This is a genomic window from Candidatus Limnocylindrales bacterium (assembly GCA_035559535.1).
In the GTDB taxonomy this organism is placed as follows: Bacteria; Moduliflexota; Moduliflexia; order Moduliflexales; family JAUQPW01; genus JAUQPW01.
In genome coordinates this window covers 173,015-230,685 of record DATMBG010000012.1, presented here as the reverse complement: position 1 = coordinate 230,685, position 57,671 = coordinate 173,015, and the positions used below count along the sequence as shown (strand labels likewise).

The 57,671-nt window shown below is 43.9% G+C and carries 46 protein-coding genes (2 of these 46 running past the window's edge); 26 read left to right on the top strand and 20 right to left on the bottom strand.

From position 1 onward, the window contains the following. The 6 genes from VNM22_03930 to VNM22_03905 form a co-directional block, all read right to left on the bottom strand. Positions 1-689 carry the 5' portion of an SDR family oxidoreductase gene (locus VNM22_03930; GenBank protein HWP46291.1) on the bottom strand. Its footprint begins 115 nt before the window's first position, so the window shows 689 of its 804 coding nt (coding positions 1-689); its start codon is at positions 687-689; its stop codon lies off the left edge, out of view. A gap of 72 nt (positions 690-761) precedes the next feature. Continuing rightward, positions 762-1,322 carry a Fe-S-containing hydro-lyase gene (locus VNM22_03925; protein HWP46290.1) on the bottom strand — a complete coding sequence of 187 codons (561 nt, stop codon included), beginning with the start codon at positions 1,320-1,322 and terminating at the stop codon, positions 762-764. A 2-nt stretch (positions 1,323-1,324) separates the two neighbouring features. Beyond that, entirely contained in the window at positions 1,325-2,113 is a 789-nt protein-coding gene (locus tag VNM22_03920; GenBank protein HWP46289.1) for a uroporphyrinogen-III synthase, read from the bottom strand. Continuing rightward, a complete protein-coding gene (locus VNM22_03915; GenBank protein ID HWP46288.1) occupies positions 2,103-2,750 on the bottom strand; it encodes a bifunctional precorrin-2 dehydrogenase/sirohydrochlorin ferrochelatase in 648 nt (215 codons plus the stop codon). Before VNM22_03915 ends, VNM22_03920 begins: the two co-directional genes overlap by 11 nt. A gap of 233 nt (positions 2,751-2,983) precedes the next feature. Further along, positions 2,984-4,129: a trypsin-like peptidase domain-containing protein gene (locus VNM22_03910; GenBank protein HWP46287.1), complete on the bottom strand. Its 1,146-nt coding sequence runs from the start codon at positions 4,127-4,129 to the stop codon at positions 2,984-2,986. A 103-nt stretch (positions 4,130-4,232) separates the two neighbouring features. Further along, positions 4,233-5,441 carry a bifunctional 3,4-dihydroxy-2-butanone-4-phosphate synthase/GTP cyclohydrolase II gene (locus tag VNM22_03905; protein ID HWP46286.1) on the bottom strand — a complete coding sequence of 403 codons (1,209 nt, stop codon included), beginning with the start codon at positions 5,439-5,441 and terminating at the stop codon, positions 4,233-4,235. Positions 5,442-5,666: 225 nt separating this feature from the next. On the opposite strand from VNM22_03905, the gene VNM22_03900 reads away from it, so the two are divergent. Beyond that, positions 5,667-6,941, top strand: coding sequence for a response regulator (locus VNM22_03900; protein ID HWP46285.1), 1,275 nt, complete (start codon positions 5,667-5,669; stop codon positions 6,939-6,941). Here VNM22_03900 and hisH read toward each other — a convergent pair. Then, a complete protein-coding gene (gene hisH, locus VNM22_03895; GenBank protein HWP46284.1) occupies positions 6,900-7,523 on the bottom strand; it encodes an imidazole glycerol phosphate synthase subunit HisH in 624 nt (207 codons plus the stop codon). The genes VNM22_03900 and hisH overlap by 42 nt on opposite strands. A gap of 31 nt (positions 7,524-7,554) precedes the next feature. Continuing rightward, positions 7,555-8,649, bottom strand: a complete 1,095-nt coding sequence (gene hisC, locus VNM22_03890) for a histidinol-phosphate transaminase (GenBank protein ID HWP46283.1) — start codon at positions 8,647-8,649, stop codon at positions 7,555-7,557. Between the two features lie 218 nt (positions 8,650-8,867). Between hisC and VNM22_03885 the strand changes: the two genes are divergently transcribed. After that, positions 8,868-10,058, top strand: a complete 1,191-nt coding sequence (locus VNM22_03885) for an ArsA family ATPase (protein ID HWP46282.1) — start codon at positions 8,868-8,870, stop codon at positions 10,056-10,058. 533 nt (positions 10,059-10,591) lie between these two features. Here VNM22_03885 and VNM22_03880 read toward each other — a convergent pair. Further along, positions 10,592-11,332 carry an ADP-ribosylation factor-like protein gene (locus tag VNM22_03880; protein ID HWP46281.1) on the bottom strand — a complete coding sequence of 247 codons (741 nt, stop codon included), beginning with the start codon at positions 11,330-11,332 and terminating at the stop codon, positions 10,592-10,594. A 571-nt stretch (positions 11,333-11,903) separates the two neighbouring features. Here VNM22_03880 and lnt point away from each other — a divergent pair. From lnt to lpxA, 12 genes are all read left to right on the top strand, one after another. Further along, positions 11,904-13,523, top strand: coding sequence for an apolipoprotein N-acyltransferase (gene lnt, locus VNM22_03875; GenBank protein ID HWP46280.1), 1,620 nt, complete (start codon positions 11,904-11,906; stop codon positions 13,521-13,523). A 174-nt stretch (positions 13,524-13,697) separates the two neighbouring features. Then, the gene (gene prfB / locus VNM22_03870; GenBank protein ID HWP46279.1) at positions 13,698-14,711 is read left to right on the top strand and encodes a peptide chain release factor 2; all 1,014 of its coding nucleotides are present in this window, start codon (positions 13,698-13,700) and stop codon (positions 14,709-14,711) included. Positions 14,712-14,777: 66 nt separating this feature from the next. After that, positions 14,778-16,256 (top strand): lysine--tRNA ligase, encoded by a 1,479-nt coding sequence (lysS, locus tag VNM22_03865; GenBank protein HWP46278.1) that lies wholly within the window; start codon positions 14,778-14,780, stop codon positions 16,254-16,256. A 57-nt stretch (positions 16,257-16,313) separates the two neighbouring features. Further along, on the top strand, positions 16,314-17,654 hold the full coding sequence (locus VNM22_03860; protein ID HWP46277.1) for a lipoprotein-releasing ABC transporter permease subunit: 1,341 nt from the start codon (positions 16,314-16,316) through the stop codon (positions 17,652-17,654). A 103-nt stretch (positions 17,655-17,757) separates the two neighbouring features. After that, positions 17,758-18,435: an ABC transporter ATP-binding protein gene (locus VNM22_03855; protein HWP46276.1), complete on the top strand. Its 678-nt coding sequence runs from the start codon at positions 17,758-17,760 to the stop codon at positions 18,433-18,435. Positions 18,436-18,501: 66 nt separating this feature from the next. Next, positions 18,502-19,005, top strand: a complete 504-nt coding sequence (locus VNM22_03850) for a UvrB/UvrC motif-containing protein (protein HWP46275.1) — start codon at positions 18,502-18,504, stop codon at positions 19,003-19,005. 57 nt (positions 19,006-19,062) lie between these two features. Next, the gene (locus VNM22_03845) at positions 19,063-20,127 is read left to right on the top strand and encodes a hypothetical protein (protein ID HWP46274.1); all 1,065 of its coding nucleotides are present in this window, start codon (positions 19,063-19,065) and stop codon (positions 20,125-20,127) included. A 95-nt stretch (positions 20,128-20,222) separates the two neighbouring features. Beyond that, complete coding sequence (gene bamA, locus VNM22_03840) at positions 20,223-22,529, top strand: outer membrane protein assembly factor BamA (protein HWP46273.1); 2,307 nt, start codon at positions 20,223-20,225, stop codon at positions 22,527-22,529. 105 nt (positions 22,530-22,634) lie between these two features. Beyond that, a complete protein-coding gene (locus VNM22_03835; protein HWP46272.1) occupies positions 22,635-23,168 on the top strand; it encodes an OmpH family outer membrane protein in 534 nt (177 codons plus the stop codon). Positions 23,169-23,260: 92 nt separating this feature from the next. Further along, positions 23,261-24,283 (top strand): UDP-3-O-(3-hydroxymyristoyl)glucosamine N-acyltransferase, encoded by a 1,023-nt coding sequence (gene lpxD, locus VNM22_03830; GenBank protein HWP46271.1) that lies wholly within the window; start codon positions 23,261-23,263, stop codon positions 24,281-24,283. Positions 24,284-24,419: 136 nt separating this feature from the next. After that, on the top strand, positions 24,420-24,848 hold the full coding sequence (fabZ, locus tag VNM22_03825; GenBank protein ID HWP46270.1) for a 3-hydroxyacyl-ACP dehydratase FabZ: 429 nt from the start codon (positions 24,420-24,422) through the stop codon (positions 24,846-24,848). Positions 24,849-24,946: 98 nt separating this feature from the next. Next, a complete protein-coding gene (gene lpxA / locus VNM22_03820) occupies positions 24,947-25,753 on the top strand; it encodes an acyl-ACP--UDP-N-acetylglucosamine O-acyltransferase (protein HWP46269.1) in 807 nt (268 codons plus the stop codon). Between the two features lie 174 nt (positions 25,754-25,927). Here lpxA and thrB read toward each other — a convergent pair whose 3' ends face one another. Next, entirely contained in the window at positions 25,928-26,845 is a 918-nt protein-coding gene (thrB, locus tag VNM22_03815) for a homoserine kinase (protein HWP46268.1), read from the bottom strand. A 615-nt stretch (positions 26,846-27,460) separates the two neighbouring features. On the opposite strand from thrB, the gene VNM22_03810 reads away from it, so the two are divergent. The 4 genes from VNM22_03810 (at position 27,461) to VNM22_03795 (ending at position 31,498) form a co-directional block, all read left to right on the top strand. Beyond that, positions 27,461-28,480: a rod shape-determining protein gene (locus VNM22_03810; GenBank protein HWP46267.1), complete on the top strand. Its 1,020-nt coding sequence runs from the start codon at positions 27,461-27,463 to the stop codon at positions 28,478-28,480. Between the two features lie 124 nt (positions 28,481-28,604). After that, positions 28,605-29,420, top strand: a complete 816-nt coding sequence (gene mreC / locus VNM22_03805; protein ID HWP46266.1) for a rod shape-determining protein MreC — start codon at positions 28,605-28,607, stop codon at positions 29,418-29,420. Continuing rightward, on the top strand, positions 29,421-29,921 hold the full coding sequence (mreD, locus tag VNM22_03800) for a rod shape-determining protein MreD (GenBank protein HWP46265.1): 501 nt from the start codon (positions 29,421-29,423) through the stop codon (positions 29,919-29,921). A gap of 323 nt (positions 29,922-30,244) precedes the next feature. Continuing rightward, positions 30,245-31,498: an ABC transporter ATP-binding protein gene (locus VNM22_03795; GenBank protein HWP46264.1), complete on the top strand. Its 1,254-nt coding sequence runs from the start codon at positions 30,245-30,247 to the stop codon at positions 31,496-31,498. A 13-nt stretch (positions 31,499-31,511) separates the two neighbouring features. On the opposite strand, the gene VNM22_03790 is transcribed toward VNM22_03795, so the two are convergent. The 9 genes from VNM22_03790 to VNM22_03750 all read right to left on the bottom strand — a co-directional run bounded on the left by VNM22_03790 (position 31,512) and on the right by VNM22_03750 (position 44,473). Next, positions 31,512-32,372 (bottom strand): RNA polymerase sigma factor RpoD/SigA, encoded by an 861-nt coding sequence (locus VNM22_03790; GenBank protein ID HWP46263.1) that lies wholly within the window; start codon positions 32,370-32,372, stop codon positions 31,512-31,514. 105 nt (positions 32,373-32,477) lie between these two features. Continuing rightward, on the bottom strand, positions 32,478-32,861 hold the full coding sequence (locus tag VNM22_03785) for a MerR family transcriptional regulator (GenBank protein ID HWP46262.1): 384 nt from the start codon (positions 32,859-32,861) through the stop codon (positions 32,478-32,480). 149 nt (positions 32,862-33,010) lie between these two features. Beyond that, complete coding sequence (gene dnaJ / locus VNM22_03780; GenBank protein HWP46261.1) at positions 33,011-34,153, bottom strand: molecular chaperone DnaJ; 1,143 nt, start codon at positions 34,151-34,153, stop codon at positions 33,011-33,013. Positions 34,154-34,339: 186 nt separating this feature from the next. Beyond that, a complete protein-coding gene (locus VNM22_03775; protein ID HWP46260.1) occupies positions 34,340-36,358 on the bottom strand; it encodes an ADP-ribosylation factor-like protein in 2,019 nt (672 codons plus the stop codon). 103 nt (positions 36,359-36,461) lie between these two features. Then, complete coding sequence (locus VNM22_03770) at positions 36,462-38,402, bottom strand: hypothetical protein (protein ID HWP46259.1); 1,941 nt, start codon at positions 38,400-38,402, stop codon at positions 36,462-36,464. Between the two features lie 205 nt (positions 38,403-38,607). Next, complete coding sequence (locus VNM22_03765) at positions 38,608-41,328, bottom strand: protein kinase (GenBank protein ID HWP46258.1); 2,721 nt, start codon at positions 41,326-41,328, stop codon at positions 38,608-38,610. A gap of 210 nt (positions 41,329-41,538) precedes the next feature. Continuing rightward, entirely contained in the window at positions 41,539-42,222 is a 684-nt protein-coding gene (locus VNM22_03760) for a TIGR04283 family arsenosugar biosynthesis glycosyltransferase (GenBank protein HWP46257.1), read from the bottom strand. Between the two features lie 5 nt (positions 42,223-42,227). Continuing rightward, entirely contained in the window at positions 42,228-43,355 is a 1,128-nt protein-coding gene (queG, locus tag VNM22_03755; protein HWP46256.1) for a tRNA epoxyqueuosine(34) reductase QueG, read from the bottom strand. A 299-nt stretch (positions 43,356-43,654) separates the two neighbouring features. Continuing rightward, a complete protein-coding gene (locus VNM22_03750; GenBank protein ID HWP46255.1) occupies positions 43,655-44,473 on the bottom strand; it encodes an RNA polymerase sigma factor RpoD/SigA in 819 nt (272 codons plus the stop codon). Between the two features lie 226 nt (positions 44,474-44,699). On the opposite strand from VNM22_03750, the gene VNM22_03745 reads away from it, so the two are divergent. Together VNM22_03745 and VNM22_03740 are read left to right on the top strand one after the other, a co-directional pair. Next, complete coding sequence (locus VNM22_03745) at positions 44,700-45,707, top strand: hypothetical protein (GenBank protein ID HWP46254.1); 1,008 nt, start codon at positions 44,700-44,702, stop codon at positions 45,705-45,707. Between the two features lie 284 nt (positions 45,708-45,991). Beyond that, entirely contained in the window at positions 45,992-46,756 is a 765-nt protein-coding gene (locus tag VNM22_03740; protein ID HWP46253.1) for a hypothetical protein, read from the top strand. A gap of 71 nt (positions 46,757-46,827) precedes the next feature. On the opposite strand, the gene VNM22_03735 is transcribed toward VNM22_03740, so the two are convergent. After that, positions 46,828-49,005, bottom strand: coding sequence for a Tex family protein (locus tag VNM22_03735; GenBank protein HWP46252.1), 2,178 nt, complete (start codon positions 49,003-49,005; stop codon positions 46,828-46,830). A gap of 576 nt (positions 49,006-49,581) precedes the next feature. On the opposite strand from VNM22_03735, the gene VNM22_03730 reads away from it, so the two are divergent. The 6 genes from VNM22_03730 to VNM22_03705 all read left to right on the top strand — a co-directional run. Then, positions 49,582-51,141, top strand: a complete 1,560-nt coding sequence (locus VNM22_03730) for a lipase maturation factor family protein (GenBank protein HWP46251.1) — start codon at positions 49,582-49,584, stop codon at positions 51,139-51,141. After that, positions 51,142-51,909 carry a protein-L-isoaspartate(D-aspartate) O-methyltransferase gene (locus tag VNM22_03725; GenBank protein ID HWP46250.1) on the top strand — a complete coding sequence of 256 codons (768 nt, stop codon included), beginning with the start codon at positions 51,142-51,144 and terminating at the stop codon, positions 51,907-51,909. A 53-nt stretch (positions 51,910-51,962) separates the two neighbouring features. Next, entirely contained in the window at positions 51,963-54,362 is a 2,400-nt protein-coding gene (locus VNM22_03720) for a hypothetical protein (protein HWP46249.1), read from the top strand. A 264-nt stretch (positions 54,363-54,626) separates the two neighbouring features. Next, entirely contained in the window at positions 54,627-54,788 is a 162-nt protein-coding gene (locus VNM22_03715) for a hypothetical protein (protein ID HWP46248.1), read from the top strand. Beyond that, positions 54,722-56,302: a pitrilysin family protein gene (locus VNM22_03710; GenBank protein HWP46247.1), complete on the top strand. Its 1,581-nt coding sequence runs from the start codon at positions 54,722-54,724 to the stop codon at positions 56,300-56,302. Before VNM22_03715 ends, VNM22_03710 begins: the two co-directional genes overlap by 67 nt. Positions 56,303-56,333: 31 nt before the next feature. After that, positions 56,334-57,671, top strand: partial view of a pitrilysin family protein gene (locus VNM22_03705; protein HWP46246.1) — the 5' portion only. It continues 120 nt past the right edge of the window; only the first 1,338 of its 1,458 coding nucleotides appear in the window; its start codon is at positions 56,334-56,336; its stop codon lies off the right edge, out of view.

The following is a 57,671-nucleotide window of genomic DNA, read 5'->3' as shown; positions in this document are numbered from 1 at the left end:
ACTTCAGGATGTGGAAGAATGAGGAAGCGTTCTTCGGCTAAACCTCTGACAACGACTTCGGCCACCTCTTCCGGCTCCAGGGCCCCTTCCAATAAAAAGCTTTCCCTTTTTCCATCTTCGCCGAGCAACATCCTGGTACGAACCCCTTGGGGACACAGGCAAGAAACCTTGATACCGGCATCGCCATAAACAATTGCCAACCACTCGGCAAAGGCAAGGGCAGCATGTTTGGTAACGGAGTAAGGAGCTGCCTCGATATGGGTTAGTAAACCGGCTGCGGAGATGGTTTGTAATAAATAACCCCCTCCAAGCGCCAACATGCCGGGTAGAACGGCTCGGGCTGCATAGACATGGGCCATTACGTTTACCTCCCAAATGCGCTGCCAGGCATCGTTGGGAACCTCTATACCGCCCGAAGCTCCCGCAATTCCTGCATTGGAGCAGAAGAGATCAATGGGTCCGTAGGTCTCTACAGCCCGCTTAACCAAACGAATTATATCTGCCTCAATACTTACATCGGTGATAACAGCTAAACCGTTGATTTCCCCGGCTACCTGGGTCGCACCTTCTCCGTCTAAATCAGCCACGACAATGCCGCGCGCACCTTCCGCTGCAAAGCGACGACACAACGCACGCCCAATGCCGTTGGCTCCTCCGGTTACTATAATGACTTTGTTTTGAAGATTCATACTTAATCCCGGACAATCGTTAATCAGGTATTAACAACTGCGCAGGGCTACGTGGTAGAATACTTTCTTAAATCAAATCCTGGTATATCTTTTTATTCCCTCCTCGTATAAGTCCCCTCCATAAATATCATTGATTACAATAGCCGGAAAATCCTCTACTTCCAGTCGACGGACGGCTTCTGGACCCAGGTCTTCATAGGCTACAAGTTCAGATTTCTTGATGGTGCGGGCAATCAGGGCCCCGGCCCCTCCAATGGCTCCAAAGTAAACAGCCTTATAGGTTTTCATGGCATCTTTAACCTCCTGGGAACGCCATCCCTTTCCAATAGTTCCCTTCAGACCTTTCTCTGCGATGAGTCGAGGGGTATAAGGATCCATTCGAGAACTGGTCGTAGGTCCGGCCGAGCCTATGACCTGTCCGGGTTTTTCAGGCGTGGGACCTACATAGTAAATAATTTGACCGCGTAGATCGATGGGAAGCTCTTCACCCTTATCCATCAATTCCATCATCCGCTTGTGCGCAGCATCACGGGCTGCATAAAGAATCCCCTGGATCAATACTTTATCTCCTGCTTTCAACCGGGCAAGGAGTTCCTCGGATAAAGGAGGGGTTATCTTAAGTATCTCGGACATATTTAAACCGATCGGTAAAACTCTACAATAGCCCGAACTAATCCGGGTATTGTATATTCAGAAGCCACAATATGGGGGGAAAGACCGAATTTTCTCACCGTTTCGGCGGTAATCGGTCCGATACAGGCCAGGAGGGTCCTTCCAAGGAGCCCGATCCTTTCACCTTCCTCGAAGAGATTTAGAAAGTTCCTAACTGTCGATGAGCTTGTGAAAGTAATCATATCCACCTCTTGAGCTTGCAAAAGCGCTCGGATTTGATCGGCAGAGTAGGGGGCTTGAATCGTTCGATAAGCCGTAACGACCTCGATTTCAACCCCCAGCTTTTTAAGCTGTTCTGGCAACAGATCCCGGGCTATTTCGGCCCGAGGAAGCAAAACACGCCGGCCTATTAACTCCTTTCCAAGGCCTGCCACGATGGCCTCGGCCCGATATTCATCGGGAATCCAGTGGACCTGAATACCCAGTTTTTCCAGGGCAGCCGCAGTTCCGGGACCGATGGTACATATCCGGATATCTTTTAAATTCCGGAGATCTTTTCCGTTGAAGGTTAAACGTTGGAGAAAGTATTTGACCCCATTTACACTGGTAAAGATAAGCCAGGTGTAATCTTCAAGCCGGGATATGGCCTGATCTAGTTTTTCCCAACTGGCCGGGGGCACAATTTCGATAACTGGAAACTCCAGGGGTTTTGCACCCTGCTCCTCGAGTAATTTAACCAGCATACCGGCCTGTTCTTGTGCCCTGGTCACTAAGATCCGTTTTCCCAATAACGGGCTAGATTTATCCCTCATAGCGTCCTATTTCTTTCAGCAAGGCTAACTTTCTTTCGTGGGCAGATTCGAAATCACCCTGTCTGAGTAGATCCAGGAGATCCGAATCGAGAATTTGATGGATGAGTTTTTTTCTGAGAAGAGGATCCTGAATGTGTCCCTGGATTTTTTCCCTCAATTCTCCCAGAACTTCCAAAAACAGTTGATATTCTTCTCCAAACTCATCCTCCCATTTTTTACGAATTTTCCCGGCCAGAGCCGGACTTTTCCCGCCTGTAGAGACACTCAGTAAGAGGTCCCCCCTTTTAACAAAAGCCGGCATAATAAAGTTACAGCACTCGGGGGAGTCCACCACATTAACCAAAAGATTCCTACGGAGGGCATCTCGATAGATCTGTCTGTTAACTTCGGACTGATCCGTCGCGGCTATCACCAAAAAGGCCTGGTCTAAATCCGATTCCTGGTATTTTTTTTGAAGGTATAATAACTTTTTCTTCTCGATCAGGTCTTTCAATCCGATGGTTACTTCAGGACTGACGATGGTTATTTCTGCTTGACAGGTTATCAGAGACCGAACTTTACGTTCGGCCACTTTTCCCCCTCCTATAACCAGGCATCTTCGACCTCTTAGATCCACGTGGATGGGGTAGTACGACATATTGTCTAAAACGCAGGGATGTAGGGACATGGAAACGCTGGGACTTGAGGGACGCAGAGATAGGGAGAAGTAAGGAAGTGTGGGAGGTATGGGAGTATGGAGGTATAGAAGTGGGAAGGTGGGGAGGAAGTGTAGTGTAAGAGCACAAATATACTCCCATACCCCCACACTCCCATACTCCTCTCCATCTCTATGGAAAGAAAACCTCGCGTGTCCGTGTCTCCACTTCCCTTCTACAAGCGTTGTCCGACGACTACTTTGACAACTTGAAGGTTTTTATCCCTTTTCACCACCAATTCAACAACTTCCCCGATGGGGGTATTGGCCACCAGACTTTTTAACTCCCTGGGGGAAGAGACTTTTCGATGATCATACTCAACGATAATATCTCCTCTTTGCAGCCCCCCTTCGTAAGCAGGGCTTCCTCGATAAACCTGGTTGATGAGAACCCCGTCCTCAGCCGGGACTTCGAAGGCTTCGGCCAGCTCAGGGGTTAGCGATTGAATTTCGATCCCCAGCCAGCCTCGAATGACCTGGCCTTTTTGAGCGATATCATCAATGACTTTTCGGATAATATTTGCCGGAATGGCAAAACCAATCCCTTCACTGTCTGGAATAATGGCGGTATTCATACCGATAGCCTCCCCTTTAATGTTGAGCAAGGGACCTCCACTGTTACCATAATTGATAGAGGCATCTGTTTGAATAAAATCTTCATAGGTTGTGATCCCCATGGATCGCCCTGTCCCACTTATAACTCCCACAGTGAGACTATGACTGAGCCCAAAAGGATTCCCGATGGCTACGACCCATTCCCCAACCCTTACAGACTTTGAGTTTCCTAAAAATAAAACCGGCAATTCTTCTAAAGCATTGACCTTGAGAAGGGCCAGATCGGTCTCCGAATCCGCCCCGATGAGGGTAGCTGTCAATTTTTTATTATCAAAAAGCGTGATAACGATCCGATCGGCATCCTCGATTACATGATAATTGGTGACGATGTAGCCCTTCCGATTAATAATAAACCCAGACCCCTGACTTCTGGGAAGAATCCATTTTTTCTTATCCCAGTTGGATGGTTTTGAATCCAACCAGTTCATGAAGAATTTCCCCCAGTCGGGGAGATAATCCACCAGGCTTTTTCCTTGAAGGCGCTCCCCTCTGACATTTACCACTGCCGGACTGGCTTTTTCAGCCATTTCTATAAAAATGGTCTCCAGTTGAGCCGTATGGAGATTTAAGTTTCCTGTCTCGAATATACTTCCCTTGTCTGAACCAGAAACATTCCTTAACCAAGAGGGTTTGATCAGATTATTATAGATAGAATAGAGAGAGAAAATCAATGCCAAACTTACAACGACTTTTCCAACATTTGCCATGGATCATCGGCCAGCTATCGCTTATCGTTTATCCTTCGCTAGGGGTTCTAAATGACCGATATCTGACAAAGGATAACGGATAGATGGTAAACGGTAACTAGTATTACACATTCAGCAGGTGCCCTAACTTTTTTCGCTTAGTTGTTAAATACTTTATGTTAGAGGCAGAGGGTTTTATCTCAATGGGAACTCTTTCGACTACTTTTAAATTGTATCCTTCCAGACCGACAATTTTCCTCGGATTGTTCGTAATCAAACGGATATTTTTTACCCCGAGATCAACCAACATTTGAGCGCCAATCCCATAATCTCGTAGGTCCGCCTTAAAACCCAGCTCTTCATTGGCCTCTACAGTGTCTCGCCCCTGATCTTGAAGTTCGTAAGCCTTTAACTTATTAGCCAAACCAATACCACGTCCTTCTTGTTGCATATAGATCAGGACGCCAGCCCCTTCTTGCTGAATCATCTGCATAGCCGTGTGTAGCTGTTCACCACAATCACAACGTTGCGATCCAAACACATCTCCCGTCAAACATTGAGAGTGAACCCTGACCAGAGTACTTTCCTTCGCTAAAATATCTCCATAAACCAAAGCAAGATGGGGTTGATGATCCAGTTCGTTTTGATAACAGATCGCTTTGAACGTACCATATGGGGTAGGAAGTTGAAGAGTTGCAACCCGACTCACAAACCGTTCCTGTTTTACACGAAATTTTATTAAATCTGCTATGGTAATGATTTTAAGATGATGTCGAGCCCGGAACTCCATGAGGTCGGGAAGTCGTGCTACAGTACCATCATCATTGAGGATACCACAGATGACTCCGGCAGGGTATAAGCCTGCCATTCGCGCCAAATCCACCGCCGCCTCTGGGCGTCCTGCTCTGCGTAAAACACCTCCTCTCCGAGCGAGTATGGGAAAGACATGACCGGGTCGAAGGAGATCCTTGGGTTTGGTGTTGGGATTAACGGCTGTCAGGATAGTTTTTGCACGGTCTGCGGCAGAAATGCCGGTTGTAATCCCTTGTTTTGCATCGATGGAAACGGTAAAGGCGGTCTTATCCACCGAAGTGCCCTCGGGAACCATTAAAGGAAGCTCCAATTCATTAAGCCGATCCCGGGTCATAGGTAAACAGACCAGTCCTCTTCCATAGGTCACCATAAAATTAATCAATTCGGGAGTTACCTTCTCTGCCGCACACACTAAATCTCCTTCATTCTCCGGCTCGCCATCGTCTATAACAATGACCAGCTTTCCAGCCCGAATGTCTTCTATTGCTTCTGGAATCATATCAAATTTATACTCGAACATGTAAGTAATATTTCATCATGTTTTTAGAGTTTGTCAATAGGGAAAGGTGTGAGGAAAAGATTACGTTGCATGACGGATAGCAAGCGTTCAGTATCTCTCTCAAAAAATTATAAAGAAATTATGAAATTTTCCTAGACATAAAAAATAACTTTGGTTACCATGGACTAGATGAGTTAATATTCTTATTCTGTTACTATCTATTTCACTTAAAAAGAGGTTTCAAAGTTGAAAACAATTCAAATCTTACTCATAGATGACGACCCGGGAGTTCGAGACGCCTTTTCAGCCTTATTGATAAGATGTGGGTATCGAGTATTTACGGCTGAAGATGGCCTCACGGCTTTGTCTTTCTTAAAAGAAAAGGAAGTGGATGTGATTCTCTGCGATGTGAAAATGCCTGGAATGGATGGAATAGAGGTTCTTAAGAAGGCAAAAGAGATTCATCCCGATACCCCTTTTATTATGGTTACTGCCCATGCTGCTGAAGAAGCTGCCATTGAAGCAACCCGATTAGGAGCTTTCGATTACGTTCTAAAACCCTCTAATATCCAGGATGTTGATCTGACCATTAAAAGAGCCCTGGAGAACCGCTATTTGGTCCTGGAAAATAAAAAATTGATGGAAGAGTTGAAAAGACTGAACCGAAGTCTGGAGGAAAAAGTTAAGCAAAGGACCATAGAACTCGAACAGGCTATGTCCAAATTGAGGGAAGCTTATCGAGAATTAGAAGAATTGGATAAAACCAAGTCTATTTTTGTCTCCATTGCGTCCCATGAGTTGAGAACGCCTTTGATGGTGATGGAGGGTTATGTAAAACTGGCTCTAGACGGTATAGGAGGCTCGTTGAATGAAGAGCAAAAACATCTGTTAGAACAGGCCTTAAAGGGTACGGACCGTCTTAAAGAAATTGTGAATAACCTGATAGATCTCTCTAAAGCAAATATCGGAGAGCTTACCATCAATCTACAAAATATCAATATTCGAGATGTTATCGATTATACCCTTGCAACCTTCCAACGAGCCGCCCAAGAAAGAAATATTTTGATCCGGGTTCATGATTTTGACCGTGTACCTATCGTACACGGAGACCCGGAAAGATTAAAGCAAGTATTTTTTCATCTTATCAGCAATGCCATCAAATTTACTCCGGATGGGGGTTGGATAGAGTTACGATGGAAAAACTCCCAGATCTCAAACAGTGAGGGCATATCCCAACCTGCCATAGAAATTCTGGTTAAAGATACGGGCATAGGTATCGATCCAAGGGAACAAAAGAAAATCTTCGAGCCCTTTTATGAAGTCGGGGACCCCTTACATCATAGTACCGATAAAACAAAGTTCATGGGGAGGGGAATCGGAATCGGCTTAACCATTGTAAAAAATATCATAGAAGGTCACGGGGGAATGGTATGGGTGGAAAGCGAAGGGGTAGGACATGGAAGCGAATTTCATGTGGTCCTACCGACTCTGGAGAAGTACCCAATCACCGAAATTCTTTAGAAGCCTTAATCCTAAAGCCTGACTCTTCTCTGGATGGAATTGACACCCCAAGATATGATCCTTCCAAATCACCGAAGTAAAGGATATTCCATACTCCGTGGTGGCTGCAATAATTTCAGGTTCCTCAGCATCTACATAATAGGAATGGACAAAATAGAAGTAGGATTGATCCTTAATCCCCTGAAAGATGGGAGCCGGTCGTCGGATGGTTATATTATTCCAGCCCATATGAGGAACTTTTAACGCCCCGGAAAATCGCTTTACCTTCCCTTTGAAAATATCCAAGCCCTTACAATTACCAAATTCTTCACTTTCGGTAAAGAGAAGTTGTAATCCCACACAAATTCCCAAAAAAGGTTTTCCCTTTTCGATCCATTGGTAGAGGGGCTGCACCAAATCTCGTTTGACCAGGTTATCCATGCAAACTTTAAAGGCTCCAACCCCCGGTAAAACCAATCCCGAGGCCATGGCTATAACCTGAGGATCACTGGTGATCACAGCCCGGTGACCAACCTTTTCGAATCCCTTTTGAACACTATGCAGATTGGCCATGCCATAATCTATGATGGCAATCATGGTCATAAAGCATAAACCAAAAGCCGGAAATCGGGAGTTAGGATTCTGGCCTTTGATCTTTAATTTCCTCCAATGCTTTACATAACAACCTGTTCTCTTCTGGAGTGCCAACTCCTATACGAAGACAATTAAAAAGAGGACCAGGCTTACTTAAGTTACGAACTAAGATGTCTCGCTTTATCAACTCTTGATGGAGAAATGCAGCGTCCATTTTAGTTCTAACTAAAATAAAATTGGCGTCGGATGGAAAAGGGTTCAGATAAGAAAAACCCCGTAAGATCTGGTAAAGCCTTTCCCTCTCCTGGATAAGTTGCATAACCTGCCGATCCAGATAGGTACGATTTTCCAAAATTAATTTGGCAGCGGCTTGTGAAAAAAGATTTAAATTGAAGGGAAGCCGGACCTTGTTGAATTGCCGAACCATCTTCTCATGGGCGATGAGGAACCCAACCCGTAATCCCGCAGCACCAATTTTAGAAAAAGTCCTCAAAATAATAAGATTCTCATAGTCAGACAAAAGAGGGAGAAAGGTTTTTTTGGAAAAATCAAAATAGGCTTCATCTATGACGACAACTCCCTGGGAAGCCTCGAGAATTTTTAATATTTTCTCCCGGGAGAAGCTATTTCCGGTAGGATTATTCGGATAACTCAAGAAGGTAATCCGGGGCTGATCGGAATCGATTCGTGCCAGCATTTTCTCTAAATTCAAATCAAAATCCGCTTCCAGAGGAATTTCTATGGGTTTCTGACCCAAGATCTGAGCCAAGATTTTATACATGGCAAAGGTAGGAGTGGGAATAAGAACACGACCCGAGTCCCCACCACATACCAGAAGTATCATCTGAATCAATTCATCAGAGCCGTTTCCCACCAAAATCATATCAGAATTTACGGAATTTTTCGAATCAGATAACCTTTCGGCTAAAACAGCCCTTAGTTCCCTTGCAGAAGGATCTGGATATCTGTTAAAAGGCAAGTTCTCTATGAGAGAAGCCATTTCTTTCCGAAGTTCAAGGGGAAAAGGAAAGGAATTTTCATTGGCATCCAATTTGATCTTACAAATCTCCTCTTCTGCATGATATGCCTCCAGGGCGATGATTTCACTCCGAATTAGATCATGTAATCTTCCCATGGGTTTTCTCAGTTAGAAGATACTTTCAAGATCTTTATTAAAAGGCGTAGTTGACATTATTACCATCTACTCTTATAATAAGAAGTTACCCTAGTCAAATAACATCTGCCCTTGAACCTGTCAAGGGATAAAATTTTAAGTTTTGGTCAGAAGCACAAAATGTAAAACTTAAAAGGTAGATTATTCTGCCTTTAGAGTTTACGTTTTGTGTTTTACCGATGCGAATTATATTATTTACGGGCAAAGGTGGCGTAGGAAAAACGAGTATCTCGGCAGCTTCCGCTTTGAGATCGGCCCAGGTGGGCCATAAAACCCTGGTGATGTCTTTAGATGCGGCCCATAGCCTTTCAGATTCCTTTGACTTAGACCAAAGGCTCCTGGATCATAAAAAGGGAGCTTTGATCCAGCTTGAGGAGAAACTGTGGTTGCAAGAAGTTGATGTACAGGAAGAAATTCAAAGGCATTGGGGAGAAGTTTATAAATACCTTGCCATGTTATTAAACACTTCTGGCTTAGATGAAATCCTGGCCGAAGAATTGGCGATTCTTCCCGGCATGGAAGAAGTCAGCTCTCTGCTTTACATCAATCAATACACCAGAGAAAAAGCATTTGATGTCATCATGCTAGACTGCGCCCCAACTGGAGAATCTTTGAGATTTATCAGTCTCCCCACGACCCTGGAATGGTATATGCGGAAAGTTTTTAAGGTTGAAAAAAATCTCATGAAGGTCATGCGACCGGTCATGTCAACCCTGTATTCTGTTCCATTGCCGGATGATAGCTATTTTGAATCTATTCAGTCTCTGTATGACAAATTAGAGGGAGTAGATAAATTACTGAATGATCCGGCTATCACAACGGTTCGTTTGATAACCAATCCTGAAAAAATCATCATCAAAGAGACCCAACGGGCTTTCATGTACTTTTGTCTCTATGGGCTTTGTATCGATGCCATTGTGGTCAATCGAATTCTACCCCCTCAGGTCTCCGACGAATACTTTACCCATTGGATGAATACCCAGGACCGCCACCTGAGTCAGTTAGAGGAGTATTTTACGCCCGTTCCCATCTGGAAGGTTAACCTTTTTAAAGATGAAATTGTAGGTAAGGAAGATCTGGTCCATCTGGCAGAAGCTCTGTATGCCGATAAAGATCCAACTCAGGTTTTCTATGCCGAGAGCCCTTATAAATTTCTAAAAGAGAACCGGCACTATCAAGTTCAGATTAAACTTCCTTTCGTCTCTAAAGCCGATATCGATTTAAGTAAAAGCGCCGATGAGCTTATTATTCGTATTGGAAATTTTAAGAAAAATATGGTTCTCCCCAGACGGATTGCCGGTGCGAAACCCTCTGGAGCCAGAGTTGAAGGAAATACTTTAACGGTCTTTTTTGAAACCCTGGAAGAATAGGAGTCAAAAGTCGGGGACCAGCAGAAAGGTCTGATTCCTGATTTTTGACTTCCGATGCCTGGATGTGTATCCTTTGCCAATTATCCGGTCTTCTCTTACAAGTATTGGGACGAAATTCGGAGTTTTCAATCCATATGAGAAAGGCAGAAATCGAAATTCTGGAGGGTATCAAAGCACTTATCGAAAAAAGGATTCAAGACCTTCAACGGGAAATTCAAAAGAAAGACTTTACGAAAATCACAATCCAGGAATAATCCCCATTTACCTGCCTGGACTAAACAGGAACCTTTCCAGAACTTCCAAGTTACCGTCCTACCCACAAGAAATATCGGCTCCCTTCTAGGGAGATATCGATTATTTCCTTCCTGCACATAATCTGGAGAGCCTTATCAGATTGGGAAAGTTTATTAGACCTTTACGTTGGCTTCCAGAACAGCGAATCAACAACTTTGGTTTATTGTCTAAACTCCCGAGGAGGTTTATGGGATAGATCAGTTTCTGGATTTGTACGGGCGGAAGGCCTTCCGCCCCTACTACAATTTTGGCTCCTTAGGTTCCGGATGAACCTGTGATCCTTGAGGTTGGATAACAGAGTTTTGGATTTTTTGCCCTTTCTGCACATGTTCCATTAGATTCTTTTCCACCTGTTCAACGAGTCTAGCAATCCCAGCTTCACCTTTAGCAAGGTGATACTTTTCTGCAAAATGGATCATTATACCCTTAAGGATTCCGATGAAACTCTCCAGAACTCCTTTTCCTTCGATGGCTACCGATTCAAAGGAAGGTACATTTCTAAAATTGAGTTTCTTCTCTAAGGTTTCAACCGATAAAATATCCGGTAAATCTCGTTTATTATATTGTAAAACCAGGGGAATTTCATGGATATTGATTGAATTTACGGCCAGGTTCTCGATCAAATTCTGAAAGCTTTCTATGTTATCGTTATAGCGGCTTACCCCAGAGTCTGCAACAAATACAATCCCATCGGCTCCCGTTAAAACCATACGTCGTGTAGAGTTATATTTTACCTGACCTGGAACCGTATAAACCTTCAAACGAAGTTCTATTCCCTTCCTTATTCCCAAATTAATGGGAAGTAAATCAAAAAATAAGGTTCGATCTGCCTCTGTTTCCAGGGAGAATAAATTACCGCGACTGGTGGGATCCAGGATTTTATGAAGGACTTGCAAATTCGTCGTTTTACCACCCAGGGAAGGTCCATAGTAAACAAGTTTTGCTATAATTTCCTTTGTGCTATAATTAAACTGTGCCATAGTTGCATCCTGCAGGCTAAGGATTGGTGAAGTTTTGTGAGTTATCAGGTCGTTTATTTATAAAATTTTTACTCTATTTCTGTACTTCTTCTGGACTTTACCAAATAAACTTGCAATTTTTAGACCTGGAAGATTTCTTCAAGGATTGCTCTCGCACTGTATAAAAGTGACGGGGTATTGTCAAGGGTTTTTCCATCAGGGGCCTCATTCCAGCTCTGGGCGATCAGATCCGGAATTTGGTACTGTCTCAGGATAAATATCCTGATGCAATGACGAGAAAAGAACCTGGAACAAACTATCTGGAAAGGGAGGGGTGTAAAGCCATGGGAGCGCTCCTTCCCAACTATCTCTCAGATGACCTGTCCGTCCATTGCAACAACCCTTCAAGGGGGTTATATTAAATTAGGTCATAGCAGAAGGAGATAGCCTAAATTATAAACCTTTATGACAATTTTTGGACGGTCCGAGAAGGGCGGGTTTGAAACCCGCTTCTATATTCTTGCGAAAACGATAGAAGAAGTCTTTCGGTTATTTAGGACCGTTTACAGATCAAAAAACGAGGTTTTGATTTTTGCGTAAATACTTAAAAAAAATTTCATTGGCTTTCCTCTCCGGTATCCTCCTGGTGCTTATATTTCCTAAGTTTAACCTGGAGTTACTCGCCTGGATTGCTTTAATTCCTCTTTTGTACGCTATCCAGGAAGAGAGCTTGAAAAACACGTTTTGGTTGGGATGGCTAGCCGGAGTAACTTATTATTTAGGATCTTTATACTGGATTACCGTGACCATGGTCCGGTATGGAGGGATTAATCTTCCTTCCAGTATAGGGATCTTGCTATTGCTGGCCGTATATCTGGCCCTTTATGTAGGCCTTTTTACCTTGATCATCCAATACCTACAGGGAAAAAAAGCCGGAATGAATTCTTTTCTCCTTCGATGGCCGCTAGGCCGGGCAGGTTCAAGGCAGGGTTTGATATCGACCCTTCCCATAGCTATCTCCGCTCCGATAGTCTGGACTGCTCTGGAGTATATTCGATCCTTTTTCTTTATTGGATTTCCCTGGAATAACCTGGGGTATTCTCAATTTCTCATGAGTCCTGTGGTACAGATTGCCGAGTTTACCGGGGTATACGGGGTTTCGTTTTTGATCGTTCTTATAAACGTAACGCTTTATACCCTCTTTTTCTCCCAGGAGTCTCAAGTTTTTAAAGGAAAGCTCCTTGTATTTAGCTCTCTGGGTTTGATTCTAACTCTGAGCTATGGTTTTTATGTGTTAGCCCATCCTGGAGTTTCTAAAGAGGCTCTTACGGCTACTGTGGTACAGGGGAATATTGATCAGGGTATTAAATGGAATCCTCGCTATCAGGAGCAGGTTTTTGAAACCTATGAAAGGCTTTCTCTACAGTCACTATCTCAAAAACCGGATTTAATAGTCTGGCCTGAAACTGCGGTTCCTTTTTTCTTTAATTTTGATCCCCCCAGGCGGGAAGAATTAATCCGACTGGTTCGGGAAATGAAAGTCCATTTAGTTTTTGGGGGCATAGATGCCAGGCCAGGTCGTAGGGGTCAAGACTACGTTTATTTAAACAGCGCTTTTTTCTTATCTCCAGAGGGAAAACTCTTAGATAAATACGATAAGATCGAGCTGGTCCCCTTTGGGGAATATGTACCTTATCAAAAGGTTTTTTTCTTCGTAGATAAAATCACTAAGGCCGTGGGAGAGTTGGAACCTGGAAGAGAGTATAAGGTTATGGCGTTGGGAAATCACAAGTTTGGCGTGGTTATTTGTTTTGAAGTAATTTTTCCAAATCTGGTAAGGAAATTTATTGACAGAGGAGCTAATTTTATGGTTAATATAACCAACGATGCCTGGTTTGGCCGAACGGCAGGTCCTTATCAACATATGGCGATGGTGACCTTCCGTTCCATTGAGAATCGGATTCCTATAATTCGGGCCGCAAATACAGGCATATCCAGCTTTGTAGATCCCTATGGTCGTATTATAGCCAGTACCGATCTTTTTGTAGAAACTGCCTTAACGCATAACATCTTCCCAGGTAACTCTAGGACTTTCTATACCCGATTCGGAGATATTTTTGCTTATATCTGCTTGGGTCTATTTTTTGGGTTTCTGGGTAGCAACTATTTTGCCACCCGGACACAAAGATTTGAAGATAGAAGATCGAAGTAGAGGGTTGAAGAGAGTTAAATAGGCTTTAATCTTCCGCTTTCCATCTTAATCTCTTGCTGTCTGGATGGCAAAAATATTACTTAAAAGTAACTATGGAGTTGAAGGTAGAAGAACTTAGAGAGAAGTTTTCAAAATTGGTTGAAAAATTGACTTTTATTCGGGACTGTCTTTGACATTTCAGGGAAAGAACGGCAAATTGCCGAACTAGAGAAGAAAATGATTGAATCGGGTTTCTGGGACGATAATGAAAAAGCCCAAAAAGTGCTTCAAGAGCACAAATCTTTACAGAAAACCTTAGAGACCTGGAAGGAGTTGGTCCAACAGCGGGACGATTTAGAGGTCTTGTTGGAGTTGGCCGAAGAGGATACTTCGATTCTGCCCGAAATTGAGGAGCGACTAAACACGTTGGCCCGAGAGTTATCGGCCATAGAATTCCAGCAGATGTTCAGTGGAGAACATGACAAAAGTAATGCCATTCTATCCATTAACTCTGGGGCCGGGGGCACGGAATCTCAAGACTGGGCACAGATACTGATGCGAATGTATCTGCGCTGGTGCGAACGAAAGGGGTTCGAAGCAAAAATTGTAGATATCTTACCGGGTGAAGAAGCCGGAATCAAGAATGCAACCATCACGGTTAATGGAGACTACGCCTATGGATATCTCAAGTCCGAGAGTGGAGTTCATCGCCTCATTCGCCTCTCTCCTTTTGATGCCAATCATCGTAGACATACTTCCTTTGCCTCTGTATTTGTATTTCCTGAGATAGATGAAACCATTAACTTAAATATTAGGGAGGAAGATCTTCGCATAGACACGTATCGATCCAGTGGAGCGGGGGGACAGCATGTGAATGTGACAGATTCGGCGGTTCGCATTACGCATCTTCCGACAGGTATTGTGGTCCAATGTCAGAATGAAAGATCCCAGCATAGAAATCGAGAGATGGCCATGAAAATTTTAAAGGCCCGTCTATATGAAATCTATGAACAAGAACGAAAAGAAGAACTGGAAAAGATTCAGGGTGAAAAGAAAAAAATAGCCTGGGGGAGCCAGATTCGCTCCTATGTGCTTCATCCTTATCAACTGGTAAAGGACCATCGAACCAATCTGGAAACAAGCAATGTGCAAGGGGTCCTGGATGGGGAAATCGATGAGTTTATTAAGGCTTATCTATTGAACAATTAGCAATGAATCATGAACAATGACGAAATCGGCTAATGGATCATTGGACATTGGTCATTGTTTTTGAAAATGTCTGAGGTTAGCGATCAGATTTTACAACGGCGGAAAAAGCTAGAAGAGTTAAGAGCATCGGGAATTAATCCCTATGTAAACAAATTTACTATCTCCCATTGGGTTTCTCAAATTGTCCAAAGTTATGGAAATCTCTCTGGAAGTGAACTGGAATCCATTCCGGAGATCATTACCGCCGGGCGGATCATGTCTTTACGAATCCATGGAAAGAACACCTTTGCCCATATCCGAAGTGGAGAGGCCCAGATCCAGATTTATGTTCGTACCGACAGGATAGGTCCAGAAGCTTACGAGCGCTTTACTACCTTCGATATCGGAGATTTTATTGGAGTTCGAGGAACCCTTTTTCGTACCAAAACCGGAGAGCTGACCATCCTGGTTTCGGAAGTGAAACTTCTTTCTAAATCCCTTCGCCCCCTTCCCGAGAAGTGGCATGGATTGAGAGATGTAGAGCTAAGATATCGGCAACGGTATGTGGATTTAATTGCCAATCCGGAAGTCCGGGAAATTTTTAAAAAACGAACTGCGATTATTCAAGCCCTACGGACCTTTCTGAATGAGAGGGGATTTTTGGAAGTAGAAACCCCCATGATGCATCCCATTGCCGGAGGGGCTGCAGCCCGGCCTTTTGTAACCCATCATAATGCCCTAAACATGGATCTTTATCTCCGTATTGCGCCAGAACTCTACTTAAAACGGTTGGTTGTAGGAGGTTTTGAGAGGGTTTATGAAATCAACCGTAACTTTCGTAACGAGGGCATTTCTACCGAACATAACCCCGAGTTTACCATGCTGGAGTTTTATATGGCCTATGCAGACTATCGAGATCTCATGAAATTTTCAGAGGAGATGTTGAACTATGTAGCGGAAAAGGTTTTAGGTTCTAACCAGTTGGTTTACCAGGGTCAACCCATTAACCTCTCTCCCCCATGGACCGTGTTATCCCTTAAAGAAGCCATCGCTCAACATTATGATGGAATTTCAATCCAAGATTTAGAAAATGAAGAAAAAATAAAAGAGATTGCCCAAAAACTGGGTATTCCCACGACAAAGATGACCCCGGCCAAACTCTTACTGAAAATATTTGATGTGGTCGTACAGCCCAGGTTGATTCAACCTACCTTTATCATCGATTTTCCTATAGAAGTTTCACCCTTATCCAAGGCTAAAGAAGATAACCCGGAAGTCGCGGAGCGGTTTGAGCTATTTATCGCAGGGAAGGAAGTGGCCAATGCATTTACCGAGCTGAATGACCCCATTGATCAGCGGGAACGGTTTGAACGGCAGGTTCGAGAGAGAGAGGCCGGAGACGAGGAAGCCCATCGAATGGATGAAGATTATATCCGGGCCCTTGAATACGGAATGCCCCCAACCGCCGGAGAGGGCGTAGGGGTTGATCGTCTGGTCATGTTACTGACCAATTCGGGTTCTATCCGGGAGGTTATTCTCTTCCCCTTGCTAAAGCAGGAAACCTGATCCTACCAATCAGCGGGTTACAGCGGGCAAGGGATAAGAGGTGGCAAACAACAAATCTTGGACAATCAGCAACAGATCATCGATACCAGACTTCGAGAAAAATTAGAAAAATATAAAAAATCCAGGAAAAGGAGAATCCTGGCAGGTTCTTATGAACTGTTCATCGGGATCCGTTATTTAAAAGCCAGGCGGAAGCAAATGTTTATTTCCCTGACCAGCATCATTTCCATCGGTGGCGTTATGCTGGGGGTTATGGCATTGATTATCGTTTTGGCGGTCATGACCGGGTTTGAGGACGATTTGAGAAATAAGATCCTGGGGACTAACTCCCATGCGGTGATTCTCAAGCGGAGCAATACCGGCATGGAAAACTATGCAGAGGTTATCGAGAAAGTAAAAACAGTACCGGATGTTAAGGCTGCCGCTCCTTTTATTTTCAGCCAGGTTATGATCAATTCTGATACCAATGTAGCCGGTGTGGTCATTCGGGGGATAGATCCAGATTCTGAATCTGGTGTAACCGATCTGGCTAAAAATATGATCGAAGGCTCCCTGAGTCTGTTAAAGGAGCAGTATGATAATCCAGAATCTGAAACGGGACCTAAAAGAGACGCTATTATCATCGGTCTTGAACTGGCCAGGTTATTAGGCGTGATTGTGGGAGATAATGTTACCGTGGTTTCTCCGACCGGAACCCAACTCCCCTCAGGGCCTGTTCCTAAATTAAAAAAATTTCGTGTGGTTGGGATTTTTTACTCGGGAATGTTCGAGTATGATTCAAGTTTGGTTTATATTTCCTTGACAGCCGCCCAGAAGTTCTTTAATATGAAGGATTCTGTAACCGGTGTGGAAATTAAAGTCAGTGACATCTACGAAGCTCCTCGTATTGCAGATCAAATTCAGGAGGTTCTGGGGGCCGGATATGTGGTCCGGGATTGGGCCGAAATGAATCGGAATCTTTTCTCGGCCCTTAAGTTAGAGAAAATCGCCATGTTCATTATCCTGGTTTTGATCGTCCTGGTGGCAGCGTTTAATATAGCCAGTACTCTCATTATGATGGTTATGGAAAAAAATAAAGATATTGCTATCTTAAAATCTATGGGAGCTACTTCGAAGAGTATTATGAAAATTTTTGTAACAGAAGGACTTACCATTGGGTTCGTTGGAACGCTCCTGGGATGCATTTTTGGTTTTTTGATCTGTTGGATAGCAGATACCTATAAACTGATTAAATTGCAAGGGGATGTTTATTACCTGGATCATCTTCCTTTTAAAATGACGGCGTTGGATTTTGTTTTGGTAGCTACCATGTCGATTTTGATCTGTCTTTTAGCTACGGTTTATCCAGCCTGGCAGGCTTCAAAATTAGATCCGGTAGTAGCCCTGAGATACGAATGAGAAGAGTTTCTCCTAAAGGCGCAAAGATCGTCAGATCTTTTATTCTTTGCATAGGCTTTAAGAGATTCAAGGCGGACTTTGTGCCTTTATGAGGAAAAAGTAGTTGAATACGATTATTGTTGAAACTAGAAACTTACATAAATCCTTTGAAACGGGTTCTGAGATCCTGCATGTCCTGAAAGGCGTAGATTTAAAAATAACCCAGGGAGAGATGGTAGCTATTGTAGGTAACTCAGGGGCTGGGAAAAGTACGCTGCTCCATATTTTAGGAGCTTTAGACCGACCCACCTCCGGGGAGGTTCTTTATAGAGGATTCGATATTTTTAGCCTCTCCGAGGAGCAACTGGCCGAGTTCCGGAATAAGAATATCGGATTTGTCTTTCAGTTTCATCACCTGTTACCCGAATTTAATACGCTGGAGAATGTCATGATGCCCCTCCTTATTCGTGGAACTACCCCTGATCTTGCAGCCGAAAAAGCTTTTAAACTTTTATCGGAAGTGGGTTTGGAAGATAGGCTGGAGCATAAACCGGGGGAACTTTCCGGAGGAGAACAACAAAGAGTGGCGATAGCCAGAGCCATCGTTACCGAACCGATGATCGTTTTAGCCGATGAACCCACCGGAAACTTAGACATGAAAACGGCGTCTTTGGTTGGGGAACTCCTTAAATATTTAAACGAAGAGAAAGGGATCTCATTTGTTATTGTAACGCACAATGAAAAGTTAGCTAAACTGGCTCAAAGGGTTATTAAACTTATTGATGGAACCATAGGAAACTAGAAGCTAAGGGATAAAATAGTCTGATTTTAGACCCCTAACTTCGAGCCTCTACCCCTTTAAAAGAACATGTTATGTGAAAATTGCCAGAAAAATCTGGCCGGTTTATTTATTAAAACCTTTTTGGAGGAAGAGGTTGAAGAAATTAAATTATGTTATGGATGTGCTAAGGAGATCGGTTTATTGGAAGGTTCCTCCTCCAAGGACTCTCCTTCTATCACGCTATGGATGGTAGGACTCAAGACTCCTCTTCAAGAGAACGTTGCTTCAAGAAGATGTCTCAACTGCGGATTATCTTTGGCGAAGTTCGTTGAGGCTCATAAATTTGGATGTAGTGAATGCTATATCATATTTGCAGAATATCTGGATGATTTGTTTCTAAGGCTTCAGGGGACTACGCAGCACGTAGAGGAAGATTTACGCCTTCTCAAAGCAGAAGATACCTTGATTTCATCCCAATTAGTACGATTATATAAAAAACTTAAGGAAGCCGTTAAAGGCGAAAATTATGAAGAAGCCGCGAAGCTAAGGGATAAGATTTTAAGTTTAAAGAACACAGCCAGATCATCGTAAGTAAGAACTTTAGTTGTTGCTACAACAACTAAAATGAGGAGCACAAAGAGGCACCTTTTGCAAACAAATCGTTATTCTTCCATTATCCAAGAATTCGAGACCTGGATTAAGGAATCGGCTCCTAAATCTAAGTATGTAGTCAGCTCTCGAGTGCGATTAGCTCGGAACCTATCTCTATATCCTTTTCCTCAAATAGCCCATCGGAAAGATCTAAAAAAAGTAGCCGAGCTTATCCTGGAAGCTATTCATCAGAGCCGAACGCTAAAGAATTACGTAATTTTTCCAATGGAACACCTCTCAGAAGTAGATCGCCAGCTTTTAAGGGAGAAACATCTCATCAGTTTTCAACAATCCCTGGGAGAAGAAGCCAGATGGGCGGTCATTACTAGGGATGATTTAACCTCCTTGATGATCAATGAGGAAGATCATCTTCGCCTCCAAAATATCCAGTACGGCTTCCAATTGAGAGCAAGCTGGCAGAGGGTTAAGGCCATTGATTTGGAACTCCAAAGCCTTCTGGACTTTGCTTATGATGAAAAATGGGGATTTCTAACCGCCTGTCCTACCAATACAGGAACCGGAATGCGGGCTTCTGTTATGATGTTTCTGCCAGGGCTTGTACTTTCCCGTAAGATCAAAAAAGTTCTCAAGGAATTAACAAATTTCGGTTTTGCAGTCCGGGGAACTTATGGAGAAGGTAGTGAGGCCAGGGGGTATCTTTTTCAGATTTCAAACCAAATCACTTTAGGTCGAACAGAAAGTGAAATCCTAAAGACCCTTGAAAAAACCTCTCAAATCATAGCTATGCGAGAAAGATTCGCTCGTCGATATCTTCTGGAAAAATCCGGAAGGGAGTTAGAGGCTAAAATTATCCTGGCCGTTCGAGACCTGAAAGAGCGTAAAAAACTGAGTTTAAGCGAAAGCCTCCATGCTCTATCTCTGGTCCGTTTAGGGATTTGCTTAAAAATTGTAGGGGGAATTTCCTTATCGACCATTGACGAGCTTTTCATTCTTGTACAGCCCGCCCATATTATCACGTATAAGCTTTTTAAGAAAAAGCAAAGTTCAGAGGTTGCTCGTGCAGATTTGATCCGTCAGTATCTCATGGCCTGTAGTACTTAAGGAATGATGAGAGAGGAGGAGCATGGGAGAGAAGAAGTTGTTTTTCCATTCTCCCGCCTTCTTGGTCCCTCTCTCAGAGAGAATCCAACCGAATCATGACGAGAAAGTTGGTTTTACTGAGCCTTATAAGTTTTCTATATTTTTATTTCGTACCTTACAGTGGTGGGGCCGAACAACCGGTGGTAAAAAAAATTTTGATCACCGGAAATACCACCGTGGAAGAGGATACGATCCGCCATAACCTGACAACTCAAGTGGATAGTCCTTACAATCCGGACCAGATAACCCGAGATATTCAGAAGATTTATGATATCGGGCTATTTAGCGATGTGGTCGTGGATGTAGAACCCGTTGAAGGAGGGGTTCAGGTTACTTTCAAAGTAACCGAAAGACCTACCATTGGAACCGTAGAGATTAGAGGAAATGAAGAGGTGAAAAAAGAGGATCTTAAGGATGCTCTGGTGGTGAGTCCCCACGCTATTTTTGATCCGCTTAAATTAAGGGATACTGTTCAAAAGCTCAGGGATGTTTATCGCAAAAAAGGGTATTACAACGTGGAGATCAATCCCATTGTTAAACCAGATCCTAAGGATCCTGAAGAGAAGGTAAATATCACCTTTCAAATCCAAGAAGGCAAGAAACTAAGGGTCGAAAAGGTTTCCTTTGAAGGAAACAAGGCTTTCTCCGACAAACAATTAGTCGATCAGTTAGGGACAAAACCCTATGGTTTTTTCTCATTTCTTACAGGATCCGGAAAGTTCGATGAAGAGGTACTCAAAGCCGACCTGGATCGGATTGTAGCCTTTTATGCCGACCATGGATATATCGATGCCCGGGTCGTAGATTACAAATTAGATTTTCGGAATAACAAAGAAAAGCTTTTTATAAAGATCTTCGTGGATGAAGGGGAACAATTCAAAGTAGGAAAGGTAGAGATTAAAGGAAACACGGTTTTTTCTGAGCAAGAAATTCGGGAGAAAATGAAAGTCAAAGAAGGAGATATCTTTAGCCGTTCGGTTATCCGAAAGGATATCACGGCCATTTCGGATCTCTATGCCCAAAAAGGATATGTAACCCCCATTTCCGGAGATACCAAAGGAAAGCTTCAAATTACCCCTTTAACCTCTGTAGATCGAACTCAGAAGGTTGTTAATCTGACTTTGGATATTAAAGAGGGGGTTCCTCATACTTTGGGACGGATCACCATTGTTGGAAACCGAACAACCCGAGATTATGTTATCCGAAGAGAACTTCGGCTTAGAGAGGGAGAACCTTTTGACAGTGTGAAACTCAAGCGAAGCCGACAGCGTGTCATTAATTTAGGATTTTTTGATGAAGCTAAATTTGACGTCAGTGAAGGGGAAGAAGAAGATACGGTTAATCTCAATATCTATGTTAAAGAGCGGTCTACAGGATCTTTTACGGTAGGCGGAGGCTTTAGTTCTCTGGATAAGTTGGTTGCTTCCTTTGGTTTAAGTCAAAGTAATCTTTTTGGTTTAGCCCATCAGGTTAATTTTTCAGCAACAGTGGGTGGAAAATCCCAAAGATTTAATTTAAATTATACCGTCCCCAGGTTTTTGAACTCACTGTTTGTCACGGGAGTGGATGCGTTTAGCCTGAGAAGGGAGTACGATGACTTCACTTCAGATGAGCGCGGAGGGGGCCTTCGCATAGGACGACCCCTGACCGAATATATCAGTGGAACATTTCGATACAAGTATGAGAGGGTGGATATTTCCGATGTAGCTCCCACAGCCTCCTCCATCCTTTTAAACTCACAAGGCGTGACAAGGACCAGCTCTCTGGCTTTTAATATGGTTCGTAACTCCATTAACAATATCCTGAATCCTACCAAGGGGGGGAGATTAAGTGGAACCTTTGAAATAGCTGGAGGAATTTTACAGGGGGACAGTGATTTCTATAAGTTTATCACCGATAATAGTTGGTATTTCCCCGTATTGTCCTCGGATATGGCGCTACATCTCAGAGGAGAATTTGGCTTCGTAGGCCCCTACGGGAACGATAAGGAAGTTCCCATTTTTGAGCGTTTCTTTGGAGGTGGTGCCAACGATGTGCGAGGATATAGAGAAAGATCTATCGGGCCCAAGGATCAAAATGGTGATGTAATAGGTGGAAATGAAAAAGTTCTTCTCACCACCGAATTGATTGTCCCTATTATCAAAGGTCTAAAGGGGGTTCTGTTCTTTGATGCAGGAAGTACGTTTGGTTCTGATTTAGAAAACGTGACCGATGAGGATTTTGATTTACGGGCAGGAACAGGACTGGGGATAAGATTTTTTAGTCCCTTGGGACCGATCAGTCTAGACTGGGGTTACAAAGTAAACCGCAGGTCCGGGGAATCTCCTAGTGAAGTCCATTTTGGTGTCGGAAGAACATTTTGATATCTGTGGTCCGTTGTCCGTGGTCCGTCGTGGATTGTCCGGCTTAGTTAGCCTGAACAGACAAAAACAACGGACCACAGACAACGGACCACAGACAAATGGATAATGATAAGACCCTTATTTTTTAGTCTGGTTCTAACTTTACTTATTAGTTCGACCGGTATAGCTCAAACACCTGTAAAGCTCGGCTATGTGGATTTACAAAAAGTCTTGGACGAATCCATAGAAGGGAAACGTGTTAAAGATGAGATCAGCAAGGAATTTGAAGGGAAGAAGAAAGAACTTGAAAAGATGCAAGCAGACTTGAATAACCTGAAAGAGGATTACAAAAAGAGTTATAACCTCCTCAAGCCGGAGGCTAGAAAAGAAAAAGAGGATCTGATTGAAAGCAAGGAAAAAGAGCTTAAAAGAGCGGTTTCAGATTTTCGAGAGGATATTAAAAAGAAAGAACAATCTTTCAGTGATCAGATCATCAAAGAGATTGTGGAGATTGTAAAAAAACTCGGAGAGAAGCAAGGTTACACCTTGATTTTAGAAAAAAATTTTAGTTCCATTATTTATGGCGCTCAAAATGCGGACCTCACCAACGCCGTTCTCCAGGAATATAATCAAAGCAAGCAACAAACCACGAAGAGGTAGAAGAAAAACTCCAAGACGTAAAGCGTAAAACGTAATACCTGATTGATGAGATATGATATGTTAGGTATTATGTTTTATGCATTACGTACTCGATGCGTTTAAGCGACATAGCCCAATTTTTAGGGGGAGAGTTAGAAGGGGAAGGTGACCTGGAAATTAAAGGGGTCAATACCCTGGAAGAAAGTCAACCGGGGGATATTACTTTTCTTGCCAATCCTAAATACAAAGCCAAGCTCCATACTACCCGGGCGTCTGCCGTTATCGTCAATAGAGAAATTTTTACAGATCGCCTGGCCCTGATAAGGGTCGATAATCCTTATCTGGCATTTGCCAGAATTATTCCCCTATTTTCTGAAATAGAACCTCCTCCCCCTGGGATTCATCCCAGTTTCGTAACAGGTGAGGAAGTTCAGATAGGTCAGAACTGTTCGATCCTGCCCTACGTGGTAGTTGGGAATCGGGTGAAGATAGGAGACCGAACCGTCCTTTACTCTGGGGTCTATATAGGAAATGATGTTACGATTGGAAACGATGTGGTTATTTACCCCCATGTAACCATTATGCATGGGGTCCAGATCGGTAACAGGGTTATTATCCATAGTGGAGCCGTTATTGGAAGCGATGGATTTGGTTTTGTACCTCAAGCAGAGACTTACCAGAAAATCCCACAGATAGGAACCGTTCTCATCGAAGATGATGTGGAGATTGGAGCCAATGTGACTATTGATCGCGCCACTTTGGGAAAAACCCACATTCAACGAGGAGTTAAAATCGATAACCTGGTCCAAATCGCCCACAACGTTGTTATTGGGGAGAATTCTATTATTGTAGCCCAGGTTGGGATCTCTGGGAGTACCCAGGTAGGACGTAATGTTACCCTTGCAGGGCAGGTTGGGTTAGTCGGTCATATCAAAATAGGAGACTATGTCAAAATAGGCGCTCAATCTGGAGTCACGAAATCCATTCCATCCCATGCCGTTGTTTCCGGAAGTCCGGCTGTAGACCATCTTTTATGGAAAAAATCTCAAGTGAGCCTTCTTAAACTCCCCGAGTTGATTCAAAGGGTTCGTGATTTAGAGCGCAGGGTCGAGGAACTTGAAAGAGGCAAATCATAGCCAATTATCCTAATTTGCTTTTAAAGGTAGAAAAAAGAGTAGTAGGGCGGAGTTATGTTCCTGCTTCTTCGGCTGCCGTCTTTCTGGAATTCAGAATAGGCTCCAAGCGGCCCTACCGTTTTCTTCCTGCTTATCGATGCTCGATATCAAAGAAATTCAACAAATTCTTCCACACCGCTATCCGTTCCTTCTGGTAGATAAAATTGTGACTTTAGAAGAAAATAAGATTGTCGGTATTAAGAATGTAACCATTAATGAACCCTTTTTCCAGGGACATTTTCCAGGAACACCTATCATGCCAGGGGTTTTAGTTATTGAAGCTATGGCTCAAGTAGGAGCAGTCCTTTTCCTAAGGATGAACGAACATAAGAATAAATTGGCTTATTTTACCGGAATAGATAAAGCGAAATTTAGAAAACCTGTGGTACCAGGAGATCAACTGAGAATGGAACTGGAAGTTCTTAAAGTCAGTAGCCGGATCTGTAAGATGAGAGGAAAAGCTTTCGTGGATGAGACTTTGGTGGTGGAAGCGGAGTTGCTTTCAGCTCTGGTTGATAAAAAGTAAGGATTAAAAGGTAAGGTATAGGAACAAGTAGCCTAGGCGGAAAGGTGAAAGTCAGGGTCCTTGCCTTCTTAGACCTGAGACTTTTTAACCTGAGAGAGATGGATATACACAAGTTTGCTATTGTACATGAGAAAGCTAAGTTAGGAAAAAATGTTACGGTAGGACCTTTTTCTATTATCGGGGAAAATGTTAAGATAGGAGCTGGAAGCAAAATAGGCGCCCATGTTGTGATAGAGGGCTGGACGGAGATTGGAGAAAATTGTGAATTCTATACAGGTGCGGTGATCGGGGCTATCCCTCAGGATCTTAAATTCGCAGGAGAAAAAACCATTGTAAAAATCGGAAACCACTCCATTTTTCGAGAGTACGTAACCGTTAATCGAGGAACAGGAGCCGGAGGAGGACAAACCATTATCGGAGATAATTGTCTTCTAATGGCCTATACTCATATCGCCCACGACTGTATTATCGGAAATAACGTCATATTCGGTAATGCCGCTAATCTGGCCGGGCATATTGAAGTAGGGGATTTTGCCATTATCGGGGGCTTAACTGGAATTCATCAATTTGTCCGAATCGGTGCTTACTCGATTATCGGAGGATGCTCGGCGGTTACCCAGGACATTATTCCCTTTGCAAAAGCCGCCGGGAACCGTCCCAATAGACTGTATGGGTTGAATATCGTCGGATTGAAACGACATAACTTCTCTCCGGAGGCGATACGAAATCTTCAAAAAGCTTATCGAATCCTATTCCGGTCCAATTTGAATCTCTCGCAAGCCATCCTCAAAATTGAGGAAGAAATCCGGGATTCGGCTGAAGTCAATCAAATCATTAATTTTACCAAATACTCCAAACGGGGAATCTGTAAACATAAACCGGATAATGCTGAATTCGAGGAATGAGGGAAAGTAGAAAGGTATCCAGGAGAGAAAGGGAGTAGGGGCGTAAGGCCTTACGCCCCTACTCCCTTTCTCTCAATTTACCTTTAGAAGGACCGACGACAGGGGCCTATTTGCCAGACTTCCTGAGAGGATACCCCGAAAAGCCCTCTTTTTCCATTTTTCCTCCCTGTATTTTCAATTCTCTACCACCTGAACCTGCAAACCTTCCTTGTCTACCTCTAAAACCAGAACATCGCATTCAATTCCATAGGATTGAAATACGGCTTTCATAACTTCCCCAATCTGGGCTTCTTTATCTGTGGCCAGGGCTAAAATGGCCGAACCTGCTCCACTCAAAGCACATCCTTTAGCTCCTGCTTTCAAGGCGGCTTCAAGAACTTCCGGTAAAGGTTTAATGAGGTTTTTTCGATAAATCTGATGGACTCGGTCCTCCATAGCAAAGCTCAAAAAATCAATATGACCCGTGAGAAGAGCCGCCACCAATATGGCTGTTCGGCTTGTATTAAAAAGAACATCCTGAAAGGGTATTTTATCCGGAAGGCATTTTCGAGCTTCTTCGGTAGAAATATAAAAATCCGGTATGGCCAGAACTACCCGAAGACGGGCCGGGAAATCACACCTTATAAACTTAACTCCTGTTTCGGTCAAACAAGACACAGTAAATCCGCCATAGAAGGCCGGGATTACATTATCCGGGTGCCCTTCTAATTTAATGGCGAAATCGACAATATCCTCCTCTGTTAAAGGATTTCCAAGTAAGAAATTGGCCCCTACCAGTCCGGCTAACCGGGCGGTTGCGCTTCCTCCGAGCCCCCCTGAAGTGGGAATAGAACTTCGGATGAGAATTTTAAACCTGTAATCGGCCCCCCCTACTCTATTTACCAGTAATTGAGCAGATTGATAGACCAGATTCTCCTCATTCTCAGGATATACACCTTTTCCCTTCCCTATTATCTGCACCTGGGGTTCTCCTTCGGTTAAGGTGATTTCATAAATATTATAAAGGGTTAAAGCAAGTCCTAAGGTATCCATTCCCGGACCCAGATTACTTGTAGAAGCAGGTACTTTTATAATAATTTTCTTCTCTTTCATCCTCATAAGACCCTATCTCCAGAGGGGAAGATGTTAGTTATTATAACTACTCGATCAGATAAGTAATCAGCTATGAAAATCTTTATAAGATATAATCTAATCACGAATTCAGAAAGATGAATAGGAAATAGCAGCTTTAAATTTTCCTACCTCGTTCCAACTTCATCCCGCGTAAGGTTCTTTAAACTTCATAAAGAAATAACCCGGATTTATCGACCCTGACCTGACACCGTCACGGCTTCCATTTTGGATTGATAGTGAATAAGAAAAAGCAGGTTATCTATCAAACCTTCAAACAAATCCTGACTTTACTTCAGACTCTCCGGCGTGTCAAAGCATTTTTCCTTGTACAGTATTTTCATTTGGAAATGCAGTATTCATTACTTTTTAAGCTTGACAAATCTAAGTAAGTATTATATTCCATAGCTAATTATTTACTCTCCTCTGTGAAATGGGTAAGCCCCATAGAAGAAGTTTTATACCTCGGGGTAGGGTAAGGACAATTATTTCCTTGAAGGAAAACGAATGATATATTATAAAGTAACTAATAATTTTTTAGAAAAGATATAGGTAAGGATTAACTTTAAGCTATATTTTGAAGGGAGAAAACGGATTATGTTTTCCATTCTGAGTTGGTTTTCTAACGATCTGGGAATTGATCTGGGTACGGCAAACACCCTAGTTTATGTCAAAGGTAAGGGGATTGTTTTAAGTGAGCCCTCCATTGTAGCCATCCATACTCAAAGCAATAAAGTCGTCGCCGTCGGTAAAGAAGCTAAGGAAATGCTGGGAAGGACTCCAGGTAATATTGTAGCCATTCGACCTATGAAAGATGGGGTAATTGCAGATTTCAAGCATACTGAGGAGATGTTACGACATTTTATTAAAAAAGTTCATAATCGAAAACGGCTGATTCGTCCCAGGATAGTCATAGGCGTTCCTTCTGGGATTACCGAAGTGGAAAAAAAAGCTATTAAAGATTCCGCTCTTCAGGCCGGAGCCAGTGAAGTTTATCTGGTCGAGGAACCTATGGCTGCTGCCTTAGGCGTGGGATTACCCGTTGATGAACCTTCAGGAAACATGATCGTGGATATTGGTGGAGGAACCACGGAGGTAGCTGTTATATCCCTTGCCGGCATTGTGTATAGTAAATCTATCCGGGTTGCCGGAGATGAAATGGACGAAGCCATCGTGCAATATGTAAAGCGAAAATATAACCTGCTGATCGGAGAACGAACGGCTGAACTGATTAAAATGACCCTGGGTTCGGCTTATCCTCTGGAGGAAGAACGCACCATGGAGATCAAAGGTCGGGATTTAGTAGCCGGAATTCCAAAAACCCTGACCATATCCAGCGAAGAAATCCGAGATGCCCTTGCAGAGCCAGTATCAGCCATTGTAGAAGCCGTGAAGATAGCTCTAGAACGAACCCCTCCTGAATTATCCTCCGATATCATCGATAAAGGTATCGTACTGGCGGGAGGAGGAGCTCTGTTAAAAAACCTGGATATTCGACTCAAAGAAGAAACAGGCCTCCCTATTACCCTGGCCGAAGACCCTTTAACCGCCGTAGTCCTTGGAACCGGTAAGATGTTGAGCCATGTGGATTTATTGAGTAAAGTGACCGTGAACTGATCCAAGAGGGAAAATAATAGGGAAGTATGGGAGTATGGGGGTATGGGAGTATAAAATAGAAGAATAAATCCTATACTCCCATACCTCCCTACTCCCATACCCCCATACTCCCATACTCTTATAGATGGTAAAGCTCCTGGTTAGATATAAACCTATTTCTACTCTATTCGGCTTACTGGTCGCCTCCTTCATACTCCTTTCAGTACAAACCAAAGCCCCTAATCCTACAGCTTTTCTGGAGAAGTATGCTCTGGTAGGTATCTATCCTCTGCAACTGGCAGTCTCCCAGGCCATGGATAAGATCCACCTTGTCTGGAAAAAATATATTTACCTTGTAAACCTGGAAGAGGAAAATGCCCGGTTACGAGAACAGGTTCGAATTCTTCAAATGGAAAAAAATGAATACGTGGAGAATGCCTTAGCTTACGAAAGATTAAAGAACACCCTGAACTGGGTCGATGTAACAAGTTTGAGTACCATACTGGCCAGAGTGATCGGACGAGACTCCACCAATTGGGCCAGTAGTATTTTAATAGACAAAGGGTCGAATCATAACATAGAACCTAATCTTGCTGTGATCACCCATGAAGGAATTGTGGGATATACCCTGAGTGTATCCCCTCGAGCTTCTAAAGTTCTCCTCGCCACAGATCCCAATTGCAGTATCGCCGCCATCATCCAGAGAACACGAGATCAAGGGGTTGTTCAAGGTCAGCTCACCAATTACTACAAAATGAAGTACTTGGTTCAAGGAGCCGATGTAATCGAAGGGGATATGGTTATTTCCTCCGGATTAGGAGGAGTTTTCCCTAAAGGACTTGTAATTGGAAAAATCGCAAGAATCAATAAGAAAAGTGATGGCCTTTTTTTGGATGTCGATATAGAACCAAGTGTTAATTTCTCAAAATTAGAAGAAGTGTTTGTGGTTAAAAACAAGTAGATGTATTTTGCCTGTATTATCGGATTTTCACTGCTTGCACTTGTTCTCCAGACAACTTTATTTAGTAAAATCCCCCTACATGGAGCCAAACCGGATCTGATTCTTATCATTGTGAGTTATTTGAGTTTGGCAAAAGGCGCAGAAACCGGCTCTGTCTTAGGATTCTTGTTGGGATTACTGCAAGATATCCTCTCTGGTGTGTTCTTGGGTTCAAATGCCCTGGCTAAAACTATCTTGGGATTTGTATTAGGAAGTATCGGCAAAAGGCTTTATGTGAACAGTCTGCTGTTACAGATATTTTTTGTCTTTATTCTGACTTTCGTAGACGAAATGCTCCTGGCCGGTTTGGCTCTGATGCTAAAGTCTTATTCAACCCAGGATATTCTAAATCAGTGGATTCGTATAGCTCCCTCAGAAGCCATCTACAACTCTGTGCTGTGCCCTTTTGTTATCGTCCCTTTTAAACTTGTAGAAGCAACCTTTGGATCCCCACAAAAATAATGGGTTTCCTTTTATCCGCTTTTTTACCAACAACCTGGCTGGGGTAGGGGCGGATCTAGGATCCGCCCGTACTCAGAGCCTTTCATCCTTTTCATAAAGATTTGACTTCGTAAAAAGGTCAAAGAGGACAGATGATTCATCTCATGGGTTTATCCCAATTTCCGATAAAAATAAAAAAAGAAATTCCTTGACAAGGATAATCCCTTAACATAACTTTCTCTGTTTGAGACATAATTTCAACTTGAAGAGCCTTTTCAATTCAACTATCTTATTCAAAATCTTGTGGTTAAGAGAGTAAAGGTCAGGTATACAGGAGGATTAATTTGTACGCTATCAAAGTCGATCGGGTTTCTAAGTCATTTAAATTGAGAAAGCGATATCGCCAAGCCCCCACCTTTAAATCCTGGATTATTAACCTCATGAAAGGTCAGCGGATTCTCCAACCTGCTGAGACTTTTTGGGCTTTGCAGAATATTTCCTTCGAGGTTCCAAAAGGAAAAACTGTAGGTATTATAGGAAATAATGGTTCGGGTAAGAGCACATTGTTGAAAATTATTGCCGGGCTTCAGCGGCCTTCTCAGGGTAAGGTCAAAGTAAACGGTCGATTATCGGCCCTCATTGAGTTGGGTGCAGGTTTCCATCCTGAATTTACAGGACGGGAAAACATTTTTATTAATGGGATCATATTGGGTTTAAGTCGGAAGGAGATTTACAAAAAATTTGATGAGATTGTCCGATTTGCAGAGCTCGAGGAGTTTATAGATAATCCGGTGAAAACGTATTCCTCAGGAATGTATATGCGATTGGCGTTTTCTATTGCCATTGCAGTAGAGCCAGATATCTTTCTCATCGATGAGCTCTTTGCAGTGGGGGATGCCGCGTTTCAACACAAGTGTAATGCTAAAATTAATCGATTCCGAAGTGAAGGGAAGACCATTGTTTTGATCACCCATGACCTGAGTGCTATCGAGAAATACTGCGACGAGGTCATCTGGCTGGATAAAGGCATCCTTCGTGGTAAGGGAAAAGCAAGGGAAATCGTTAATGCTTATCTGGAAGATATAGCCCAAAAGGAACGACAGGAAAGTATAAACTCCCAAGAATCCGGGAGGAATGGTTATGAATCCATACCTGGCAGAGAAAATTTACGACGATGGGGTTCGCGGGAGGTTGAAATAACCAGTGTAGAGTTATTCAATGGAAATGGAGAACCCTGTTCTCTTTACAGGACAGGGGATAAGATGAAGATTGAAATTACCTACATGGCCCATCGAACGATTCAAGATCCTGTATTTGGAATAGGAATCTTCCGCAATGATGGGGCTTATTGCTACGGGACTAACACTTATATTGAGGATCTTGATGTGGATACTTCAACCGGTAAAGGCAAAGTCAAGATTTACTTTGATCGGCTTGATTTAACCGGAGGAATTTATTTATTGGATGTGGCCGTACACGCCAAGGATGGAACTCCTTATGATTATCAAAGTCAAATGTACTCCTTTGAGGTTCAGAGTTCTATTCGGGACGTGGGAATTTATCGTCCCCCCCATCATTGGGAATTTGAAAAGTTATGATTTGGAACCCAAGCTAATTCAGGTAGTCCCGAAGGCGTTTGGCCAGAGCTCTATGTCTGAGGCGATGTTTCGTGCGGCTTTCAATTTGCCGGACCCTCTCCCGACTTAAATTCATCAACTTTCCAACTTCCTCTAAGGTCATTGGTTTTTGACCATCTAACCCATAACGCAGGCGCAAAATCTTCTCTTCCCGGGGATCCAGACCCTTCAGAAGTTCTTCAAATTGGTCCTGGAAAGATTGATTTAACAAAATTTCATCGGCTGCCGGATACTGTTTGGCTTCCATAAAATCGATGAAGGTGGTACTGTCCTCTCCATCGGAGAGGGGTGCATCCAGAGATAGATAATTTCTGGAAATTCTCATAATATTCTCTACATCCTTAACCGGTACATCTAACTTTTCAGAAAGCTCCTCCGGCGTAGGTTCTCGACCGTTATTTTCTTGAATCATTTCGTTATAGAGCTGACTGATCTTGTATAAAAGGCCCGCCTGCTTAAGGGGTAGCCTCACAGCACCCGACTGTTCGGCTAAAGCTTGCATAATCGCTTGACGAATCCACCAAACAGCGTAGGAAATGAATTTAACTCCTTTGGAAGGATCGAATCTTTTGGCAGCTTCAATCAGGCCGATATTTCCTTCATTGATGAGATCGGGTAAAGATAAACCACACCCCTGATATCCCTGGGCAACTTTAACGACAAACTTTAAGTTTCCCTCCACTAACCGCTTGAGCGCTTCCTGATCTCCTTGTTGAATCCGCATGGCTAATTGTTCTTCTTCCTCTCGTGTGGTAATGGAAAACTTACTGATTTCCCTCAGATAGGTACTCAAGGTATCATGAGAGACATATTTATGAGAACCCTCGAAATCCATAATCACCCTTACTTTCTTTACCATCTAGAAGATTTACTTGGGTAGGGGTAAGCCCTTTAAGCTTAAGGCAGGTTTCCCGTTCACCCAAAGGATTTTGTCCCCTCTTTAATCTTCTGCTTTTACAATACCCCCCTTTGAGGCCTTAACCAGGAAACTACTGGAATTTTTTTTCGCCTCTTCCGCTTCCTTAGCCAGATGATACTGAATGTAGTTCATCATCTCGATCATGACCTGTTGCATCTTCTCCATTTTCTCCCGCATACTCAGAATAACTTCCACTCCTGCCAAATTTACACCCAGATCCCGCGTTAAACTAAGGATAGTTCGAAGCCTCTCGATGTCCTCTTCTGAGTAGAGCCGGGTATTCCCTTCGGTTCGAGAAGGAACAATTAACCCCTCGCGTTCGTAAAGTCGGAGGGTCTGAGGATGAATACCAAGCATTTCAGAAACTACACTGATCATGAATAAAGGTTTACCTTTATTTGCCATAGCCCTCACTCCGAACCTGCAGCCTATTCGGGTTGATCACTTTATTAATCCCTGCATTCGGTAACCTTTTCAAGATTTAAAACCCAGGGAAGGGAGACTCCATTTTTTCCCCACCAAGCAAAGCCCCATCCCGTTTCCTACTTTTCCTCTCAATGGGGGACGTAAGATTGTAAATGAGATCTTGGATTCTGAGGATGCAGGCGTTCAAGTTCCCTTAAAAGTTGTTCCATGCGGGGGTCCACATTTTTCGGTGTAACGACTTTAACCGTAACAAATTGATCTCCACGGCCGGTACCTTTGAGATGAGGCATTCCTTTTCCTCGCAATCGAAATATCTGCCCACTTTCGGTTCCCATGGGAATCGTCATCGTAGCTTCGCCATCAACCGTTGGAACCTTAATTTTAGCACCTAAAGTCGCCTCAATAAAGGTAATAGGAACTTCACAGTAGAGATTATCTCCTTTTCGTTCAAAGAAGGGATGAGGTCGAACACGAGTAGTGATATATAAATCTCCCGGGGAGCCCCCTCTTTTTCCGACATTCCCTTTATTCGGAACTCGAATTTTGGACCCATTATCAACTCCCGCCGGAATCTTCACCGAGATCTTTTCTGATTGAAGGATCACACCGCTTCCCTGACAGGTTCGACATGGATTTTTATTGATTTTTCCACTTCCTTTACAAAGGGAACAGGTCTGAAAAGTATTTAAGAATCCCGTGGAGGTACGAACCTGCCCAGTCCCCTTACACACTGAGCAGGTCTCCAAGTAAAATCCCCGCTCAGTGCCCATTCCATGACAGGATGGACAGGAAACCTCCCGTTGTAACCGGATCCTTGTGTTTAATCCCTGAACCGCATCCTCAAAACTCAGATCCATGGTGTACTGAATATCACTCCCCTTAACAGGTTCCGATGCAGGACTCTCTTCTCGCTTCCCGCCAAACATGTTTCCCAAAATATCCCCCAGATCTCCCACCTTAAAACCTGATTTTTTAAAATCAAAGTTAGAAAAATCAAATTGACTAAAGTCGGACCATCGAGAACTCTCCGGCTTATCCGCTCCATTCCGATCCAACTGGTGCCCGAATTTATCGTACATGGCCCGTTTCTCCGGATCACTTAGAACCTGATACGCTTCACTGATCTCCTTAAACTTAGCTTCGGCACTTTTATCATTAGGATTCACATCTGGGTGATATTTTCGGGCCAACTTCCGATAGGCTGCTTTAATTTCTTTTTCCGAAGCCTTCTTGGAAACGTTTAATACTTCATAATAATCCCGCTTCTTCATAACCTATCCCATTTTTTTATCCTCTGAGATCCTTCAACCTTTTCGTATCTCCCCTTCCCGGATAGGGTAATACCAGTAAGCCGAGGCGATAGGTTTAAACCTACCTCCCCGTTATCAACATACCACCTTGAGTCTATTCTTGTCAAGTTACTTACAATCAGAAATATTAGATCTTATACACTCTCTTTATGAGGGCTTATAGGATATCGGGGGAAGCTGAGAGAAGTCGGTGTCCAGAAAGTCCCTGGCCAGGGCTTCCAAAAATCGCCCGGCGGTTTGAGCAATAAGTTGGCAGGTCTCTAAATCGGGAAAAAGCAACTTGAGTTGCAAATCATTTTTTGCTTTAATGACCCTTTCCTCGATAAATTTACGACCCATCAGGGATTTACCGGTTTCTTCCTCGATGCTATCTAAAAGAAGCGGCATGGAGGCAATTTCGGGATTGCAAGTTTCAAATTTGAGTGCAACGGCCTTCAAAGCAGTTTCTACAGCAAGATAGTAAGAAAACAAAGCCAAGCTGAGATTTAAATCGGTTTCTCGGGAAAGATATTCTTGTCCCTTTTGATAGAGAGATTTGGAAAATTTCAGCAGGTTGATATAAGGATTCTCTTCTATGGGAGGGGTCTCTGAAAAAGAAGCCGGTATAATTTCTTCTAACACCCGGGGAGACTCCGCAAGATTTGGAATCCTGGATATAGAAGAGTCTTCTGTTAATCCTTGTCTAGAAGATTCCAGAGTCTGTTGCATAGAAGAAGTAAGACCCTTATCTTGAGGTTTTTCTTGCTCAGGGATCAACTCTTCAAGACGGGTCGAACGCCCTTCCTGGGAAGTAGCCTGGGTCGCAAAAAAATCTTCCTCAGAGGAAAGAGGGGTCGGCATTTCTTCCTTATCTTCAAGGGCAAACCCCAATAAATCCTCCATTTCGGATTTTTCTTCTTGTTCCCGGACAAATTCTAACAAATCCTTGGCCCCCGCTTTCTCTTCTGATCCAGGACCAACTCCCGGTAAATCTTCATCTTCCATTTTTTCTTCAATCCCAAAATCTAGCAGATCTTCATTTTCTCCAAAAAAGGAGGATTCTTGAAGTTTTTCTCCAGACTCTTCATACTCCGGCTCTAACTTAAAATCCAACGAGCTATCCTCTAAGGGTAAAGAATCTGTGGACGCTTCAGAAGTTTGGGGAGGGTTAAAGGTAGTTTCGTCCTCTTGAGAATCCTTTAAAGGGCCTAAAAAGTTTTCCAAATCTCGAAATGCCTGCGCTTCAACTTCCTTCAGATCAAAAAATTGGGATTGCAGAGGTTCATCGCTGACAAGGGGGAGGGTGGTAAGCTCTGCTTCCTCGATCTGTACATTATCTCCATATCCAATGGGCTTTGAAGAAGCCAGAAGATCCTCAAAGGAGGAAGATGGGGAAGGTTGAGGTTGATCCATGGGAGGCAATAGATCCGACTCCAGCTCGAGTCCGGTCAATTCTTCTTCAGAAAAAGTTAACGCAGGCTCCTCCAGGGTAAGATCCATAATATCCTGGGAGGCAACAGGAACAGTTTCCTCCGGCTCTTCGATTTTCTTCTCCATCTGAGGTTTAGGTATCTCTGCGACTTTAGGTTTCTGATCTCCCAGGAGACGCTTCTCCAAATATTCCAGGGTCATTTTGGAGATAGCCTCCAGGGCTTCCATGACCCCACGTCCTTGACTGGCCACCGTCTCAAAATAAGGAAGACCCCTTGAATTTAGATCTCGATTTAATTCTTCAACAGACAAAGGAGATTCTACGTCCCGTTTATTATATTCATACACTAAAGGTAAATCTTCTAAACGTTGTCCCTGCTCTAAAAGGTTCTCCTGAAGATTTTTAAAACTTTCTATATTAGCTTGACGACGGGCTCTTTGAGAATCTGCAACAAAAACAATGGCATCGGCCCCTTGGAGGACTAACTTCCTCGTATTATTATATTTAACTTGTCCAGGAACCGTATATAATTGAAATTTAAGCTTGAATCCCTTTATTTCTCCCAACTTAAGAGGAAGGAGATCAAAAAAAATGGTTCGATCGGTTTCAGTTGCCAAAGACAGGAGCTTTCCTCGTTGGTTTGGAGCTATCTTTTGATGAATAACCTGAAGGGAAGTGGTCTTCCCACATACCGCAGGTCCATAATAAACGATTTTGGCGGTTATTTCCCTGTTCGCATAATTAAAAATTGCCATTTTTAAACCAGGAGCCCGGAGTCAGGAAATTTTCTTTCCTCTGATCTCCAGGATTCCACCTTCTCATTTTACTTCTATTCTTTTCTCTCTTAAACTGTTTTAGCTAGCGTTTAAGCTTAGCCCCACACTTAAGGCAAAATTTCTCCTTAGCAGGAGTAGCCTTTCCACAGCGATCGCAGTTCACCATAGCCACAGCAGAGAGATCGATTTCTTCGGGCATTTCCTCCTCAGAAGATAGATCCTCTAAGGAAGGTATATGGGAACTGATATCGACCCACACCTCGTCACCTTCTCCTTCATAAGATCCATCTGAGCTAACTCCCGCCGAGATACCTTGTTTCTCCGTCTGTTCAGGCTCTTTTTGCTCCGTATACCGGGACATTTCTTCCAGAAGCGAGATTCCTTTAAGTCCTTCAGCCTTTAAGAGATCCAGATAGAAGGCAATGGTTGATTCAATTTTAGCAATCCGATCACTCCAGGACTTAATCTCATTTTTCTTAGCTTCTTCCTTTTCCAGCAGAACCTCATCACTGTATTCTCCCACCATATGTCGGACTTTAATCTCCTCCAGGTCGTCCTTGAGCTCTTCCAGTTTCAAATCAAACTCTTCTTTTTTCGCCTTGGAGTCGTCCAGATCTTCCTTGGCAGACTGCTGCATTTGGATAAATTCTGGGTCTTTAAAAATGTTAGCCCGGCGGGTCTGGTACTCGGTGAGGAGTTTGTGATAGACTTTTTCTTTAACTTGATCCCGGATCTCTTCCAGCTTTTGGATATACCCTTGAAGGGTTTCTGCATTCCGAATCAGGTCTTTAAACTTAGCCATCTGTACATCACTTAATCTCAAGTCTACATCCGATGTTCGAGGTGATATATCCATAGGGGCTGGTTCAGAAGTCTCCGGGCCCCTGGATTTCTCTAACCTTTCCTTCTCAGACCCGACAGGAGATACCTCTACAGTTTCCGGTTGCTTATCCTGGGTTATTATTTGGGTTTCTAAGAATCCAACTCCAGGCACTTCGACTTTTTCCTCTTCAGCTATCCTATCCAAATCGATGACACGCCCAGCTTGTTGAGATTCTTCTTGGGGAGGAGACTCCAATAAGATATCTCCAGTTTCCGCCCATTCTTCTCCGGACAGTCCTTCTTTCAAGAGAGAACTCTCCTCCAGCTCTTGGGTTAATTCCTTTTCTGCCAGTATATCCACTTCCTCCAGGGAAGAATGACCTCCCAGAGCGCTCTCGGCCATCTCCTGAGGAAGTTCCTCTTCCACCAACAGATCCTCTTCCGGTTGGATAACCCTTCCCCCAGAACCCTCTTCCAGGTCATGGGGGAGTTCCTTTTCCATCAATATATCTGCCTCATCCGATGGTAATGCGTCTTTTTCTTCTAAAGAACCTTCACCCAACGGGAGGACGAAATCCTTTGCCATCATGGTAACGGCTCCCTCTAACTCACTTTCGGCCTCTAAAGAACTTTCCTCCATGCCGCGGGCGAGTTCCTTTTCTACCAGTCGGGTTGCCTCATCCAGTTGAGAATTATCTTCCATCCCTCCCTCTGGAGGTTCGGTTAAATCCTTGGATAAAGAGCCTGCCTCCTTCACCAAAGGAACTACCTGTTCGCTATCTAACTCCTCAGAGATTGAAGGAAATTCTTCACCGATATTTTCAGCTTTATCTTGCACAAAACTTAAGGTCTCCCCGGCTTTTTCTATCTCCTCCAGGCTGGTCATAAAACTTTCCTTATCCAGATTTTCTAAAATCTTTTGGACTTCACTGTCTTCCTGATCCAGATCCAGGTCGATATCCGCCATCTTCATGATTTCTTCATCTGTCATCGTCATCATCTCATCCAAAACCTTCGTCTCTTCCCGATCTTTTTCAAGGGCATTTAAAATATCTAAATCTTTATCCGGGTTCTCTTCTTGATCTTTTTCCAGAGTATTTAAAATATCTAGATCTTTAAGGTAATCTTCGTCTGAAATCTCAAATTCCATAGATTCTGAATCTTCATTTTCCTTTGGTTTTTCATTTTTCTTGTCATTCATGGTCTTTCTCCCAACACCCCATCATGGAGTGAAATGACTCTCTCAAAAGCCAAAATTCATGGCGATCTTCAAGTAAGAAAAGGCAATTAAAAACTAAAATAAGTGATTAATAACTCATAATGGATTCAACACTTATTGTCAAGAAAAAAGTAAGAACTAAGAATACGAGGGAGGGAGGAAGGGAGGGAAAATTAAAAAGTAAGACTCAACCTATTCTTTGGTCTTTAATACGATAGGCGATAAGTTTTTCTCCCTTGGGAGTTGAAAGGGTTATCGCTTCGGCCTGGGTTTTTCCCTGGATTTGTTCATACATCTCCGGGCTAATCACTACCTCACCGGCCTGGGCTCCTTCGCCGTAATACAAGACCCGGTTGATCGCGGGACCAACAACGATAAATTCCATCCAGCTCTCCGAGCCCACGAAACCACACACTATTTCCCCAAAATGAATTCCAATACCGACATTACAACTGATCTGTCCTCTCAAGGTCCGTATGGCATTGAGTTTGGTCAGGATTGCTTGAATTTCTATCGCTGCCTGTAGAGCTTTTTGCTGTTGTTGGGGATCTGGCTCAGGACTACCGAATACGGCCAGAATCGTACCGTCTACGCACCGGCTAATCGTGCCATCGTATTTGAAGATAATTTTAACCAATGTAGTGAGGTAATAGTTGAGCAAGTCCAGAACCTCTTTTGCATTCATGGAAGCACTTAAACTCGCAAATTCACACATGCGCGAGTAAAGAAGGGTCGCCCTGGTTTTTTTACCACCGGGCCGTAGCCGACCTCGATGGGTTTTTTCCACTAATTTTTCACGGACTTCAGGTGGAAAGGTGGGAAACAATTTTTTCACCAAAGCCACATGACGCTGCAACTCATCTTGACGTTTATAATTTGCCACGGCCATGGCGGCATAGTGGGAAATAATCACCAGCAACTGCAGATCATTTCTGTCAAAAGCTGGACCGATTTTATGATTATCTACGCATAAGACCCCCAGGGGTCTATCCTTCCACAATAAGGGAGCACACATACCGGATTCAACAGGTAATTCCATTACATCGGAAAGGGGTATGTCCACAGGATTTTTAGGGGATTTCTGTGAGTATACCTTACGGCACCAGATAAAAGCTTTACGATTCTCTAAAGCTTGTTGGGCCATGGCCGTATTCACAACCGGTTCACCGGCAGAGAGATAGGCTTTCAGAAGCTGTCCCGTTGAAGGATCTCGGAATAACAAGGCCCCGCATTTTGACCTAGGAACGATCTCCATGGCCCGCTCCACAATTTCCTGTAACAACACATTCAGGCGTACTTCTTCCGCAAATCTCAAGGGTAATTCGTAGAAAAATGTTAACCACTTCGCAGCATTTTCAATAACAGCTTCGACAGGAAAGATCGGCTTATTTGCATCTAACACCTCTATGATTTCAGGTGGGGGTTCCAGGGCTTGGAAAGTTGAGGCTTCTTCGGATCCTAATGCAGGCAGATCTGTAACCTGAATCTGCAATCTGGTTTTACCAACCCGGATAAGATGGTTACCTCGGGGTAGGGGCCATTTTCCTTTTCCTTTAATTTCCTCGCCATTAACCCGGGTTCCATTATTACTATCGAGATCTTCGATCCACCAGGCTCCTTCTTCCATCCAGATCCTGGCATGGAGACGGGATACAAATCGGTCAGAAGTAAGATCCACGTCAGGCACTAAACCTTCCATGGCACGACCAATAAGCACATCATCATGGAAAACTTTTTCTTCCTCCTTCCCCTGATAGGAGTAGGTAATTTTTATTACGGTGGCCGGTTCTGCCACCTCTTTTCTTGCTTCCTCAGCCGTCGGTGGTTGCTCTTTATCCTGCTCCTTTTCAACTGTCGGCTCTACTTCCTTATCCCTAGGGGTAGGTCTCTGTTCCAACTCCCTTTCAAGGGGTAGGGGTGTGACAGGTTTTTTTACCAGTCTTTCATAGATCTCTGTCAGATATTCCCATACCGTACGAAAATCCGAGAATCGACGAACAGGGTCTTTGGCAAGGCAGGTTTCAATAATCTTATTTAACTCTGGGGGTTGTTGACCGAGTATCGGAAGAGACTGGGTTTTGTGAAGATGTTCAAACTCCTGCCAGCTCTGTCCCTCAAACGGAGGTCGTCCAGTAATCATCTGGAAGAGCATCACACCGAACGAATAGATATCTGTACGTACGTCTCGATGGGTGATATCCTCGAACTGTTCAGGTGCCAGATAGGCCAAAGTTTCTACTTCTAACCCTAGACGGCTAAGATCCTTATGGGGATATTGTAAAGGGGAGATTTCTACTTCTTTTTCACTGGCTGCTGGAAGCTTTCCAAACAACCGTCCCAGCAATTTACTGAGCTTTTTCTCCCCCTCACCAACCTTCTCGACTTCTCCGTTCGTTTTACGGATCCGGTCCAGCACCTTCACCAGACCGAAGTCTGTTATTTTTAAAGTATTATCCTCTGTGATCAGGCAATTTTGAGGCTTGATATTTCCATGTACCGTCACACCGTTGGATAAAGCATGGGTCATTCCATTACAGAACTGCATGGCAAATCTCAGAATTTGCGGTAAATCTTCCATTAAGCGTGGGGTACCGATCCAGCCACTTAAATCTCCCCCCCCAATATATTCCAGGAACAGAAAGGGAATTCCTCCTATCTTCTGCACAAGATGGGCTTTGGTAACATTCTGATGAACATTCAGACAAACCCAAGCCAGGGCTTCCTGCACAAAACATTCAGCAATATCGGGGCTATAGGTGAAGATTTCTTCCCGAAGGGTCTTGACGGCAAAGGGTTTATTCAATTCCCGGTTATGAACCAAATAGACAATACTTATAGGACCCTGTAAAATTTTATAAACTTCCCAGCGACCCTGGATCTTATCACCAATTTCCCACCTGACCGACATGAAATTCTTCACTTCCTCTCCTATTTAAGTACCTTCCTGACACCCTTAGAAATCTTATAAACCCCGAGGGCTGATTCTGGGAGCGGAAACTTATGCAATCCTTGAGAATTACCCAGCAAACCTTAATACTGGTTGTTATTCAGTCTCTTCTTTCCTGTGTCATTAGATAATATGGTTTAAAAAAGGTCAAGTGTAAAGATTTTTTAGGAATTAGCGAACAGGTCGATACCAGTGATATAACCTATGGGGGGAGACCCCAAGCAGGTAAAGGGATGCCAGACTCCAGTTACGTAACGTGGTATAGAGCAAGCCTTCTTTTTCCCATCGTCTGGCAGAGGTTAACAGGGGTTGGGGTAGAATACGGAGGGAACCTATCTTTTTCATTCGTCGGACCAGGTCGATATCTTCCATAAGGGGTATTTCCTGAAATCCTCCCATCTTTTGAAAGATTTTCCTTCTGATGAAGATACCCTGATCCCCATAAGGAAGTCCCAGGAGTCTGGTTCGTAGATTGGCCCCCCAGGCAATAAGCCGGTAACCCCAACCGGTTGCATTGATCCTGAGTCGAAAAGCACCTCCGATCACCTGGGGATCTTCCAGGGCCTTGCTTATGGCTTCGAGTCCTCCCGCAGGAATCATGGAGTCGGCATGAAGAAAGAGAAGGATTTTTCCTTGCGCTTTCTGAGCACCCAAATTCATCTGTCGGGCACGTCCCGGTGGAGAGATATAGACCTGGGAAGTCCTGGTATATGCTATCTCTCGGGTACGATCCTGGCTATTTCCGTCAACCACAATGATTTCCAGGCGGGAAGAGGTCGGGATCGAGTTCAAAGTAAACTCTAAGGTCGTCTCCTCATTCAAAGTCGGGATGATGATAGAGAAGGTTTTTTCCATGGAGATCACAGAGTTTCCAGAGCGCGTTTAATTTCTTCTATAACTTGAGGATTTACCTCAGAACTCAGAGTTCTTTCTAAGACCTGTTGCGCTTTGCTTCCACCTAGCTGCCCGAGAGCCCAGGCTGCATGGCTTCTAATCAAAGGTTCAGGATCTTTTAAGGCTAACTCCAAAGGTTTGGCCAGATCCGGGTCTCGGGAGTTTCCAAGGGCTACCACCACATTTCTCAAAAACCCCTTTCTTTTTACGCGTTTAATCGGGCTTCCTTTAAAAAAGGCCCGAAACTCTTCCTCCCCCAGGCGAAGTAGAGAAAGCAGGGAAGGGGCCACCAAGCCTTCCCGGGGAAGGAAAGAAGTTTCCGAAGTAACAGGGGCTTTTCGATTCCAGGGACAGACATCCTGACAGATATCACAGCCGAAAATATGGTTTCCCAGAAGAGGTCGAGACTCCACCGGGATGTTATCTTTAACTTCAATGGTCAGATAAGAAATGCAACGACGAGGATCCAAAACGTAGGGTTTGGTAATGGCGCCTGTGGGACAGGCTTCGATGCACCGGTTACAGGTTCCACAAAAATCTGGGATGGGTTCATCGTAAGTAAGCTCCACATCCAGGAGAATTTCACCCAGAAAAAACCAGGAACCTATTTTTCGAGAGATCAGGTTGGTATTCTTACCCTGCCACCCCAGGCCTGCCTGACTTCCTACCTCACGTTCTAAAACAGGGCCTGTATCTACATAGACTTTTCCCTCTACCGGCTTTCGGGACTCAGCTTTAATAAAAGCCAATAACTTCAGCAATTTCTCCTTGAGATGGTCATGATAATCCTCTCCCCAGGCATAACGAGAGATCCATCCCTTTCCTTTCTCCAAAAAGGTGGCCCGGAGGGGAATATCGGTAAAATAGTTCATGCCTACGGAGATAATCGACTGAGCGCGAGGTAAAACTAATCTCGGATCTATACGTTTCTCTGCATTTTTTTTTAAATAGCCCATTTCTCCTGCAGATCCTTCCTCCAACCATTGTAAAAAAAATTTCTTGCGATCCGGGGAAGGAACTTCTACAGGAGAAACTCCCACAAGATCGAAACCTAAAGACTCTGCATAGCTCTTAATTTTCTCCGTAAAGGACATATTTGAATGGAGACGAAAAAATAAACTTGACAAAGCAATCAGAAACAGGTAAGAATGGTTTCATCAACCTTGGCAGGGGGATACCGGCAAAAATCAAAGGGCTAACCGTACCTGCCGCTGGACTTTCCCTCTTGGTCAGCTTAGGGGAACCCGTTGGCGAACAGGACAGTCAGCCCTGTAAGCCCCTTTTCAGGAGGGCATACTTTTAGCTTTCTCTTCTCAAGAAGAATATACTATCAAGACTTCTCAACTGTCAACTCTTGAAGTTTATAAATTTTTCTGAAAATTTATTATTTATCTTAGTTTAAGTAATCTCCCAGGCTCTTAGCGCAGGCACGTTTTTTTAGCTTTGCTTTGGCTTGCTGCTCTATCTGGCGGATTCGTTCCCGACTCAGATTTAACCTTTTCCCTATCTGTTCCAATGTCATAGGACCCTCTTCCCCGATTCCGTATCTTAATCTTAGAATCAGGGCTTCCCGGGGATTCATCTCATTCAGGAGTTTGTCAAGCTCCTCAATTAAGGTAAGATTGACTAAAGTTTCTTCAGGTCCCAGGTTATTCTTGCTGCTGATGATATTCAAGAGCGTGGCATTATCATCCTCCATCATGGGAGCATCAAGGGATAAAGGTTCTCTGGCAACTTCCAAGATTTGTCGGAGTTGTTCTTCTTTCATTCCCAACCGATCCGCCAGATCTTCTAGGGAAGGTTCCTGACCTCCTTTCTCCTGGATATATTCATGATAAATCCGATTCAATTTAGCAAGGAGATCTCCCTGCTTGATAGGTAACCGGATCGTCCGGCTTTGCTCAGACAAGCCCCGCAAAATGGACTGCCGAATCCACCAAACTCCATAGGAAACAAACTTAACTCCTCGGGAAGGATCAAAACGTTTAGCTGCTTCAATTAAACCTAAATTTCCCTCGGTAATTAAGTCTGCGAAAGACAGTCCATATCCCATATAGTCCTGGGCTACTTTGACAACGAATCGGAGATTACCTTCAACCAAACGGTTGAGGGCTTGCTGATTACCTTTTTTGATTTCCTCGGCGAGTTTTTTTTCCTCCTCTCGGGTTGTTAAAGGGATATTCCCAATTTCTTGAAGATAACGTTTTAACATTTTATCTGTAGGTGCTTCTGAAGAAAGTTTACGGGGTTTTAAGCCTTTCATGTCTAATTAGACTAAATTCCTTTTTCAAAGTTCCCTCAAGAGGTTTTTTGTTAATTTATTCGAAAATTTCAAGTTGACATTATCGCTCGATTAGTTTAAAGAGCTAAATAAGGAAAAATCATGAACACTGCTTATCTGGAAGCAGGTGAGAGAGAATAGACGAGGAGAAGAAGCCATGAAATCAAATGGACCTCCTACCGAGATAGAAAGGCTCAAAGCCGAAATCCTGGCTAAAGACCAATTAATTACCCAGCTAAAAAGTCAGATCAACAAGTTTGAGAGTAAATTGAATACCCTGAAAATCAAGTCAGAACTTTTCCACTCTGAATTAGCTGCCGGAGGTTTTTCAAATTCCGAGGGGGAAACAGAAGAGGATTTTTTGTTTCCCTCTGAACCGGACCCGTTGGAGAAGGTAACCGATCAAATCGAGGGTCTTAAAAAGTCTCTCCACTCCAAGCAAAACCTGATGATAGGATTGGTTATTGTTCTGTATTTTATAACCGGAGCCGTCTCCCTCAAGTTGAAAGACCAGATTAAACAGATTCAGGGAAGGGTAGAATTTCTTAACCAGAATCTCCCTGAAACCAAAGGCTTTATTGATCTAAAGGAACAATTTCCCCCCAAAAATGGAGAAGATAAACTGAAAATAGCTCCGTCCTCACCCCCCATCCTGCCGTTGAAGGATGATCCTTTAAATAGCAAACTGGTACAGGTTCCCCCAGAACAACTTCAATCCTTCACTTCAAAGGAAAAGGAATCTGAGATATTTTCAGCTTCAGAAGAACAAGCTCCTGCGGAATATCCTGGCAAAGAGAGCAAGAATGAAATGACTTCACCCCTACGACCTGAGACCCAGCCAACCCTCCAAGGAAATAAATCTGCGGAATCGATTAAAATGACTAAATCTGAGGCCGGTGCAAGGGTATCGTCCCTGGGCCTTAACTCTGCAAATCCTGTAGAAGAAGTCGGAATATCCAGATCATCTACTTTGGATAAATGTCGAAGTTTATGGACCTCTGGACTTAAGGCCAGGTTGAGCGGAGACGAGCAAAAAGCATTGTTGATTATCAGCCGAATACCTGCCCTTCCTTGTGCGAAAAATAAAGATATGGATGGGAAATCCTGGGAAACTAAAGTAGAAGACCTGACCAGAATCATTAGAAACGATCTAGCCGGACTCTAATATAGAATGAAAAGTCTATGGAATGGTGGAGATGGGCAGATTCTTTCAGAGTCACGGTATGCCTGACAAGTTTTATCCTGTTCCTCCTGATAGGCTGTACTCAAACCTTTCCAACTGGTAAACCTCCCCTCTTCAGTAAGGTACCTCCTTCTGGTAAATTATCCCTCTCCTTCCAGACTAGTGAGGAGGAGCTAAGGGGAATAAAAAGGCCTAAGACCCTGGAAAAGAAGACAGGTTCTCCGCCCAAGGTGAACGTTGAAGTTATTGTGGGGGCATCAGGAAGCATGCTGACAAAAGATGAAAAGGGAAAAACCCAGTTTCAAGAAGCCAAGAAAGAAACCTTGAGGGCCATCCAGGAAATAAACAAGCGGTTCCAAAATCCAATCTTTGGATTACGTATTTATGGTTCCCGATTTTCCCAGAAAGCCAAAAACTGTCAGGATACAGAACTCCTGATTCCCATGGGGAAAGCGGATATGGCAACCCTCCGGGAGAAGGTTCGATCCCTCAAGACCCGAGGCGGAATGGCCCCTGTGGCTTTTTCAATTATGAAAGCCAAAGAAGACCTGGAAAAATTGGAAGGGCGTAAACTCATCCTGTTGATCACAGATGGAAAAGAAACCTGTTCGGGAAATCTCTGCCAGGTCATCTCTCAGGTCATGGCCAGCGGGATTGAAAAACCTTTAATTCGGGTGGTGGGCCCCTTACCCGACGATAAAACTCGAAAACAACTGGAATGCGTGGCTAATTTGACGGCTAAAGGATCTCTTAGAAAGATGCAAAGAGAAGGTCCTAAGAAGATTGCATTCCACTCCCCTTTTGCCTCCTATATTTATACCCTCTATAATACCCAAAACGAAGTAGTAGCCCGGCAGTCTATTCGTGCCGGAACCCTTATACTCCATAATCTCTCTCCAGGTAGATATCGACTTCAGATTGAAACCAGTCCTGAAAACCTTCCGGGTTTTCCGATATCTACCGAGGTGATTATAAAAGAAAATCAGACTACCAGTTTAAAAATAAAAGGAGCTCAGATTTCCAGTTACTAAGAAAAGGGATACAGGAAAATGGGGGAAGAAGTATGATCCCCTTCCCTCCATCCTTCTCTACCCTGTACGTATCAAAATTTCATACTTAAGCCAATCCGACCTCGCCGCTCATCGATGTTAATCACCTTTACATCGACCACCTGCCCTACAGAGACTACATCCATGGGATGTTTGATATATTTGTGGGATAGTTCCGAAATATGAATGAGTCCATCTTGCTTGACTCCAATGTCGACAAAAACCCCAAAATCCACCACATTCCTTACGATTCCTTTTAACACCATACCCACTTTCAACTGGCTTATCTCCATGACATCGCTCCGGAATACGGGCAAAGGCAGATCGCTTCGAGGATCGCGTCCGGGTCTTTCCAGAGCAGTCAGGATATCCTTCAGGGTAGGAAGTCCGACATGGAGTTGATGGGCAATCTTGACTAAATCCAAACCTCTTCGGTTGGTGGCCAAAGCAATGAGATGGGCCTTATTATTAAGATCTTCCAGTTTCAAACCCAGGTGTTTTAAAAGCCCCCGGGCGGCTTCATAAGACTCCGGGTGGATGGGAGTATTATCTAGAGGATTGGTTCCACCGGCAATACGTAAAAATCCGGCGGCCTGAACAAAGGTTTGCTCTCCCAAACGAGGGACCTGTTTCAGTTCCTCCCGGGAAGTAAATTTTCCATGGGTATTTCGATACTGCACGATATTCTTAGCAACGGCAGCGGTGATACCTGAAACATACTTCAGGAGAGAAACAGAAGCCGTATTGACATCCACTCCCACATAATTCACACAAGACTCTACAACGGCGTCCAGAGCCTCGGAAAGAAGCCGTTGATCCACATCGTGTTGATACTGGCCCACTCCGATAGATTTGGGATCAATTTTAACTAACTCCGCCAGAGGATCTTGTAACCGCCGACAAATAGAGACGGTACCCCGTAAACTTACATCTAAATCCGGAAATTCCTCTGCAGCGACTTCCGAGGCTGAATACACAGAGGCTCCCGCTTCATCCACAATGATATACTTAACCGGACGTTGAAGACTTTTGATAAGGCCGGCAACAAAAACCTCGGTCTCCCGACTAGCCGTACCATTCCCAATGGCAATGATATCCACCTTATGGTGTTCAATCAAAGCTTCCAAAGTCTTCCTGGCTTCTTCGACCTTTGATTGGGGGGGATGGGGATAAATAGTGGCGGTAGCAAGAAGTTTTCCAGTTTCATCGACTACGGCCACTTTGCAACCTGTGCGATACCCTGGATCGATCCCCAAAACCACTTTATCCCGAACCGGCGGTTGAAGAAGCAGGTTTTTTAAGTTGGAAGAAAAAATTTTAAGGGCATGCTCTTCGGCCATCAGGGTAGCTTCAGCTCGAATGTCGGTCTCTATGGAACCGGCAATCAGTCGTTTGTAGCTATCCTGAATGGCGTTTAAAAGGTAAGGGGTAAAAATACTTTTGCGATTTTTTACATACAAGGCCTCTATAGCTTGAAGAACGTCTTCAACCGGTACTTGAAGAGTTACCCGGAGAACCCCACGCTTTTCTCCTCGATTAATGGCCAGAAGGCGATGGGGTGGGATCGTCTTAACAGGTTCTTGATAATCAAAGTACAGTTGATAAACATCTGCTTCTACTGAATCTTCTGGTTCGACCTTTTCCTTTCGGGTCGATCTGAGAACTCCCTTACTTTTTGTAATCGCCCGGACCTGCTTTCGAACTTCCGCATCATCTGAAATAATCTCGGCTACAATATCCATAGCACCCTTGAGCGCCTCTTCGGAATCTGGAACCCCTTTCTCGGGATTAACAAAAGACTCGGCAACGACTTCCGGAGTCCCCGTCTCTAATTCTTGCTGTAAAATCAGTTGAGCTAACGGTTCCAACCCTTTCTCCTTAGCAATCGTTGCCCGGGTCCGCCGTTTAGGCTTGTAAGGCAGGTAAAGATCTTCGACTTCTTGAAGCTTCTCCGCTTTCTCAATTGCCTCTTTCAGTTCCGGGGTCAGTTTTCCCTGTTCCTGGATAAGGCGAATAACTTCTTCCTTCCGGACCTGAAGATGACGAAGGTATTTTAAGAGCTTGTCAATCTGACGCAATTGCACTTCGTCCAGCTCTCCGGTCATTTCCTTCCGATACCGGGCGATGAAAGGAATGGTATTTTCCTCGTCCAGTAATTGGATTACATTCTCAACTTGGTGCGATTTGAGATTAAGTTCTGTTGCAATTTTTTGGGCAATATCCAATACCATATAGTTTCAAATCTTCAGAAGGGATCGTGTTATTGCTTCATGGAAGCTTTTCCGCAATGACATGTCCTTTAGGATAATATAAAGCTCTCTGAACCGTGCCGAAGTTGATATATCATATCTCTGAAGGTTGTCAAAGTAAAAAGTATTATTTCAGAAGCTAACATTTTCGTCCGAGGGCCATGGTAAACCCTTCGATATCATCTCCGGATAAACTCTGTGAAGCCATCCCACATGCATCAAGCTAAGAAGGAGAAAAGCCTCATGCTCGATCTGAACACCTCCCTTCCCCCCTCAAGGGGGGCAGAGGATGTTTCTTCTCCCACCCCCTACATAAATACAGAGACCTCCCAAAATGTAACTATAATAATTTAGTTGGTAGGTGTCATTTTTTCTGTCTGAACCCTCCCCTGGCCCCCCTCCAGGGGGGTGTTTCTTTTTCCACCTACTAAATGGATACGGATACCTCCCAAAATATATCATTTGACTAATTTATCCTTTAGGGTTTACCATGAAAATCATAATCTTTGACACGTTGGATTGTTTTCAGGTTGTTTTTTAAAAAACCTTATTTAGGTTATGTTATTCTTACGCCTTTTCCATAAGGTAAAAAAAACTCCCCGGAAAAAGCCTGTAGAACCTACTTCTTACCTATTTACCCGCTGGTTATTTTTAAGATTGTTGGGTATCATCTACTTCATCGCCTTTATATCCCTTTGGACGCAGGTAACCGGATTGATAGGTAGCCAGGGAATTTTACCGGCCTATCTCTTTTTACAGGAGGTCAAGAAACAGATCGGCCTCTCAGGCTACTGGTTTTTTCCGACCCTGGTCTGGTTGAATGGAAGTGATTCCTTTTTAAAATTTTTATGTCTGGGAGGGGCCGTTTTTTCGATCTTTGTGGTTATGGGAATTTTAACAGTTCCTGCGCTGGTGTTATGTTGGATGTTTTATCTATCGCTCGTAACTGTTGGTCAAGATTTTTTGTCTTTTCAGTGGGATATTTTACTTCTGGAAACCGGTTTCCTGGCTATTTTTTTTGCACCGCTTCAAATCTTACCTGACTTTTCCCGTGAATCCCCTCCCCCTCTTATCGTGTTATGGTTATTGAGATGGCTCTTGTTTCGCCTGATGTTTTCTTCTGGGGTTGTAAAGCTGGCCAGTGGGGATCCGACCTGGCGTAATCTGACAGCCCTTCAATATCATTACGAGACTCAACCCTTGCCTACCCCTGTTGCCTGGTATATGCATCAGTTACCTGCCTGGTTTCAAAAAATTTCAGTTATGGTTATGTTTATCATCGAGCTGATAGTTCCTTTTTTAATCTTTGCATCCCGGCGATTACGACTTATAGGGGCCGGATTGCTGGCTTTTCTACAGGTATGCATTCTGTTGACCGGAAACTATGCTTTTTTTAATCTTCTCACCCTGACTCTATGCCTGTTATTAGTGGATGATACCTTCTTAGGTCGATTTCTTCCCAGGCGAGTTATGGGTCCATCAACTGTCCCATCTGTTCCGACCATCAACACGACGGATCCTTCCGGCAGGACGGTGAAAAAATCTTCCTTCAAAGACTTTCTGAGGGTTATCCTTGCCATTGGGATTCTTTTCATAAGCGGACTTCAAATGATAGGCCTGTTTCTACCCCGGGGAAACTTACCGGAACCGGTTGCAGAAATTCTTATGGAGGTGGCCCCACTCCGCCTGGTAAATCCCTATGGATTGTTTGCCGTTATGACCACATCACGGCCCGAGATTATCGTGGAAGGAAGTCAGGATGGAGAGAAATGGTTTCCTTATGAATTTAAATACAAGCCCGGAGAGGTAAAGCGCGCGCCGCTTTGGGTAGCACCTCATCAGCCCCGTCTGGATTGGCAGATGTGGTTTGCAGCATTGGGAAGCTATACCCATAATCCCTGGTTCACGAATTTCATGGCGCAATTGCTACGGGGTTCTCCTGAAGTGCTTGCGCTTTTAGATAAAAATCCTTTCCCTGACGCACCACCCCGGTATGTTCGGGCTGCACTTTATAACTACCACTTTACCGATTTTATTACCCGGCGCACCGAAGGTACCTGGTGGCGGCGTGAATGGGAGGGATGGTACCTTCCCGAGGTAACACTGAGGAGTCCTTAAATGAAAAGATTTTTAACGATCTTCAATCTTGTTTTGTTCCTGGCCGTCCAGCATGTCGAAGAACCTCCTGCAAACGCTTTTCTTTCAGAGCCATCCCCAGATGGCTCAGAACCCTATCAGGAACAAGAAAATGAAGAGTTCCAAACAAGGAGGGAAAAGATGGTTCGGGAACAGCTATTCGAGCGGGGTATACGGAATGAAGAGGTTCTAAAGGCTCTGCGCAAAGTTCCCCGTCACCTGTTTGTGTCCCGGGATCTTTGGGAGGAAGCTTACGAAGACCGACCCTTACCTATTGGGCAGGGACAAACGATCTCTCAACCCTATATTGTAGGCCTAATGACCCAGCTTCTGGAAGTAAAACCCGGGGATGTTGTTTTGGAAGTCGGAACCGGCTCTGGCTATCAAGCCGCCGTTCTGGCAGAACTTGATACGCAAGTCTACACCATCGAGATCTTTCAGGAACTCGGGGAAAAAGCTCGAGATCGCTTGAAAAGACTGGGTTATAACCAGGTGGAAGTTAAAATAGGGGATGGTTACTACGGTTGGGAAGAACATGCCCCCTTCGACGCGATCGTAGTTACAGCAGCCGTTAATCATATTCCTCCTCCTCTAATCCAGCAACTCAAACCCGGTGGTCGGATGGTTATTCCAGTGGGAAACCCTTTTCAAACCCAAAACTTAATGCTGGTGCGAAAATTGGAGAATGGAGAGATTACCGTTAAAAATATTCTACCGGTCATGTTTGTACCTCTATTAGGACCGCATTAGGCGGGATAGAGAAGGATTAAGGCCATCTAAATCACAAATAGGATATCCAAATTATGTTGTACCCCACTATCTTCCTTATTTCCCTCTCCATTTTAACATATGAAATAATTTTCATGCGGATTTTCTCCATTACCCAATGGCATCATTTTGCTTACCTGGTGATGAGTATTGCCCTGCTTGGATTTGGGGCCAGCGGAAGTTTTATCTCCCTCTTTCAAAATCGGTTGAAGAAGGCTTTTTCCATCTATTACTTTGTCTTTGCTTACCTCTTTTCCCTTTCCCTGCCCTTGGGTTTCTGGATGAGTCAGAAAATTCCTTTCGATCCCTTCCTTATCGTTTGGGATAAAAGGCAGTATCTCTACCTGCTGGCGTACTACCTGATCCTGTTTATTCCCTTCTTCTTTGGAGCTACCTGCATCGGACTGGCTTTTTCTAAATATCCTGGAAAGATCAGTCAGATTTACTTTTATAATCTGTTGGGTTCTGGAGCAGGCGCTTTTACCTCGGTCTGGCTCCTCTATCTTTTGCATCCCCTCCGTATTCTTTACGTGATCTCCGGGTCAGCGCTTCTGGCTGCAGCTTTTTCCTTTCCTCTAAAAGGAGAAGGGAAAAAAGAAAGGGAAATAACGCTCCCATGGCTGCACACCTCCCTCCTCCCTGTTCTGATTGTTTTACTTCTCCTGGGAACCACTGGCCTTTTATATACCGTTCCACTTCGATTACGTATTTCCCAGTATAAAGGTCTTAGTATAGCCCTGAATCTTCCCCACGCCGAAATCGTTCAAGAGACCCATGGGCCTTTGGGTTTAATAGATGTGGTCAAAAGTCCTGCCATTCGCTATGCTCCAGGACTCAGTCTTAAATATACCCAGGCTCCTCCGCCCCAATTGGGACTTTACATAGATGCCTCTGAAGCAGGAGCTATGACACACTTTAAGGAAGATCTCTCCGACCTGCAATATCTGGATTATATTTCTTCTGCCCTGGCTTATCATGTTCGTTCTCCCGATAAAGTTTTGATACTGGGAGCGGGCGGAGGAACCGATGTTCTAACAGCCCTTTACCACCAATCCGGGCAAATCCATGCCGTTGAACTTAACCGACAGATTGTGGATCTGGTAAATGGACCCTTTAAAGATTTTACCCGAGGGATCTATACCTTACCCCAGGTTCAGGTAAAAATAGCTGAAGCCCGTAGTTATGTGGAGTCGACCTCGGACGCCTACGATCTTATTCAAGTAACCCTCCTGGATGCTTTTAGTGCCTCATCGGCCGGCGTTTATGCACTGAATGAAAGCTATATTTATACGGTTGAAGCCTTTAAAAAATATCTAGAACGACTCACTCCCAACGGAATTTTGTCTATAACCCGCTGGATTAAACTCCCTCCCAGGGATAATCTAAAAGTCTTTGCCACCGCCGTACAGGCTTTAGAGGAGATAGGGACTCCGGAAATCCCCAGACATCTCATTTTAATCCGAAGCTGGGCTACGGCCACCCTTCTGGTCAGCCTGTTGCCTTTCTCCGGGGAAGAAATAGCCAGGGTCAAAGAATTCTGTCGAACCCGGCTTTTCGATACGGTTTATTTTCCCGGTATCACCGAGGCGGATGATAACAAATACAACCAGCTTCCTTCGCCCCATCACTATCATGGGGTTCAAAAAATTCTGTTTGGAGATCGGCAGAAGTTTTATCAGGATTATCTTTTTAACATAAAGCCTGCAACCGACAATCAACCCTATTTTTTCCATTTCTTTAAATGGAAGGCTTTGCCTACCTTAATAGCCTCCATGGGCAGGGAGTGGATACCCTTTATAGAATGGGGCTATATCATCCTCATTGCAGCTTTAATCCAGAGTATCCCGGTAAGTCTCATTCTGATCATCCTTCCCTTACTCCGGCTACCCACAAGTTCCACATGGGGGATCTATAAGTTGAGAGTATTCATTTACTTCGGTTGTTTGGGACTTGGATTTCTATTTCTGGAAATGGTTTATATTCAAAAGTTTATTCTGTTTTTGGCGAATCCTATTTATGCAATTTCTGTCATCATCTTCTCTTTCTTATTCTTTTCAGGCCTGGGAAGTTTTTATTCGAAGAAGTTCTCCAGACCCTCCCTTCCTATTTTGGCCATGGTTGGAATTTCGTTGGTATATTTTTTGACTTTAAAATTCATTTTCCAGTATTTTATGGCGTATGGTAGTGGAGTTAGAATTGCCATAACGATCTTGCTGGTCGCACCTCTGGCTTTCTTTATGGGAATGCCTTTTCCAATAGGCCTTAGCAAGGTATCTCTTAAAGCTCCGGAGTTGATCCCATGGGCCTGGGGAATTAACGGATACGCCTCGGTCATCAGTTCAATCCTGGCCACCACTTTGGCGATTTCCTGGGGCTTTCATGTGGTTATCGGATTGGCCCTTTTGCTCTATCTGATAGCTCTAAAAATGATCTAATTTTCAGACGATTCTCGCTTTTTTAAAGTGAACTGTATGCGTAGTTTTTCTGGAGAGTAGAGAAGTCTGGGAGTATGGGGGTATGGGAGTGTGGGGGTAGGGAAGTAGGGAAGTATAAGTGCAAATACTTTCACACTCCCATACCCCCATACTCCCAGACTTTGATAGGTGGATTAATAATATCCCTAACTGAAGGAACAACCTTCCGAGGGGTTGCGTAAAGCGGTATGAAGTTTGCATATTATTACTGAGGAGGAGAACGATATGAAAATAGTGCAAAGGTTACAACATCGTCTAAATGCGCTACATGTACACTGCTTCCTCGTAAAGATAGGTGTTAATCGAGCTACTGCCAAAGTATGGGCAGCCAGATACGAACAGTTTGCGCATCCCCTTCTTTACAGACAGTGGCGAACACACTCCTAAACTACCTGTTTCGCTCCCCAACAACCCGAAAGTTCAAGCTTGGGTTTTCCATCTTCCTTTTTCTCTCTGTGGTCGTTACCTGTAGCTGCCCCCTCCCAGGTTCTCTGTCCGAAAGAAATCTTTCCCCGGACTCTCCCCATAGGTATAGCGAAAAGGATGACCGGCCAGGGACCTTTCCTTCCCCTTCCCTTGAAGGGAAGGGGACAGAGGGGCTAATCCCCGTAAAGGACATTTCGCTTTCTCCTACCTTACAAAAAACAATATTCTCCAATGGCTTTACCCTGATAACCCAGAAGCGTTCGGGAACTGGAACTGTAGCCGTTGAAGCCTGGATTCGGGTAGGTTCTCGATATGAGACGGAATCTTTGAACGGTATTTCTCATTTCCTGGAACATATGTTATTTAAGGGTTCGTCGAAGTATACAGGGGAAGAAATTCGTAGAAAAATACGAAGGGTAGGAGGTTACCTGAATGGAGAGACCTTCTGGGAATATACTAAATATTATACGATTGTTCCAGCCGATCATGTGGATACAGCCATTGAGATAATAGGAGAAATGGTGATGAATCCCCTCCTTCGACCGGAAGATGTCGCCACTGAAAGGAAGGTCATTCTCGAGGAAATTAAGCGATTCCAGGATGATCCTCGATTGTTTGCCTTAAATATCGTGACCCGAACCCTTTTTCCTGGACATCCTTTAGGAAGACCCGTAATAGGTACCGAAAAAATAGTTAAGAAAATAACCCACTCTCAACTGGTCAACTTTTATCAGGCTCATTATACGGCCCCTAACCTCATCCTGGTTATTGTGGGAGATCTTCATCCCGAACAGATTATTCAACTTGTCAGCCGGAAGTTTTCCACTTTGCGTTCAGACCCTGGTGCAAAAATCCAACTCCAACCTCCTCCACCCCAGCAGGCTTTTCGTAGTGTAACCATCGAGCGGCTTTTGTTTCAGGCTTATGTAGCCATCGGAATTCCTACCCTGGGAGTAAAGGATCCAGATCGTTACGTCATGGATCTGATCAATGTTATCCTGGGGTCGGGAAAAAACTCCCGGATCTATCAGCGTATCAAAGAACAGGAGGGTTTATCCGACGAAATCGATTCGATTTACTTACCTTTATCGGATATTGGGGCCTGGGGAATTTATGTAGGAACTTCTCCCAAATACATCGAACGGGTCAAAGAGCTTATCTTCCAAGAGTTTGAAACTCTTAAAAATAGGCCCTTATCTGATAAAGAACTGGAAACTGCCAGGCAAACCCTGGCCGGTAATTTTCTCATTGAACGGGAGGATAATCTTAGCCAGGCGGATTTTTACGGATGGTTCGAAACGATCCATCATGCAGAAAGCATGGAAGAGTATCTGGAGAAAATTCATAGTATCTCTCAAGAAGATGTTCAACGAGTCGCTCGTCGGTACTTCCAGCCAAACAAATATAATCTATTTATTGTAAAACCGGTAAGTGGAATCAAGAAAGTTTTAGCCGGTTTGGGATATTTGTTTTAACCGTCAAAGGAGTAGAGAAAAAGGACCCAACATGAAGATCCCCCTGAGTCTTTTAAGCGTTCTTATCTTGATTGGTTTCGTTACGATGCAGTCAGAGGCAGTTAGCCTCCAGAAACAATCGACGGTGGGCAGTGAACAATCAACCATGGGTATGGGTAATAAACCACCGGCGGGGATTAAAGACCTTCAGACGACCTCTTTAATTACCTTAAAAAATGGGCTTCGGCTGATTGTGAGGGAACGCCCGGAGACCCAAACTGCGGCCTTACAAGTTTGGGTCAGGGTTGGCTCCCGAGATGAACGGGAAGGCCAGTTTGGGATTTCTCACCTGTTAGCCCATCTGATCCTTAAAGGAACAGAAGACCTCCCGGCCCCGGAGTTAGCCCAGAAGGTAGCCTCTTTGGGAGGACAAATAGGGGGAGGAACATCTCAGGAATATAGTCAGTACTATGCCGAGGTACCCGCTACAAACTATCGGGAAATGTTGAAACTATTGGTAGAAATGGTGACCCGTCCGGCGTTGCGGGAAGAAGACCTTGCCAAAGAACGGCAGGTCGTTTTGACCGAAATAGGTCGATTGAAGGATATTCCAGAGTCCTACGTCGATGAACTAGCTCTTCGAGAAGTGTTCAAGGGTCATCCCATGGGGAATCCCATCAGAGGTAAAGAAGAGGATCTGAAAAAAATTAGCCGGGATGCCCTTATCGCCCATTATCAATCCCATTATCTTCCAACCCATATGGTTATTGTTGCCGTGGGAAATGTAAAAACGGAAGAAGTAACGGAAGCGATAAGTGAGAAAATAGAAAAATGGGGAAATGGAAGAGTGGAGCAATGGCAGAATGAGCCGGGCTCTTCTCATTTCCCCTCCTCCTCTGGGTATCCCGAACAATCTCAACTCCGCGAGATTTCTTTGGGAAGCATCCTCCTTCAACAGGCCAAAATCCTCCTGGCTATCAGGGTTATGGGTCTGCAGGACGCCGATCGTCCGGCCATGGAAGTTCTGACCGGTATAATTCAGCTTCGGCTTTTTGACTCCATTCGAGAAACCCACGGACTTGCTTATGTGGTCAACTCAGATTACGTACCTCTCTCCGATACAGGAATCTGGAAGATTTATATCGAAGTTCAAGGAAAAGAAGAGAATCGAACCAGACAGGTTCTCTTTGAGGAATTAAAAAAAATCCGAACGGTTGATAAGGGTTCTTCTTTAGAAGAGGAAGTAGAGGAAGCTAAAGATTATTTAAAAGGGCGGCTGGCCAGAGTGCTAGAAACGAATCGGGATCTGGCTTCCTATTTAGGTGAAAGGGCCTTGTTCAACAGCCTGGAGAGTGAGGGGGCGTATTTTTCGAAAATAAATTCGGTTACC

Coding starts and splice junctions, on each gene's coding strand:
- VNM22_03925 (HWP46290.1), bottom strand. CDS start 1,322: ATGTCCGAGATACTTAAGATAACCCCTCCTTTATCCGAGGAACTCCTT.
- VNM22_03920 (HWP46289.1), bottom strand. CDS start 2,113: ATGAGGGATAAATCTAGCCCGTTATTGGGAAAACGGATCTTAGTGACC.
- VNM22_03915 (HWP46288.1), bottom strand. CDS start 2,750: ATGTCGTACTACCCCATCCACGTGGATCTAAGAGGTCGAAGATGCCTG.
- VNM22_03910 (HWP46287.1), bottom strand. CDS start 4,129: ATGGCAAATGTTGGAAAAGTCGTTGTAAGTTTGGCATTGATTTTCTCT.
- VNM22_03905 (HWP46286.1), bottom strand. CDS start 5,441: ATGTTCGAGTATAAATTTGATATGATTCCAGAAGCAATAGAAGACATT.
- hisH (HWP46284.1), bottom strand. CDS start 7,523: ATGACCATGATTGCCATCATAGATTATGGCATGGCCAATCTGCATAGT.
- hisC (HWP46283.1), bottom strand. CDS start 8,649: ATGGGAAGATTACATGATCTAATTCGGAGTGAAATCATCGCCCTGGAG.
- VNM22_03885 (HWP46282.1), top strand. CDS start 8,868: ATGCGAATTATATTATTTACGGGCAAAGGTGGCGTAGGAAAAACGAGT.
- VNM22_03880 (HWP46281.1), bottom strand. CDS start 11,332: ATGGCACAGTTTAATTATAGCACAAAGGAAATTATAGCAAAACTTGTT.
- lysS (HWP46278.1), top strand. CDS start 14,778: ATGTCTGAGGTTAGCGATCAGATTTTACAACGGCGGAAAAAGCTAGAA.
- VNM22_03850 (HWP46275.1), top strand. CDS start 18,502: ATGTTATGTGAAAATTGCCAGAAAAATCTGGCCGGTTTATTTATTAAA.
- bamA (HWP46273.1), top strand. CDS start 20,223: ATGACGAGAAAGTTGGTTTTACTGAGCCTTATAAGTTTTCTATATTTT.
- VNM22_03835 (HWP46272.1), top strand. CDS start 22,635: ATGATAAGACCCTTATTTTTTAGTCTGGTTCTAACTTTACTTATTAGT.
- lpxD (HWP46271.1), top strand. CDS start 23,261: ATGCGTTTAAGCGACATAGCCCAATTTTTAGGGGGAGAGTTAGAAGGG.
- fabZ (HWP46270.1), top strand. CDS start 24,420: ATGCTCGATATCAAAGAAATTCAACAAATTCTTCCACACCGCTATCCG.
- lpxA (HWP46269.1), top strand. CDS start 24,947: ATGGATATACACAAGTTTGCTATTGTACATGAGAAAGCTAAGTTAGGA.
- thrB (HWP46268.1), bottom strand. CDS start 26,845: ATGAAAGAGAAGAAAATTATTATAAAAGTACCTGCTTCTACAAGTAAT.
- VNM22_03810 (HWP46267.1), top strand. CDS start 27,461: ATGTTTTCCATTCTGAGTTGGTTTTCTAACGATCTGGGAATTGATCTG.
- mreC (HWP46266.1), top strand. CDS start 28,605: ATGGTAAAGCTCCTGGTTAGATATAAACCTATTTCTACTCTATTCGGC.
- mreD (HWP46265.1), top strand. CDS start 29,421: ATGTATTTTGCCTGTATTATCGGATTTTCACTGCTTGCACTTGTTCTC.
- VNM22_03790 (HWP46263.1), bottom strand. CDS start 32,372: ATGGATTTCGAGGGTTCTCATAAATATGTCTCTCATGATACCTTGAGT.
- VNM22_03785 (HWP46262.1), bottom strand. CDS start 32,861: ATGGCAAATAAAGGTAAACCTTTATTCATGATCAGTGTAGTTTCTGAA.
- dnaJ (HWP46261.1), bottom strand. CDS start 34,153: ATGAAGAAGCGGGATTATTATGAAGTATTAAACGTTTCCAAGAAGGCT.
- VNM22_03775 (HWP46260.1), bottom strand. CDS start 36,358: ATGGCAATTTTTAATTATGCGAACAGGGAAATAACCGCCAAAATCGTT.
- VNM22_03770 (HWP46259.1), bottom strand. CDS start 38,402: ATGAATGACAAGAAAAATGAAAAACCAAAGGAAAATGAAGATTCAGAA.
- VNM22_03765 (HWP46258.1), bottom strand. CDS start 41,328: ATGTCGGTCAGGTGGGAAATTGGTGATAAGATCCAGGGTCGCTGGGAA.
- VNM22_03760 (HWP46257.1), bottom strand. CDS start 42,222: ATGGAAAAAACCTTCTCTATCATCATCCCGACTTTGAATGAGGAGACG.
- queG (HWP46256.1), bottom strand. CDS start 43,355: ATGTCCTTTACGGAGAAAATTAAGAGCTATGCAGAGTCTTTAGGTTTC.
- VNM22_03750 (HWP46255.1), bottom strand. CDS start 44,473: ATGTTAAAACGTTATCTTCAAGAAATTGGGAATATCCCTTTAACAACC.
- VNM22_03745 (HWP46254.1), top strand. CDS start 44,700: ATGAAATCAAATGGACCTCCTACCGAGATAGAAAGGCTCAAAGCCGAA.
- VNM22_03740 (HWP46253.1), top strand. CDS start 45,992: ATGCTGACAAAAGATGAAAAGGGAAAAACCCAGTTTCAAGAAGCCAAG.
- VNM22_03735 (HWP46252.1), bottom strand. CDS start 49,005: ATGGTATTGGATATTGCCCAAAAAATTGCAACAGAACTTAATCTCAAA.
- VNM22_03730 (HWP46251.1), top strand. CDS start 49,582: ATGTTATTCTTACGCCTTTTCCATAAGGTAAAAAAAACTCCCCGGAAA.
- VNM22_03725 (HWP46250.1), top strand. CDS start 51,142: ATGAAAAGATTTTTAACGATCTTCAATCTTGTTTTGTTCCTGGCCGTC.
- VNM22_03720 (HWP46249.1), top strand. CDS start 51,963: ATGTTGTACCCCACTATCTTCCTTATTTCCCTCTCCATTTTAACATAT.
- VNM22_03715 (HWP46248.1), top strand. CDS start 54,627: ATGAAAATAGTGCAAAGGTTACAACATCGTCTAAATGCGCTACATGTA.
- VNM22_03710 (HWP46247.1), top strand. CDS start 54,722: ATGGGCAGCCAGATACGAACAGTTTGCGCATCCCCTTCTTTACAGACA.